At 53.9% G+C, this 53,272-nt stretch carries 66 protein-coding genes, 2 tRNA genes and 1 pseudogene (2 of these 69 cut by a window edge); 34 read left to right on the plus strand and 35 right to left on the minus strand.

Annotated features, from left to right (window positions below; translation table 11 throughout):
* The 7 genes and pseudogenes from SynMITS9220_RS06430 to fmt all read left to right on the plus strand — a co-directional run.
* Positions 1–450, plus strand: partial view of a flavin prenyltransferase UbiX gene (locus SynMITS9220_RS06430; protein WP_115126181.1) — the 3' portion only. 159 nt of this gene lie to the left of the window's left edge; the window shows 450 of its 609 coding nt (coding positions 160–609); its start codon lies beyond the left edge, outside the window; its stop codon occupies positions 448–450.
* Positions 447–950 (plus strand): hypothetical protein, encoded by a 504-nt coding sequence (locus SynMITS9220_RS06435; RefSeq protein ID WP_186987970.1) that lies wholly within the window; start codon positions 447–449, stop codon positions 948–950. The genes SynMITS9220_RS06430 and SynMITS9220_RS06435 overlap by 4 nt, the downstream gene beginning before the upstream one ends.
* Before the next feature lie 483 nt (positions 951–1,433).
* A pseudogene (locus SynMITS9220_RS06440) lies at positions 1,434–1,847 on the plus strand (DUF2996 domain-containing protein); the annotation flags it as partial.
* Positions 1,848–1,919: 72 nt separating this feature from the next.
* Positions 1,920–3,002: a magnesium-protoporphyrin IX monomethyl ester (oxidative) cyclase gene (gene acsF / locus SynMITS9220_RS06445; RefSeq protein WP_115126482.1), complete on the plus strand. Its 1,083-nt coding sequence runs from the start codon at positions 1,920–1,922 to the stop codon at positions 3,000–3,002.
* Positions 3,002–4,450, plus strand: coding sequence for a TldD/PmbA family protein (locus SynMITS9220_RS06450; RefSeq protein WP_186987972.1), 1,449 nt, complete (start codon positions 3,002–3,004; stop codon positions 4,448–4,450). The genes acsF and SynMITS9220_RS06450 overlap by 1 nt, the downstream gene beginning before the upstream one ends.
* Positions 4,451–4,452: 2 nt before the next feature.
* Positions 4,453–5,820 (plus strand): TldD/PmbA family protein, encoded by a 1,368-nt coding sequence (locus SynMITS9220_RS06455; RefSeq protein WP_186987974.1) that lies wholly within the window; start codon positions 4,453–4,455, stop codon positions 5,818–5,820.
* Positions 5,821–5,844: 24 nt separating this feature from the next.
* Positions 5,845–6,852 carry a methionyl-tRNA formyltransferase gene (fmt, locus tag SynMITS9220_RS06460; protein WP_186987976.1) on the plus strand — a complete coding sequence of 336 codons (1,008 nt, stop codon included), beginning with the start codon at positions 5,845–5,847 and terminating at the stop codon, positions 6,850–6,852.
* A gap of 25 nt (positions 6,853–6,877) precedes the next feature.
* On the opposite strand, the gene SynMITS9220_RS06465 is transcribed toward fmt, so the two are convergent.
* Positions 6,878–8,020, minus strand: a complete 1,143-nt coding sequence (locus SynMITS9220_RS06465; RefSeq protein WP_255482941.1) for a DEAD/DEAH box helicase — start codon at positions 8,018–8,020, stop codon at positions 6,878–6,880.
* On the opposite strand from SynMITS9220_RS06465, the gene SynMITS9220_RS13355 reads away from it, so the two are divergent.
* A complete protein-coding gene (locus tag SynMITS9220_RS13355) occupies positions 7,928–8,245 on the plus strand; it encodes a hypothetical protein (protein WP_255483304.1) in 318 nt (105 codons plus the stop codon). The genes SynMITS9220_RS06465 and SynMITS9220_RS13355 overlap by 93 nt on opposite strands.
* Here the strand turns inward: SynMITS9220_RS13355 and SynMITS9220_RS06470 are convergent.
* The 3 genes from SynMITS9220_RS06470 to SynMITS9220_RS06480 are packed head-to-tail and all read right to left on the minus strand — an operon-like array spanning position 8,238 to position 9,527.
* Positions 8,238–8,498 (minus strand): hypothetical protein, encoded by a 261-nt coding sequence (locus tag SynMITS9220_RS06470; protein WP_369818465.1) that lies wholly within the window; start codon positions 8,496–8,498, stop codon positions 8,238–8,240. The two genes, SynMITS9220_RS13355 and SynMITS9220_RS06470, sit on opposite strands and share 8 nt — an antisense overlap.
* Positions 8,468–8,803 (minus strand): DUF6464 family protein, encoded by a 336-nt coding sequence (locus SynMITS9220_RS06475; RefSeq protein ID WP_186991958.1) that lies wholly within the window; start codon positions 8,801–8,803, stop codon positions 8,468–8,470. The genes SynMITS9220_RS06470 and SynMITS9220_RS06475 overlap by 31 nt, the downstream gene beginning before the upstream one ends.
* Positions 8,804–8,807: 4 nt before the next feature.
* Entirely contained in the window at positions 8,808–9,527 is a 720-nt protein-coding gene (locus SynMITS9220_RS06480; RefSeq protein ID WP_186987979.1) for a DUF475 domain-containing protein, read from the minus strand.
* 37 nt (positions 9,528–9,564) lie between these two features.
* Between SynMITS9220_RS06480 and SynMITS9220_RS06485 the strand changes: the two genes are divergently transcribed.
* Positions 9,565–10,365 carry a hypothetical protein gene (locus SynMITS9220_RS06485; protein WP_186987981.1) on the plus strand — a complete coding sequence of 267 codons (801 nt, stop codon included), beginning with the start codon at positions 9,565–9,567 and terminating at the stop codon, positions 10,363–10,365.
* 74 nt (positions 10,366–10,439) lie between these two features.
* Here the strand turns inward: SynMITS9220_RS06485 and SynMITS9220_RS06490 are convergent, their stop codons facing one another.
* Complete coding sequence (locus SynMITS9220_RS06490; RefSeq protein ID WP_115126173.1) at positions 10,440–10,760, minus strand: MgPME-cyclase complex family protein; 321 nt, start codon at positions 10,758–10,760, stop codon at positions 10,440–10,442.
* A complete protein-coding gene (locus tag SynMITS9220_RS06495; protein WP_186987983.1) occupies positions 10,760–11,506 on the minus strand; it encodes a pyridoxine 5'-phosphate synthase in 747 nt (248 codons plus the stop codon). Before SynMITS9220_RS06495 ends, SynMITS9220_RS06490 begins: the two co-directional genes overlap by 1 nt.
* A 134-nt stretch (positions 11,507–11,640) precedes the next feature.
* Here SynMITS9220_RS06495 and SynMITS9220_RS06500 point away from each other — a divergent pair, with 134 nt between their 5' ends.
* The 4 genes from SynMITS9220_RS06500 to grxD are packed head-to-tail and all read left to right on the plus strand — an operon-like array spanning position 11,641 to position 13,540.
* Positions 11,641–12,336, plus strand: a complete 696-nt coding sequence (locus tag SynMITS9220_RS06500) for a 1-acyl-sn-glycerol-3-phosphate acyltransferase (RefSeq protein WP_255482942.1) — start codon at positions 11,641–11,643, stop codon at positions 12,334–12,336.
* A gap of 25 nt (positions 12,337–12,361) precedes the next feature.
* A complete protein-coding gene (locus SynMITS9220_RS06505) occupies positions 12,362–12,895 on the plus strand; it encodes a hypothetical protein (protein WP_186987984.1) in 534 nt (177 codons plus the stop codon).
* A 57-nt stretch (positions 12,896–12,952) separates the two neighbouring features.
* Positions 12,953–13,186 (plus strand): BolA family protein, encoded by a 234-nt coding sequence (locus tag SynMITS9220_RS06510; RefSeq protein WP_067097230.1) that lies wholly within the window; start codon positions 12,953–12,955, stop codon positions 13,184–13,186.
* A 30-nt stretch (positions 13,187–13,216) separates the two neighbouring features.
* A complete protein-coding gene (gene grxD / locus SynMITS9220_RS06515) occupies positions 13,217–13,540 on the plus strand; it encodes a Grx4 family monothiol glutaredoxin (protein WP_186987987.1) in 324 nt (107 codons plus the stop codon).
* On the opposite strand, the gene SynMITS9220_RS06520 is transcribed toward grxD, so the two are convergent.
* Together SynMITS9220_RS06520 and SynMITS9220_RS06525 are read right to left on the minus strand one after the other, a co-directional pair.
* Positions 13,529–14,407, minus strand: coding sequence for an alpha/beta fold hydrolase (locus tag SynMITS9220_RS06520; protein WP_186987989.1), 879 nt, complete (start codon positions 14,405–14,407; stop codon positions 13,529–13,531). The two genes, grxD and SynMITS9220_RS06520, sit on opposite strands and share 12 nt — an antisense overlap.
* 11 nt (positions 14,408–14,418) lie before the next feature.
* Entirely contained in the window at positions 14,419–14,688 is a 270-nt protein-coding gene (locus SynMITS9220_RS06525; RefSeq protein WP_066907364.1) for a DUF6761 family protein, read from the minus strand.
* Between the two features lie 76 nt (positions 14,689–14,764).
* Here SynMITS9220_RS06525 and SynMITS9220_RS06530 point away from each other — a divergent pair, with 76 nt between their 5' ends.
* Positions 14,765–15,529 carry a response regulator transcription factor gene (locus SynMITS9220_RS06530; RefSeq protein WP_370594310.1) on the plus strand — a complete coding sequence of 255 codons (765 nt, stop codon included), beginning with the start codon at positions 14,765–14,767 and terminating at the stop codon, positions 15,527–15,529.
* Here the strand turns inward: SynMITS9220_RS06530 and SynMITS9220_RS06535 are convergent.
* Both SynMITS9220_RS06535 and SynMITS9220_RS06540 read right to left on the minus strand, forming a co-directional pair.
* The gene (locus SynMITS9220_RS06535) at positions 15,504–16,064 is read right to left on the minus strand and encodes a hypothetical protein (RefSeq protein WP_186987991.1); all 561 of its coding nucleotides are present in this window, start codon (positions 16,062–16,064) and stop codon (positions 15,504–15,506) included. The two genes, SynMITS9220_RS06530 and SynMITS9220_RS06535, sit on opposite strands and share 26 nt — an antisense overlap.
* A gap of 3 nt (positions 16,065–16,067) precedes the next feature.
* The gene (locus SynMITS9220_RS06540) at positions 16,068–16,352 is read right to left on the minus strand and encodes a hypothetical protein (RefSeq protein ID WP_115126168.1); all 285 of its coding nucleotides are present in this window, start codon (positions 16,350–16,352) and stop codon (positions 16,068–16,070) included.
* A 391-nt stretch (positions 16,353–16,743) separates the two neighbouring features.
* Between SynMITS9220_RS06540 and SynMITS9220_RS06545 the strand changes: the two genes are divergently transcribed.
* Entirely contained in the window at positions 16,744–18,138 is a 1,395-nt protein-coding gene (locus tag SynMITS9220_RS06545; protein WP_186987993.1) for a glutamate decarboxylase, read from the plus strand.
* Positions 18,138–18,812, plus strand: coding sequence for a MarC family protein (locus SynMITS9220_RS06550; protein WP_186987995.1), 675 nt, complete (start codon positions 18,138–18,140; stop codon positions 18,810–18,812). Before SynMITS9220_RS06545 ends, SynMITS9220_RS06550 begins: the two co-directional genes overlap by 1 nt.
* On the opposite strand, the gene crtH is transcribed toward SynMITS9220_RS06550, so the two are convergent.
* The 5 genes from crtH to SynMITS9220_RS06575 are packed head-to-tail and all read right to left on the minus strand — an operon-like array spanning position 18,801 to position 23,464.
* Positions 18,801–20,351, minus strand: coding sequence for a carotenoid isomerase (gene crtH, locus SynMITS9220_RS06555; RefSeq protein ID WP_255482944.1), 1,551 nt, complete (start codon positions 20,349–20,351; stop codon positions 18,801–18,803). The genes SynMITS9220_RS06550 and crtH overlap by 12 nt on opposite strands.
* Positions 20,352–20,379: 28 nt before the next feature.
* Complete coding sequence (locus tag SynMITS9220_RS06560; protein WP_186987997.1) at positions 20,380–21,333, minus strand: cation transporter; 954 nt, start codon at positions 21,331–21,333, stop codon at positions 20,380–20,382.
* On the minus strand, positions 21,314–22,690 hold the full coding sequence (gene trmFO / locus SynMITS9220_RS06565) for an FADH(2)-oxidizing methylenetetrahydrofolate--tRNA-(uracil(54)-C(5))-methyltransferase TrmFO (RefSeq protein WP_186987999.1): 1,377 nt from the start codon (positions 22,688–22,690) through the stop codon (positions 21,314–21,316). Before trmFO ends, SynMITS9220_RS06560 begins: the two co-directional genes overlap by 20 nt.
* Before the next feature lie 57 nt (positions 22,691–22,747).
* On the minus strand, positions 22,748–22,870 hold the full coding sequence (locus tag SynMITS9220_RS06570; protein WP_067097253.1) for a photosystem II protein Y: 123 nt from the start codon (positions 22,868–22,870) through the stop codon (positions 22,748–22,750).
* A gap of 60 nt (positions 22,871–22,930) precedes the next feature.
* Positions 22,931–23,464 (minus strand): gamma carbonic anhydrase family protein, encoded by a 534-nt coding sequence (locus SynMITS9220_RS06575; protein WP_186988001.1) that lies wholly within the window; start codon positions 23,462–23,464, stop codon positions 22,931–22,933.
* A gap of 197 nt (positions 23,465–23,661) precedes the next feature.
* On the opposite strand from SynMITS9220_RS06575, the gene SynMITS9220_RS06580 reads away from it, so the two are divergent.
* The 5 genes from SynMITS9220_RS06580 (at position 23,662) to SynMITS9220_RS06600 (ending at position 26,389) form a co-directional block, all read left to right on the plus strand.
* Positions 23,662–23,733 (plus strand) — tRNA-Lys (locus tag SynMITS9220_RS06580).
* 55 nt (positions 23,734–23,788) lie between these two features.
* Complete coding sequence (locus SynMITS9220_RS06585; protein ID WP_186988003.1) at positions 23,789–24,181, plus strand: response regulator transcription factor; 393 nt, start codon at positions 23,789–23,791, stop codon at positions 24,179–24,181.
* 194 nt (positions 24,182–24,375) lie between these two features.
* A tRNA-Pro gene (locus SynMITS9220_RS06590) sits at positions 24,376–24,449 on the plus strand.
* A 524-nt stretch (positions 24,450–24,973) separates the two neighbouring features.
* On the plus strand, positions 24,974–25,678 hold the full coding sequence (locus tag SynMITS9220_RS06595; protein WP_186988005.1) for an ROK family protein: 705 nt from the start codon (positions 24,974–24,976) through the stop codon (positions 25,676–25,678).
* Between the two features lie 378 nt (positions 25,679–26,056).
* Positions 26,057–26,389: a hypothetical protein gene (locus SynMITS9220_RS06600; RefSeq protein ID WP_231856467.1), complete on the plus strand. Its 333-nt coding sequence runs from the start codon at positions 26,057–26,059 to the stop codon at positions 26,387–26,389.
* Here the strand turns inward: SynMITS9220_RS06600 and SynMITS9220_RS06605 are convergent.
* Positions 26,373–26,585 carry a hypothetical protein gene (locus tag SynMITS9220_RS06605; RefSeq protein WP_067097271.1) on the minus strand — a complete coding sequence of 71 codons (213 nt, stop codon included), beginning with the start codon at positions 26,583–26,585 and terminating at the stop codon, positions 26,373–26,375. The genes SynMITS9220_RS06600 and SynMITS9220_RS06605 overlap by 17 nt on opposite strands.
* Before the next feature lie 301 nt (positions 26,586–26,886).
* On the opposite strand from SynMITS9220_RS06605, the gene SynMITS9220_RS06610 reads away from it, so the two are divergent.
* On the plus strand, positions 26,887–27,339 hold the full coding sequence (locus tag SynMITS9220_RS06610) for a Fur family transcriptional regulator (RefSeq protein ID WP_067097274.1): 453 nt from the start codon (positions 26,887–26,889) through the stop codon (positions 27,337–27,339).
* 10 nt (positions 27,340–27,349) lie between these two features.
* Here SynMITS9220_RS06610 and SynMITS9220_RS06615 read toward each other — a convergent pair whose 3' ends face one another.
* A complete protein-coding gene (locus tag SynMITS9220_RS06615) occupies positions 27,350–27,844 on the minus strand; it encodes a hypothetical protein (protein ID WP_186988009.1) in 495 nt (164 codons plus the stop codon).
* Positions 27,845–27,899: 55 nt separating this feature from the next.
* Between SynMITS9220_RS06615 and SynMITS9220_RS06620 the strand changes: the two genes are divergently transcribed.
* Positions 27,900–28,160 carry a cell division protein SepF gene (locus tag SynMITS9220_RS06620; protein WP_115126161.1) on the plus strand — a complete coding sequence of 87 codons (261 nt, stop codon included), beginning with the start codon at positions 27,900–27,902 and terminating at the stop codon, positions 28,158–28,160.
* Here SynMITS9220_RS06620 and arsS read toward each other — a convergent pair.
* From arsS to SynMITS9220_RS13365, 4 genes are all read right to left on the minus strand, one after another.
* The gene (gene arsS / locus SynMITS9220_RS06625; protein WP_186988011.1) at positions 28,153–29,106 is read right to left on the minus strand and encodes an arsenosugar biosynthesis radical SAM (seleno)protein ArsS; all 954 of its coding nucleotides are present in this window, start codon (positions 29,104–29,106) and stop codon (positions 28,153–28,155) included. The genes SynMITS9220_RS06620 and arsS overlap by 8 nt on opposite strands.
* Before the next feature lie 118 nt (positions 29,107–29,224).
* Positions 29,225–30,439: a glucosylglycerol 3-phosphatase gene (gene stpA, locus SynMITS9220_RS06630; RefSeq protein WP_115126474.1), complete on the minus strand. Its 1,215-nt coding sequence runs from the start codon at positions 30,437–30,439 to the stop codon at positions 29,225–29,227.
* Positions 30,440–30,518: 79 nt separating this feature from the next.
* Positions 30,519–30,686 carry a hypothetical protein gene (locus tag SynMITS9220_RS13360; RefSeq protein WP_255482950.1) on the minus strand — a complete coding sequence of 56 codons (168 nt, stop codon included), beginning with the start codon at positions 30,684–30,686 and terminating at the stop codon, positions 30,519–30,521.
* Between the two features lie 58 nt (positions 30,687–30,744).
* On the minus strand, positions 30,745–30,999 hold the full coding sequence (locus SynMITS9220_RS13365; RefSeq protein WP_255482952.1) for a glutathione S-transferase N-terminal domain-containing protein: 255 nt from the start codon (positions 30,997–30,999) through the stop codon (positions 30,745–30,747).
* 231 nt (positions 31,000–31,230) lie between these two features.
* Between SynMITS9220_RS13365 and SynMITS9220_RS06640 the strand changes: the two genes are divergently transcribed.
* The gene (locus SynMITS9220_RS06640) at positions 31,231–31,527 is read left to right on the plus strand and encodes a SemiSWEET family sugar transporter (RefSeq protein ID WP_115126160.1); all 297 of its coding nucleotides are present in this window, start codon (positions 31,231–31,233) and stop codon (positions 31,525–31,527) included.
* Here the strand turns inward: SynMITS9220_RS06640 and SynMITS9220_RS06645 are convergent.
* A complete protein-coding gene (locus SynMITS9220_RS06645; RefSeq protein WP_186988014.1) occupies positions 31,524–31,781 on the minus strand; it encodes a hypothetical protein in 258 nt (85 codons plus the stop codon). The two genes, SynMITS9220_RS06640 and SynMITS9220_RS06645, sit on opposite strands and share 4 nt — an antisense overlap.
* Before the next feature lie 417 nt (positions 31,782–32,198).
* Between SynMITS9220_RS06645 and SynMITS9220_RS06650 the strand changes: the two genes are divergently transcribed.
* On the plus strand, positions 32,199–33,740 hold the full coding sequence (locus SynMITS9220_RS06650) for a hypothetical protein (protein WP_186988016.1): 1,542 nt from the start codon (positions 32,199–32,201) through the stop codon (positions 33,738–33,740).
* 24 nt (positions 33,741–33,764) lie between these two features.
* Here the strand turns inward: SynMITS9220_RS06650 and SynMITS9220_RS06655 are convergent, their stop codons facing one another.
* Both SynMITS9220_RS06655 and SynMITS9220_RS06660 read right to left on the minus strand, forming a co-directional pair.
* Complete coding sequence (locus tag SynMITS9220_RS06655; RefSeq protein WP_186988018.1) at positions 33,765–36,425, minus strand: AAA family ATPase; 2,661 nt, start codon at positions 36,423–36,425, stop codon at positions 33,765–33,767.
* Positions 36,416–37,561 (minus strand): DNA repair exonuclease, encoded by a 1,146-nt coding sequence (locus tag SynMITS9220_RS06660; protein ID WP_186988020.1) that lies wholly within the window; start codon positions 37,559–37,561, stop codon positions 36,416–36,418. Before SynMITS9220_RS06660 ends, SynMITS9220_RS06655 begins: the two co-directional genes overlap by 10 nt.
* A gap of 108 nt (positions 37,562–37,669) precedes the next feature.
* On the opposite strand from SynMITS9220_RS06660, the gene SynMITS9220_RS06665 reads away from it, so the two are divergent.
* A complete protein-coding gene (locus SynMITS9220_RS06665) occupies positions 37,670–38,818 on the plus strand; it encodes a phosphotransferase enzyme family protein (RefSeq protein ID WP_255482954.1) in 1,149 nt (382 codons plus the stop codon).
* Positions 38,819–39,222: 404 nt separating this feature from the next.
* Here the strand turns inward: SynMITS9220_RS06665 and SynMITS9220_RS06670 are convergent, their stop codons facing one another.
* Positions 39,223–39,564, minus strand: a complete 342-nt coding sequence (locus tag SynMITS9220_RS06670) for a hypothetical protein (protein ID WP_115126154.1) — start codon at positions 39,562–39,564, stop codon at positions 39,223–39,225.
* Between the two features lie 43 nt (positions 39,565–39,607).
* Positions 39,608–40,201, minus strand: a complete 594-nt coding sequence (locus SynMITS9220_RS06675) for a hypothetical protein (protein ID WP_186988024.1) — start codon at positions 40,199–40,201, stop codon at positions 39,608–39,610.
* Between the two features lie 177 nt (positions 40,202–40,378).
* On the opposite strand from SynMITS9220_RS06675, the gene SynMITS9220_RS06680 reads away from it, so the two are divergent.
* From SynMITS9220_RS06680 to SynMITS9220_RS06710, 7 genes are all read left to right on the plus strand, one after another.
* Positions 40,379–40,954 carry a DOMON-like domain-containing protein gene (locus tag SynMITS9220_RS06680; protein ID WP_186988026.1) on the plus strand — a complete coding sequence of 192 codons (576 nt, stop codon included), beginning with the start codon at positions 40,379–40,381 and terminating at the stop codon, positions 40,952–40,954.
* Positions 40,955–40,995: 41 nt separating this feature from the next.
* Positions 40,996–41,955, plus strand: a complete 960-nt coding sequence (locus SynMITS9220_RS06685) for a lytic transglycosylase domain-containing protein (RefSeq protein ID WP_186991964.1) — start codon at positions 40,996–40,998, stop codon at positions 41,953–41,955.
* A 104-nt stretch (positions 41,956–42,059) separates the two neighbouring features.
* On the plus strand, positions 42,060–42,737 hold the full coding sequence (locus SynMITS9220_RS06690) for a hypothetical protein (RefSeq protein WP_186988028.1): 678 nt from the start codon (positions 42,060–42,062) through the stop codon (positions 42,735–42,737).
* A 52-nt stretch (positions 42,738–42,789) separates the two neighbouring features.
* The gene (locus SynMITS9220_RS06695) at positions 42,790–44,118 is read left to right on the plus strand and encodes an O-acetylhomoserine aminocarboxypropyltransferase/cysteine synthase family protein (protein WP_115126150.1); all 1,329 of its coding nucleotides are present in this window, start codon (positions 42,790–42,792) and stop codon (positions 44,116–44,118) included.
* A 16-nt stretch (positions 44,119–44,134) separates the two neighbouring features.
* Positions 44,135–45,028 (plus strand): homoserine O-succinyltransferase, encoded by an 894-nt coding sequence (locus SynMITS9220_RS06700; protein WP_115126149.1) that lies wholly within the window; start codon positions 44,135–44,137, stop codon positions 45,026–45,028.
* Positions 45,029–45,064: 36 nt separating this feature from the next.
* Positions 45,065–45,307 carry a hypothetical protein gene (locus tag SynMITS9220_RS06705; protein ID WP_186988030.1) on the plus strand — a complete coding sequence of 81 codons (243 nt, stop codon included), beginning with the start codon at positions 45,065–45,067 and terminating at the stop codon, positions 45,305–45,307.
* Positions 45,308–45,654: 347 nt separating this feature from the next.
* Positions 45,655–46,197 (plus strand): hypothetical protein, encoded by a 543-nt coding sequence (locus SynMITS9220_RS06710; protein ID WP_186988032.1) that lies wholly within the window; start codon positions 45,655–45,657, stop codon positions 46,195–46,197.
* Between the two features lie 146 nt (positions 46,198–46,343).
* Here SynMITS9220_RS06710 and SynMITS9220_RS06715 read toward each other — a convergent pair whose 3' ends face one another.
* Positions 46,344–46,862, minus strand: a complete 519-nt coding sequence (locus tag SynMITS9220_RS06715; protein WP_115126146.1) for a tetratricopeptide repeat protein — start codon at positions 46,860–46,862, stop codon at positions 46,344–46,346.
* Between the two features lie 103 nt (positions 46,863–46,965).
* Positions 46,966–47,397: a hypothetical protein gene (locus SynMITS9220_RS06720; RefSeq protein WP_186988034.1), complete on the minus strand. Its 432-nt coding sequence runs from the start codon at positions 47,395–47,397 to the stop codon at positions 46,966–46,968.
* A 386-nt stretch (positions 47,398–47,783) separates the two neighbouring features.
* Here SynMITS9220_RS06720 and SynMITS9220_RS06725 point away from each other — a divergent pair, with 386 nt between their 5' ends.
* The gene (locus SynMITS9220_RS06725; protein ID WP_186988036.1) at positions 47,784–48,020 is read left to right on the plus strand and encodes a hypothetical protein; all 237 of its coding nucleotides are present in this window, start codon (positions 47,784–47,786) and stop codon (positions 48,018–48,020) included.
* A gap of 597 nt (positions 48,021–48,617) precedes the next feature.
* Here the strand turns inward: SynMITS9220_RS06725 and SynMITS9220_RS06730 are convergent.
* The 7 genes from SynMITS9220_RS06730 to SynMITS9220_RS06760 all read right to left on the minus strand — a co-directional run.
* The gene (locus tag SynMITS9220_RS06730) at positions 48,618–49,046 is read right to left on the minus strand and encodes a hypothetical protein (RefSeq protein WP_186988038.1); all 429 of its coding nucleotides are present in this window, start codon (positions 49,044–49,046) and stop codon (positions 48,618–48,620) included.
* A 20-nt stretch (positions 49,047–49,066) separates the two neighbouring features.
* The gene (locus SynMITS9220_RS06735) at positions 49,067–49,426 is read right to left on the minus strand and encodes a hypothetical protein (RefSeq protein ID WP_186988040.1); all 360 of its coding nucleotides are present in this window, start codon (positions 49,424–49,426) and stop codon (positions 49,067–49,069) included.
* A gap of 261 nt (positions 49,427–49,687) precedes the next feature.
* Positions 49,688–50,644: a c-type cytochrome biogenesis protein CcsB gene (gene ccsB, locus SynMITS9220_RS06740; protein WP_115126140.1), complete on the minus strand. Its 957-nt coding sequence runs from the start codon at positions 50,642–50,644 to the stop codon at positions 49,688–49,690.
* 49 nt (positions 50,645–50,693) lie between these two features.
* Positions 50,694–51,857: an LptF/LptG family permease gene (locus SynMITS9220_RS06745; protein WP_186988042.1), complete on the minus strand. Its 1,164-nt coding sequence runs from the start codon at positions 51,855–51,857 to the stop codon at positions 50,694–50,696.
* On the minus strand, positions 51,857–52,585 hold the full coding sequence (gene lptB / locus SynMITS9220_RS06750) for an LPS export ABC transporter ATP-binding protein (RefSeq protein WP_186988062.1): 729 nt from the start codon (positions 52,583–52,585) through the stop codon (positions 51,857–51,859). The genes SynMITS9220_RS06745 and lptB overlap by 1 nt, the downstream gene beginning before the upstream one ends.
* A complete protein-coding gene (locus SynMITS9220_RS06755) occupies positions 52,582–53,022 on the minus strand; it encodes an LptA/OstA family protein (protein ID WP_186988064.1) in 441 nt (146 codons plus the stop codon). The genes lptB and SynMITS9220_RS06755 overlap by 4 nt, the downstream gene beginning before the upstream one ends.
* 69 nt (positions 53,023–53,091) lie before the next feature.
* Positions 53,092–53,272 carry the 3' portion of a DUF309 domain-containing protein gene (locus tag SynMITS9220_RS06760; protein WP_186988066.1) on the minus strand. It continues 179 nt past the right edge of the window, so the window shows 181 of its 360 coding nt (coding positions 180–360); its start codon lies off the right edge, out of view; the stop codon is at positions 53,092–53,094.

A 53,272-nucleotide genomic window follows, 5' to 3' on the forward strand; every position in this document is an offset into this window, starting at 1 on the left:
GATCCCAAGCTTCAGGAAAGTTTCTGGCGGGATCGACTTGGGGTGAACGATGGTCAACTGATCTGTCATCGCTGGAATGATCAATCAGCTGTTATTGCCAGCGGCAGTGTGCGCACCAAAGGCATGGTTGTTGTGCCCTGTTCCATGGGAACCGTGGGTCGTCTCGCGGCAGGACTTGGCGGTGACCTGCTTGAGCGCTGTGCTGACGTCCATCTCAAGGAAGGACGACCTCTCGTGATCGCTCCAAGGGAAATGCCTTGGAACCTGTTACATCTGCGCAATCTCACGACCCTCGCTGAAGCAGGAGCAAGAATTGCTCCTCCGATCCCGGCCTGGTACACCCAGCCTGAAAGCATCGACGACATGCTCGATTTTCTGGTGATGAGGCTCTTTGACTCGTTAGGGGAATCCCTCACCGATCAGAAACGTTGGCAGGGGCCTCAGCCATGACACCACTCCAGCGCCTGTTGCTGATCCCCTGCCTTTCACCCCTGCTTCTCACGTTGCTCGTCGGTGGCCTCAACCTTGGTAAGGCAGGAAGTCTTCGCATCCTCACTTGGGAGCTACCCAAACTTCCTATCGGCGTGTGGATGGCTGTCGCCGCCACATCAGGCGCCGTGCTCGGATCTGGAGGTGTGCTGGCTGCGGGATCATCGACACAGCAGACCCTGCAAAGGGAGGTCCGGCGGCCTTACACATGGCATGAAGAAGCTTCACAGCCAGATACGCAGCGTGCAGCCACAACGGCAGCAACCATGCCTTGGCCGGAGAGAGACGTGCGAGATCCTGCACCCACCGTGTCAGTGCCCTTCAGGGTGATTCGGACCGGTCGCTCATCTAAGGACAGCAAGCCTCGGCCGGAGGTGCGGGAGAAAACTGTTCCAGAGCCTGTTCAAACCTCAACAACAGACCTTGATGACTGGAATCAACCGGTTCCGACAGAGTGGTGAAACTGGTGAGAAGTGTCCTGGGCTGTCTACAGTCCCGCGAGCGATTGATGTCCGGTGAGCGAAACCCCCGACACTCCTGCCAAGCCCGAAACACCTGATCTACCTGCAACGACTGCAGGTGTTGAAGATATGGCGGATGCGGACGTGACTGTCTCCCCAGGCAAGCCAAGCAAGACTGAAGCAGCGGCCAAAGCAGCAACGGCAGAGAAAGTCCAACCAGCAGCAGCAGCAGCCAAGCCAGACAAGACGCAAGCGCCTTCCAAGCCGGATCAAGCAGAGAAGACCGATCCAGCTCAGGAGAAGGTTGCCCCCGTCAAAGCTGACCCATCGGTCAGTGCTGATCCTGCTGCGGCAAAGGCAGACAAGACGAAACCGCCTTCCAAGCCGGAACAAGCAGAAAAGCCTGATCCCACGCAACAGAAGGCTGCTCCTGTCAAGGCTGACTCATCAGCCAGTTCTGCTCCAGCTGCGGCCAAGGCAACGAAGACGGATGCCACGGATAAACCCGCCAAACCAGCGAAACCCGCACCAAAACCCAAACCGGAGGACAAGCCATTTACCAACTTCATCCAGGAGGATCTGCTTCCATCACTGACCAAATCTTTGACCGCGCGCGAACAAGCGCCGATCAGCCTCACGCTTGTTGAGGGAGAACGCCCGGTGGTGGGTGGGCGTTGTTGGATGGTTCAAGGCGAATTGCCTTCAGAACGTCGGTTCTGGCTTTGTTTTGAAGCCGATGCGATCACGTCGGGCAAAACGATCGCTCTTGCTGAATCCGGTTCAGATCCAAGCCTGCTCGAATCGTTCCTGATCGATGAGAAACGCATCAACCTGGCCTTGCTTGAATCTCGACTGCTCCAACGTCTGAATGGTCAGAAGTGGTTCGGAGGCAACTGAACCAATGGGTTACACCCAGCCCCGGCTGTGCCAGGACTGCATTTACGATGCTGAAAACACACGTTGGATCTGATGGTGCCTCCCACCGCTGTGAATGACGCAAAATCCGGGGGTTCCGGCGTCGCCGTCAAAGATCCGGTCAAGGACACGATCCTGACGCCCCGCTTCTATACAACTGATTTTGAAGCCATGGCGGAGATGGATCTCCGCCCCAATGAGGCTGAGCTCGAGGCGATCTGTGAGGAGTTCCGCAAGGATTACAACCGTCACCATTTTGTGCGTAACGAGGAATTCGACGGTGCAGCAGACAAACTTGACCCCGAGACGCGTCGTGTCTTCATCGAGTTCCTTGAACAGAGTTGCACCTCTGAATTTTCAGGTTTTCTTCTCTATAAAGAGCTGAGCCGTCGCATCAAAGCCAAAAATCCGCTGCTTGCAGAATGCTTCGCTCACATGGCCAGAGATGAAGCCAGACATGCTGGCTTCCTCAATAAATCGATGAGTGATTTTGGTCTTCAGCTCGATTTAGGGTTTCTAACTGCAAACAAGAAATACACCTTCTTCAAGCCAAAATTTATTTTTTACGCCACTTACCTCTCTGAAAAAATTGGATACTGGCGCTATATTGCAATTTTCAGGCATCTCGAAAAGAATCCTGAAAGTAAAATTTTTCCAATTTTCAACTTTTTTGAAAACTGGTGTCAAGACGAAAATCGCCATGGAGATTTCTTTGACGCCCTAATGAAGTCGCAGCCCGACACCGTTCGCGGTCTGCGTGCCCGTCTCTGGTGTCGATTCTTCCTGCTTGCAGTTTTCGCCACGATGTATGTCAGGGATGTGGCCCGCAAGGAGTTTTACGAAGCTCTTGGCCTCGATGCTCGCGAGTACGACCGCATGGTGATCGACAAGACCAACGAGACATCCGCTCGGGTCTTCCCGGTTGTTCTTGACGTCAAAAATCCGCGTTTCTACGAACGGTTGGAAAAAATCATCACGAACAACGAGTCACTGGAATCTGTGGATCAGAGTTCATCACCAGCTCCACTCAAATTTGTTCGCAAACTTCCGCACTGGATTGCCAACGGAGCACAGATGGCCTCTCTCTTCTTGATGTCACCTGTTCGTAGTGAAAACTATCAGCCCAGTGTGCGCTGATGCAGACAACTCTTCAAAAGTCTTCGGCTGGGTTCAATGATCTGAACCCAGGTCATCATCCCTGGCGTCAACGCCTCGATGCATTACTGAATGCGGGGGTCAGTGCCGGAGCCGATCTCGTTGAAGTGTTTCTGGAACGCACGGATCATCTCGGGGTCCTTGCCGAACAGGACAAGATCACAAGCGTCGGCCCCTCATTCGGGATGGGAGCAGGTATCCGGGTGTTCCGGTCTGGAAGGGATGGTTTCGTCAGTACCAACGACCTGAGTGATCAAGGGCTGGAAGAAGCTCTCCACCAGGCTCTGGCCATGCTTCAGCTCAACGCCTCCACACTTGCCTCCCCAAGCTCATTTGATGGTCTTGGGCCTCTTCGTGACTACGGCTCCTCCAAAAACACATGGCTGGACAGCACACCGGATCTCGTCACCATCACGCAGCGTCTTCTTGAGGGAACACATTGCCTGCAAAAGCGCGGTCAGCATCTTGACGTCCGTCGGGGCAGCTTCGCTCGCGACTGGCAAGAAGTGCTTGTTGCAGCCAGCGATGGAACATTTGCCCGTGACATCAGGTTGCATCAGTCCAGTGGCCTGAGTGTGCTCGCAGCCGATGGCGAACATCGCTCCAGTATTGCCCGCCGTTACGGAAGCAGCGATCGTCCTGATGATCTTTGCCACTGGAACGTTGATGCTTCGGCTCAAGAAGTCTGTGACAGCGCCGCCAAAATGCTCCGGGCCGATTACGTCGACGGTGGCCAGATGCCGGTGGTGTTGGCCAATCGATTCGGTGGTGTGATCTTCCATGAAGCCTGTGGTCACCTGTTGGAAACCACCCAGGTTGAGCGTGGTTCTACACCATTTGCCGACAGCATTGGTGAAAGCATTGCCCATTCCGCCGTCACTGCAATCGATGAGGGCGTGAGTGGTGGTGCTTTCGGATCCATATCCATGGATGACGAGGGTATGGAGCCTCAAAGAACCGTTTTGATTGAAAACGGAATCCTTCAATGTTTTCTGAGCGACCGAGCCGGTGAAATGCGAACAGGACACGCCCGCACCGGCAGCGGTCGTCGACAGAGTCATGGCTTCGCTGCTGCAAGCCGCATGCGCAACACCTACATCGATGCGGGTCCTCACAGCATCGATGATCTGATTAGCTCGGTTGACCATGGGCTGTATTGCAAATCCATGGGAGCAGGCAGCGTCGGTGCAACCGGACAGTTCAACTTCTCTGTTGAAGAGGGGTACCTGATCAAAAATGGTCAGCTCGGTCAACCGGTCAAAGGCGCCACTTTGATCGGTGATGCCAAGGAAGTCATGCCCCGGATTTCGATGTGTGCTGATGATCTTGAGCTTGCTGCCGGCTACTGCGGGTCCGTCAGCGGCAGCGTGTTTGTGACCGTGGGTCAACCTCACGTGAAAGTGGATTCAATCACCGTGGGAGGTCGTTGATCATGAACAACGCTCCACTCAATGTGAGGTCGCTTCAGGATCAGCTCCAGTCGCTTGCCCGTCGCGAAGGAATTTCAAAATGGGACCTGGGCGCCAGTCGAAGCAGCAGTGCTTCAGTTCAGGTTGACCGTGGTGAGGCCAAACAGCTGAAAGCTGCACAACGCAGTTCGATTACGGTTCGAGTCTGGAACCAACAAGGGTTGGTTGGCATCACCAGCACCTCTGATCTGTCTGATTCAGGTCTGGAAAAAGCGCTGATGGGCGCGCACCAGGCGAGTGAATTCGGTAACCCCGACGACGTGCCTGGTTTTTCCCCTCTCGCCACTGCACCTCAACCGGATCTTCACCGTCCTGTCCAAGAGGCTCAAGGCATTCAGCGTCTCCTCGAGCAACTTCTAGACGCTGAGCAGCAACTGCTGGGTCGTCATCCGGCCATCGGCACACTTCCCTACAACGCCATGAATGAGGGAAGTAGTGAACGGATCTACCTCAACAGTGAAGGTGCACTGCGCCAGGCACAACGCACTCAGGCAAGCATTTTTCTGATGGCACGTGCGGAGGAAAGTGGTCGCAAACCCCGTAGTGGCGGTGCGGTGCGGCTCGCTCTTGGCAGCCGCGATCTGGATCTGTCGGGATGCATCGATGAGGCTGCAGAGCGCACCATCAGCCATCTCAACTATCAGCCCATCGACACTGGTCGCTACCTGGTGTGTTTCACACCGGAGGCCTTTCTTGATCTGATCGGCTCATTCAGCAGCATGCTCAATGCCCGTGCCGTCCTAGACGGTGTCAGTCTCAGCAAACCTGAATCGATCGGCGATCAATTAGCCGTTCCTTTCTTCAATCTCACCGACAACGGTCTGCATCCAGCCCATGTTGGAGCCATGCCTTTTGATGGGGAAGGAACCCCAACCCGAGCCCTGCCCCTGATCCGTGAGGGTCGCCTGGAGAACTTCCTGCATTCCGAAGCCACCGCTCGCCATTTCGGAGTGAATCCAACAGGACATGCTGGGATGGGTGCCAAGGTGTCCGTCGGTCCCGACTGGTTTGAAGTCAGTCGCACGCCCTCCATGAACACAGGAGCCGATCATCTTGATCACGCCACCAGTGTTGACACTTTCGTTTTGATTGAAAGCCTCAGTGCTCTTCATGCCGGTGTGAAAGCCAGCCAAGGAGCGTTCTCACTGCCCTTCGACGGTTGGCTGGTTCAAGGTGGGGAACGCATTTCCGTTGAGGCCGCAACAGTGGCCGGCGACATTCGCGAACTCCTCCGTTCCATTGTTCATCTCGAACCGGAATCCGTGATCACCCATGAAGGGGTTAGTCCTTACGTGTGGGTTGATGGTCTGGCGATCACTGGTGAAGCCTGAACAGTCTTTGCTGATTCATTGGTCTTGAAAGTTCTGTTCTGGGGTACGCCCGTTTATGCAGTGCCCACGCTCGATGCCCTGCTGTCTGCAGGACATCAGATCGTCGGTGTTGTGACGCAGCCCGATCGACGTCGAGGTCGGGGCAAACAATTAATGCCCTCAGCCGTGAAAGCACGGGCTTTGGAACTCGGCTTAAGGGTTTATACCCCAGAAAAAATCCGCCGAGATCATGCCTGTCAACAGCAGCTCGCCGATCTTGGTGCCGACCTTTCTGTTGTGGTTGCGTTCGGCCAAATTCTGCCTCCTGAAGTGTTGAGACAACCACCTTTGGGCTGTTGGAACGGCCATGGCTCACTGCTGCCGAGATGGCGGGGAGCAGGCCCAATTCAATGGTCCATCCTTGAAGGTGATGCTCAGACTGGCGTTGGTGTAATGGCCATGGAAGAGGGACTGGACACCGGTCCTGTGCTGATCCAAAGGGAACTCGAAATCGGTTTATTGGAAAACGCGCATCAACTCGGTGAGCGACTCAGCAAACTCACGGCAGATCTGATGGTTGAGGCCTTGCCACAGATTGAAAACGCAGGAGCAGGAGCGGAAGAGGAGCGACTTCGCAGGTTGGGCGTGCGCCACCAGACTTCTGAGGTCACTTACGCACGCATGCTCGTGAAAAGTGACTACCAGATCGTCTGGTCTGCTTCGGCACTGGCCATCCATCGCAAGGTGATGGGCCTCTTTCCAGGTGCGGTGACCCTCTGGAACGGAAAACGGCTCAAGTTGCTGGTCACTGAACCGTTGATCGAGAGACTGCGTCAGGAGCTGAGCCCTCTTGCGCAAGACCTCCTGGGCCGCTGGCCAACCGGTGGACACCAGGCCGGAATTGTTCTGGAGAGCTGTGAGGCTGGTTTGGTGGTCAGCAGTTCAGGGTGCCCATTACTGATCCGCGAAGCACAGCTGGAAGGAAAAGGTCGGAGCCATGGCCGGGCTCTCGTTCAGCAATTGCAGGCCAAGACAGGCGACATGCTTGGCTGACTGAGCAAACACTCCTTGAAGCCGCTCAACGTCTGCGCTGGCGGGATACGGGTGTTGGACTGCGACGACCGCGTTGATGACCGCGTTGACTGCTGCGCCGTTTGCCACCGCCGAGGTCCAGAGGTGGGGCCGTGAGAATCGTCGGTTCGAAACCTTTCACCTGTTCTTTGCGCAACGCTTCGCCCGTGAGACGCTCAATGGCCTTCAGCAACAGTGATTCCTCAGCGGCAACAAGCGAAATGGCATGACCAGTTTCACCAGCTCGACCGGTGCGACCAATGCGATGGACATAATCCTCTGCCACGTTGGGAAGATCCAGGTTGACCACGTGCGGCAACTGTTGGATATCAATTCCCCTTGCAGCAATGTCGGTGGCCACAAGCACCCGGACACTGCCCTGCTTGAAGCCCTGAAGAGCTCGGGTACGAGCACCCTGACTTTTGTTGCCGTGAATCGCAGCCGCTTCAAGTCCTTCCTTGCTGAGCTTTTCCGCCACGCGATTGGCGCCGTGCTTGGTCCGCGAAAACACGAGCACCTGACGCCAGTTCCCGCTTCTGATCAGATGACTGAGAAGTTCCGGCTTGCGTTTCATGTCACAGGGGTGAACGACCTGCTCCACAGAACGTGCGGTCTGGTTTTCGGGCGTGACCTGAATCTGCAGTGGTTGATGCAGTAACCCGGTGGCCAGCTTTCGGATCGGAGGACTGAATGTGGCAGAAAAAAGCAGGGTCTGCCGTTGCTCGGGCATCAGCCGAATCAATCTGCGGATGTCATGGATGAAGCCCATATCAAGCATTCGATCCGCTTCATCCAGCACCAGGCATTCCAACTGATCAAAACGCACAACACCCTGCTGATGGAGATCAAGCAGTCGACCTGGTGTCGCCACCAGTAGATCCACTCCTCCCTGAAGTCGTTCAATCTGCGGATTGATCTTGACTCCACCGAACACCACATCACTTCGCAAGGGAAGGTGATGCCCATAAGCACGCACATTCTCATGAACCTGAGCAGCCAGTTCACGGGTGGGCGTTAAAACCAACGATCTCACCTGCCCACGACCGGAGCGTCTGCCATGCCGAAGTCGTTCGAGCATGGGCAGCGTGAATCCGGCTGTTTTCCCAGTGCCGGTCTGAGCTGCCGCCATTACATCACGACCACGAATCACCGCTGGAATCGCCTGTTCCTGAATCGGCGACGGGTGGATATACCCCTTGTCCCTCAGAGCTTTGAGAAGGGGTTCACCGAGTCCCAGGTCTTCGAAGCCGACCTGGGCATTGACCGTGACAGAGGTCTCGCTGATCGTGTTGGAGCCGAATCTTTCACCCTAGGAGGCGACCCAAAAACACTGGCTAAAGGCTTGCCTGGGCTTCAACAGAACGAACTCAGTTGATCTTCCAGACAGCATCCTCTGGAATTTCCGGTGCCGTGTGTAGATCGGTTGGCTCCTGCTGGCTCACCCGCCAAGCGGGAACCCTTGTATCTCGATAGCTGCCATGTTGAATCAGGACCCCTTCCTGTTCATCCGTGGTGGCATAAAACCCACCTTCCCAGTGGGACTTCTGGTTCAGACCACCACGAAACCAGACCCAACAGCGCTCACGTTTCATTGATGTCACGCCGACCAGTGACTGCAACGTTCGCATGGACCCTCAGGGATCACAGCGCAGCGCATCAGTGGACTTCGAGCATTGAAACGACAGGCAGGATCACCAATGACCCAGCCATGCTGAAACCAGCGTGCATCGTCCGGTCTCTTCTGAGGTTTCACCATCAGAACGACTGAACTCAACTGATAGCTTCCGGAATGGAGTCGGTAACGGTGACGGCGCTGCATCACAAGGAAACTGTCATCGTCGTGGAGGAACCAACGGCCCGGGGAAGGAGGCTCATCGAGTTCAACACGATCGAGCAGTTGCTCACTGCCGGTCTGTCGGATTTCCACGAGCATGTGCTCAGGACTCCTCTGCTGCAGGGGATTCACGGAGAGAAAATCCCCAGACCATCAAGCCAACGACTGCCGCAAGAGTCACCAGTTCAGATGGATGAAGGGTTGGTAGGGCCATCAGCGCCAGCAGCTTGAGACCCACAAAACCAACCGCAAGGAAACCGGCTGTTTCCAGCCGTGGATAAATCTGCAGCCAGCGAATGAACAGTCCTGAGGTGAAACGCAAAGCGACCACTCCGATCAAGGCCCCCGTCAACACAAGTAGCAACTGATCACTGATGGCAACTGCAGCAGCGACACTGTCGATCGAAAAGGCGAGGTCAGTGATCGCCAGGGTCAGCACCGTTCGACTGAATCGGATTGGCTTGGAAGCTGTTTCAACCGATCCTTCACTGGCTTCTTCGATCGAAGAATTCCAGTGACTGAAGCAGATCCAGAGCAAGTAACCGCCTGCAATCAACTGAATCGGCGGAAAAGCCAGAACATACTGCGCCATCAGGATCAGCCCGACGCGCAACCCGAACGCCATCACAATGCCGAGATTCAACGCCCGTCGTTCAAGTCGTGGATCCCGTTGTTCACGCGCGATTGCCGCCAGCGCAATCGCATTGTCGGCCGAGAGAAGCAACTCAAGAGCGACAAGGACTGGCAACAGCGGCAGCAATTCACCCAGCTGATCAACGCCGTCCAACCAGGCAGTGAGTGACGACAGTGCAGCTGTATCCATTTCTACAGCCTAGAAATGGAAGACATTGATCAGTGGAATGCGAACCCACGCCCAGCTCTGCCATGTGAGTTCCGACCGATGCGTTGTGCTTGTTGAGGCCTACGAGGGCACCACACCGCTGGGGAGTGCTCTCGGTGAAGGACGCAGCGCCACAGAAGCTGAGGATCAGGCTCTTGAGCGACTTCGAGCAAGGCTGGGCAGCTCTGAACCCGCCAAAGCCGAGGAACTATCGACAACGACCTCCCTGACCAGCGTTGAAAGCTCGGTTCAGCCTGGCGGATCAAAGCAGCTGCAGCCGATCAGGCGCGTCGCTCCGCCTGAAATCAAGGAATCGGTGGAAACCAAGCAGGTTATGAAACCCCAGCAGAAGCAACCAACCCCTGTTGCCGCTGCTGACGAAATCGTGGGAAAGGGTCCTGATCCACAACCTCCCAGCGAATCACCGATCGACCCAGAGGACTGGAGTGAGGAGCTCACTGCCATCGACCTCGAACTTCAGAGGATCGGATGGGACCGCGACAGCGAAAAGATCTATCTCGAACGAGCCTTCGGACATGCAAGCCGCCATCGACTTACGCGCTTCAGTGATCTCGTGGCCTATCTGAAACGTCTTCGTGATCTGCCGGCAGGAAGTGATCCACAGCACGCCGAGATTCCTTTACGTCGATCCGATTTAGTGACTCAGGGGGACGAAATTCTCAAACGGCTTCAATGGAATCAGCAACAGGCGAAAGACTTTCTGAATCAACACCTTCAGGCCAGCTCACGTCAGCAGCTCACAGACGAGCAACTATTGAACTTCAACATGTTGCTTGAAGAACAACTACTCAGTTCCTGAACTGAAATGCCTAGGAATAATGATCAATACCAGTAGAGCCATTGCTCAGCGATACGAAAAAGCTGGCAGAGGTTTCATCCAGCGGTTGCGATGGCATCAGGAATTTCAGAACTGGGGGCTTCAAAACGTCCGTCAAGGACAAACTCCAGCCTTAATTTCATGAACGTAATGAAATTGGAATCTGTGGAGACCACAGCCGCAGCTGGCTGAGGGAGCTGTTCACGAATTGTCTTCATCTCAGCTGCGTTGAGAAAAGCAGGTTGGCGAACAAGCCAGAAATCGACCTCCTTGCCATGTTCTTGATAGTGACGTCGTCTTTCCTTGAGCACTTCATCCAATGGCTCCTCCTCGGTGAGGAATCGATCGCTTGCTGCAACGAAGTAGTACGTGGTCATCAACTTTGGCTGGCGAACAAGGGCTCACGGCGTGGATTCTGAACCAAGAAGCGCATCTCGCTAACAGCGGTTTTCAAACCGACTGCAAGCGCCCTGGCCACAATCGTGTGGCCAATGTTGAGCTCCTCCATTCCTTCGATGGCTGCGACTGGTTCCACGTTCTGATAGGTGAGTCCATGGCCGGCGTTGACGCGTAGGCCGAGGGAGCGGGACAACGCAGTGGCTTCCGTCAAACGGGCCAACTCATGGGGTTGTTCTGTCCAAGCAGCCTCCGCGTAGGTGCCGGTGTGCAATTCAACCCAGCGTGCTCCTGCATCGCGACTGGCCCTCAATTGCGATGGGTCCGGATCCACGAAAAGGCTGACGGGAATGGCTTGCTCATGCAGTCGCTGCACGATGATTTTCAGCTGCGCAAGCTGAGCTGCGACGTCTAGCCCTCCCTCGGTGGTGACCTCTTCACGACGTTCAGGAACCAATGTGACCATGTCTGGTCTGACACGCAAAGCGATTTCAACCATTTCGTCGGTGGCAGCCATTTCCAGGTTCAAACGGCTGCGCACGGTTTGCCTGAGCAGATCCACATCACGGTCCTGAATATGACGACGGTCTTCGCGCAGATGCACGGTGATTCCGTCAGCTCCTCCAAGTTCGGCTAACAGAGCCATTGGCACAGGATCAGGCTCCACCGTTCTCCTGGCCTGCCGCACATTGGCAATGTGGTCGATATTCACCCCAAGGCTGGCCACGTTGTGTCGTTGAAATGGAATGAATCCTATTCAGCGCCTGATCCGATTCGGCCGAAGGAGCAACTGCCCAGCAGAGTCCTTGGGGTGCGGTCTTCCCCGGTAATTTCTGCTGAGTGGATTTTTAGTTCGAGGCGGTGTCCAGCAGCCTGACGACGCGTTCATCTGCCCTCGATACGGGGATCGATCCCTTCTGGGCCCCTCTTGCCATGGTTGTGACCCAGGACATGGCACTTCATTACCTGCGTGGGAGAACAGTTCTGGGCGCGGAGAATCTTCCGAAAGACGGTCCGGTTCTTCTGGCTCCAACGCACCGAGCCCGCTGGGATGCCCTGATGATCCCCATGGCTGCAGGACGACGGATCACTGGCCGTGACTGTCGTTTCATGGTCACAAGAACAGAAATGTCCGGATTGCAGGGATGGTTCCTGCACCGTCTGGGTTGTTTTGCGGTCGACCAAGACAAGCCTTCACTGACAACCCTGAGATTTGCTCTTGACCTGTTGGAGAGTGGTCAACAACTGGTGGTTTTTCCTGAGGGACGGATCAAAAGGACTGATGCACCAATTGAGTTGGAGCAAGGCCCGGTCAGGCTTGCGCAACTGGCTCAACGCCGGGGGATCAATGTGCAGGTCGTGCCTGTTGGTCTTGCCTACAACCCTGCTGTTCCAGGCCCACGCAGTCGTTCAGCAATTTGCTTCGAACAACCTTTAGTGGTTGATGGCAAGGGCAAGGAGGAGGCCCTTCGCTTCAATCACTTACTCGCCAATGGGATGCATACGGCTGAACAAGCGGCCCGAGAGGCCATCGGACGACCGCTGAATTGCCTTTAAAGTCCGCGCACTCAAGATTGGTTCCATGGGCACCCGCCTTCTTTGCTCAGCGATTGCCTTGACTGCCGGATTGTGCATGACCCCTGCATTGGCACAGTCGGGAACGGATGCTTCTGGCTCAGCCACCAAAGTGCTTGCTTCCAGTGGCACGGGTTTCAATGTTTCATCCGTCGAGGCCTTGATTCAGCGCGGTGATGCAGCAGTGGCATCCGGCAATCTGGTTCAGGCGAAGAAGGACTACGACAACGCTCGAACCGCTTCCAAGCAGCTTTTGGCGTTCTACCGAGATCTCTCTGGTTCGTTCCGAGGGCTCGATGCCCGTATCCCCAGGGAAATGGATACCAAAGGACGTGCGGCTCTTGCTCTCCTTGCCCAGTCCAACCTGCGTCTTGCCGCGCTCTTCCGCCGTCAGGGCCAGCCGGCAGTTGCTGTGCCGGTGCTGGTTGAAGTCGTGAGACTGATGACTCCTGCCAAACCAGAAGGTCAGAATGCTTACCAGAGCCTTTTGGAACTCGGTTTCGTTGACACCCCCTACCGCGGTGCTTCCGCTGGTGAGTGATCGGATTCACACGCGACATTCATCTGCCAGCATCAATTGAGTTCAAGCTCTGTTCCAATGGTTCAGCCTGACGCGGTCACCTCTGCAATTCGTCGCGCGATCCCAGATGCTCAGGTGAGCGTCGAGGACCTCACCGGTGGTGGTGATCATCTTCAGGTGAGCGTGGTGTCGACCGCCTTCGACGGTCTCAATCGCATCCGTCAACATCAGCTTGTTTATCGAGCCTTGAGGGAGGAGCTGGCTTCAGAGGCCATTCACGCCCTAGCTCTGAACACCTCCACACCCAACTGATTCGCCTCTTTCTCTGATCGCCTGATTTCCATGGACAGCCAGACCCAATCCCGCATCGAGAGCCTGATCCAGTCGAGCCCGATCTTTGTGTTCATGAAGGGCACCAAGCTGATGCCTCAGTGCGGCTTCTCCAACAATGTTGTGCAGATCCTCAATGCACTTGGCGTGAGTTTTGAGACATTTGACGTGCTCTCTGACCCTGAGGTCCGCCAGGGAATCAAGGAATACTCCGATTGGCCCACCATTCCTCAGGTGTATGTCAAAGGCGAATTCATGGGTGGATCCGACATCCTCATCGAGATGTACAACGAAAACACTTTGAAGGAAAAGCTGGAGATCGCTTTAGCCAGCTGACTCATCCAACTGATCTAAGAAATCATTCACCACTGCAATGAACGTCTGATTGCGATCGATATAGGTCTTGTGACCTGCATCCTTCAGCACTTCCAATCGGGCGCGATCACCAAGCCTTGATCTTGCATCCTCCAGGGTCTGTGGTGTGGCCGTGTCGTATTCCCCGCAGATCAGCAGCGTTGGCTTCGAGACATTCTGAAAGCTTGGGAACAAGTCAAGGTCACTGAGTCGTCCCTGATGCTGGAACTCACTCGGTCCCCACATCTGTTGATAAAGCTTGTTGTTGCCCCTCTGACGCTCACAACGCACTGCTTCTTGATCTGATGCTTGATCGGAACGACAGAAGTGTCGGCGTTCGAATTCGCTCTCCAAATCAACCGACTCGCCCAACTCTCTTTGAATGTTGTTGATCAGCTGATTGCAATCGGCAATCCACCGCTGTGTCGACAGCAGAGGAGACGAGAGCAACAGGGCTGCCACTCGATCTGGGTGATTTAGGCAGAACTGCGTCATGACTGCGCCACCCCATGAATGTCCAAAGACATGGGCACGGGCGATGCCCAACTGATCGAGAATGCAACGGGGTTCCGTCGCAAAGCGCTTCAGTGTCATCTGCTCCGGCAGCAGATCGGCAGGTGATGCAAACGAGCCAAGCTGGTCGTAGAAGATCGTTGATCGTTGATCAGCCAGGGGATGCAGAGCGTCATAGAGACCAACGCTGGAACCACCTGGACCTCCGTGCGTGATCAATAAAGGAATCCGATCAGCAGCGTCCACAGCGTGAGGTTGGTAACAACGCAGCTCAATGCAGCCTCCGTCGACCGAGACCGTTCTTACAGCCTCAAGTGAATGACGATTGATGCCCATGCCCCGGAGATTCAATACTGATTCGGATGCCTGTAGAGAGCGCTCACATCCCCGTCAGGACCGATGAAACTGGAAGGATCCAGGATCCAGCGTTCAATCAGTGTCTCAAGCTTGGACAGTTCCCTTGGATCGAGATCACCGGTTCTGCGCAGAGCATGCAGATAGCCATCGGCATAGAGACGCAACTCAGACGGGCCGTGATAACGCGTTGTCAGTTCCTGGCAGGCATCACAGAGCGCCTGGAAGTGGCGAATGGCCTCCGGGTGCTGAAGAGATGTCATCTTTGGTGAGGACGGCAGCCTCTGTTACCAGCGTGCCTAGGAAAGGCATTAGCGTAAGACGGCTTTCGGATGCCTTGTGACCTCCTCCTCCCGCGATCTCCTCGCCCATGGAACCGGTCAGGCTCCTGTGCAGCAACTCACTGTTCCCGCGATTCCGTCTCGAGAACCCGCTCGGATTCTCGTTGTAGAACCTCATCCAACACTGCGGACCGTCCTTGTTCAGCGTCTGCGCCAGGACGGCCATCTCACTGCTGCAGTGTCGTCGTCGCAGGAAGCCATTGAGCTCTGTCAGGAGCAGTCTCCTGATCTGTTGGTCAGTGCTGAGCTGCTGGAACAAAGTTCTGCACTGAGACTTGGCCAGCAATTGCGCTGTCCAGTGATTGTGTTGACAGCCCGCAGCGGCGCTGAACCCGTAGTGGGATTGCTTGATGACGGCGCGGATGACGTGCTGCGCAAACCCTTTGGCCTTGAAGAAATGGCCGCTCGCTGTCGCACTCTGCTTAAGCGGGGTCGCAGCGGCCTGCAGGAACGCGTTGCCGTTGGTCCCCTTGAGGTCCATCTACTGCTGCGTCAGGTGACCCTGAGAGAGCAACCGGTTGAACTCAGTCCGCGCGAATTCGCCCTGCTGTGCGCATTACTGATGCCACCTGGAATGGTGCGCAGCCGTCAAGAGCTTCTGAGAATGGCCTGGCCTCCGTTCAGTGGTGGGCCACGCTCAGTGGATACCCAGGTCTTGACGCTCCGCCGCAAGCTTGAACAGGCAGGTCTAGGCGAAGGTGGCGGCATCACCACCGTTCGTCAGCAGGGATATCGCTTCAGCCTGGATAACCTGCCGGAATAACAATCCATCCCCATTTCACGGCAACAGCCACCACCGTTTCGATGGTCAGCATGCCAACCGCCAGGCCAAACAGCAGTTGGTAGGTCCAGGGTGGAGTTAGCCGTTGGATAGCACCTGTCTTGAGACCGGTTCTCCCCTCAACGATTGAAAGGAACCGATCGTACTGCTCAAGACGTTGTGGAAGCAACCGTTTCTCCTGGTTGAAGGTGGTGAAGTAATAGACCCTTCCTCCCTGGCTTGTACCAACAGGAACCAGTCGCTGGATCTCTCCCCATTGCAGCTGCCAACCACGACGAATCAACCAGCGGCACCAAGGGGGATGACCCACGCTGATTCCTTGGTCATCCACATTGACCTGCTCGCTGAGCATGGCAAGCACCAGGGCCAATCCAATCGGGGCAGCCAGCCAGAGCGTCAGCTTTAAACCTGGAGGTGCCATCAACGGCAAGGGCAGCACCAGTGCCAGGTAGACACAGATGAGAGTTCCCCTGATCAGTGGCGAAAGTCGAAACCTCTCCTGAAGCGCGACTGGCATCGCTCAACGATCCTCCGGTGAACCCGGTAAAGGCTCGATCACATCGTTGGGGCGGTAATCGCCGTTGAAGACTTCCTCCTCTCGGCCCTTCCAGAATTCACCCAGACGCATTAGGTCGGCATGGGCCTCCTGAATCGATTTCAGATAGGTCTCAGGAGTCATCTGGTCGCGCGCCTCTTTCAATTTTGAGAGCCGCAGCATCTGAAGCATCCAGGGCTTCCCCAGTTCACCGCGTTGTTCGAGGTAACGCGCGAGCTCTGCAGAACTGGGTTGAGGAGCCGGTGACATGGGAATGAAATCATCGATTTGACCCTAAGCAGTCGACCTGCTCTCACGTGGACATCCTCAGGCTGAAGCCTCCAGGGGTTACGACAAGAATCAGCACTGCTTTGATGTGGGCATTAGCAGCTGTTTAAGCAAGAACGATTAAAGCCAATGCGATAAAACGCTAGAGGTAACTGTTCAGACATTGAGGAAGCAAAAAGAGAGTGGAAATGCATCCCCGCGAATCTCACAAAGATGCCGTTTTAAAGCGGAGTTGACTCCGGCATTTCCACACGGTGGACATGTGTCATCTCTGCAGCTAGTCAGCGATCTTGTCACCCCTGGGCTAGGGATCATTCCTTTATTTCGTAGGGTTGGCTAGCACTGAGAGGGCAGCCCTTGACGTGCATTCCACATGGAGACTTCTCGCTCTGGCCTAGACCTCGACACCACCCTTGGCCACCGCCTCCATCAGCGCAATCAGCGAGAAACTGTATTGCCTAGACACCAATTAGCGGAGCATGGCTTGCACGCTGATCTGGCATATCAGCTCATCCACGACCATTTGATGCTGGATGGCAATGCCATGCTCAATTTGGCCACATTTGTCGGGACCTGGATGGAGCCTGAAGCGCTGCATCTGATGCGCGAATGTGCCGAGAAAAACATGATCGATAAAGACGAATATCCCCAGACCGCCGAACTTGAAAACCGCTGCCTAAAAATGCTGGCGCGTCTTTGGAATGCACCGGATCCTGAAGCTGCCGTTGGCACATCCACCACGGGCTCCAGCGAAGCTTGCATGCTTGGAGGCATGGTGTTGCGCTGGCATTGGCGTCAACGCCGAACCGCCCAAGGCCTGGATGATCGACGACCAAATCTGGTCATGGGTACCAACACCCAGATCTGTTGGGACAAGTTCTGCGCCTACTTCGATGTTGAAGCACGCATGGTGCCGATTTCGCGTGAACACCTGCAAATGACAGCCGCAGGAGCTGCAGCGGCATGCGATGAAAACACGATTGGCGTTGTTGGTGTGTTGGGAAGCACCTTTGACGGAAGCTATGAGCCGATTGAGGCCATCCAGAAGGAGCTCGATCAGCTGCAAGAACGCACTGGCCTTGACATTCCCATCCACGTCGATGGTGCCTCTGGGGCCTTTGTGGCGCCCTTCAATTCACCTGACTTGCTCTGGGATTTCCGCCTGCCCCGTGTGAAGTCAATCAACACCAGCGGCCATAAATATGGAGGTGTTCTGCCTGGAGTGGGATGGGTGCTGTGGCGCGACCAGGCCGACCTCCCCGAGGAGCTTCGCTTCAACGTCAATTACCTGGGTGGCCAGATGCCAACCATTGGCATGAACTTTTCACGTCCAGGAGCCCAGGTGGTGGCGCAGTATTTCAACTTCATCCATTTGGGTCATGAGGGCTACTCCCAGCGCATGGCCTGTCTTGAGGAAACGGCTTCTTATGTCGCTGACTCAATTGCAGCGATGCCACCGCTCAAGTTATTAAGCCACCCACGAGGGCAGTTGCCAGTGTTTGCAGTCACCCTCGACGATTCGTTGGACACCTGGACGGTGTTCCAGCTTTCTGAGCGCTTACGAGCTCGTGGCTGGCAGGTTCCCGCATACACCATGCCGGCGGCCTGTGAGGATTTAGCAGTGCTGCGCTTGGTCATCCGGGCTGGTTTCACACGTGACATGGCGGATCTGTTGCTGAAAGATCTGCAAAACGCCGTGGATTGGTTCCAACAGCTGAGCACCCCGATGCCTGATCCCAACCCCGAACACAGGCCTTTTCACCACTGATGAACATCAGCTCGTTTCAGCACTATCTGATTGGTTTGCTGGCCATCGGCAACAACATTTCGGCGCTGGGAGCCTTTCTGCTTCACACCCAGGGCATGCCTCGCGCCAAGGTGAAACGCCTCATTCTGATGAGCAGTTTGGCCTGCTTCATCACCCTGGTGTTGTTCATGCTGGTGGGTACGTGGATCCTCGATTTTTTTGGGATCTCAGTCAGTGCCTTTCAGATAGCCGGTGGGCTTCTGCTGGGAGGAGTTGGCCTGGAGATGATGAATTCGCGTACGCCAGTGCCCACTGACACTGCAGCACAAAGTCTTACTCCGCCTCGGCCAGATCCCAGCGATGCACAGTTTTATTCCGCGGCGGTGGTGCCGATCGGTATTCCGCTCACCATTGGTGCTGGAACGCTGTCGGCGGTGGTGCTGTTTGCCGAAACGGCCTACCGCAGTGGCACCGCGCTCAACCTGCTGGGCGCGATTGTGATCCTGGTGCTGGTGAACACCGCCATCTTCCGCTTCAGCAGCCGGATCATGGCTTGGCTCGGCGAGGTGGGGCTGACGATCTTCATCAAGCTGATGGGCCTGTTCACCCTGGCCATTGGCGTGGAGTTTCTCACCAAGGGTCTTGGGGCGATCTACCTCAACCTTCGCAATGCTGCGATGTCTTCACTGGGGTAGGGCCCAAGGGTTGAGACCGAGATCAGCTCCGATGCGATGACTGCAGGCGTAGCCACTGAATGCCACGGCATTCAGACCCTGGCCAGGAAAACAGGAGTCGCCCACGCAATACAGACCGTTCAATCCTGTTCGGTTGAACGGCATGGGCAGCAGACCAGGCAGTCGACCTGCCGGGATCGGCCCATAGGAACCACCCATCCGGCCAAGGAATCGGCGATGGGTTCGGGGGGTACCCACCTCTTGCAGTTCGATGGCCTGCGACAAACCCGGAAGGATGAACTCCAGTCGCTCAATCAGCCGAGAGGCGTCGTGCTGCTTTTTAGCTCTGTAGTCCTTGGGCTTGAGATCGTCCCAGTGCTGGATATCACTCATGGTGAAGGTATGCACGATGTGTCTCCCCTCAGGGGCCAGGGATGGATCCAGCAACGTTGGAATCGACACAAAGATCACTCCCTGCTCGGCTTCAAGCTCATTCCAGTCCTCCAAGAGCAGGTGATGACAGTGGAAGCCCTCAGGGACAACATCAGCCTTCACCCCGAGGTGAACCGACAGAAACGAACTTGATGGTTGATAGCGACGACGCCAAGTGGATTCGGCGGAAGGGGTGTGGTCTTTCGTAACCAGAGTGCTGTCGGGTGAACCTTCACCAGCGAAGGTGTCCCAGCGGGTGGCATTACTCACAATGCGCTTGCCCCTCAGCTCTTCGCCATCGGAAAGCTCCACACCAACGGCACGACCTTGCTCGATGAGCACCTTTTCAACACGAGCTCTGTAGCGGATCGTTCCGCCGTGGGCTTCAAGCCCTGCCACCAGCTTCTCGGCGATTGTCCCGACACCACCCTTCGGGTAATTGATGCCACCGGCATGGCGGTCGGAGAAAACCATACCTGCATTGATCATCGGTGTCCGATCAGCTGGCATCACCGACCAGCAGAAACATTCCATATCGATCAGACGCAGCAAGTCCTGATCCTGGATGTGTTTGCGCGCCACATCGCCCACATTGAAGGGAAGCCAGCGTGCGAGTCCCAGACAGGCGAGTGGGGCTCTAAAGAAAACTTTTGCCAGGTAGGCCGGATCTTCAAGAGAGAGAAGCGGCATGGCATCGAGACAGCGAAAGACCTGCCAGCAGGTGTCGTAAAAGGCCCTGATCCCCCCTGCCTCATGGGGAAATCTGGCGCTCATACGAGCGATGAAGCCCTCGTAATCTCGATCCACTGCCATGGTCAGACCATCGGGCAGGTGATACTCAAGCTGCACCGGGTCAGGCACCGTTTCACAGCGCTGCCCCACATCGGCAAGGGCTCTTGTGAGCAGATTGGTGTGCCCATGCTCGCCAAAGCCAAAGATCATCGAGGCACCCACGTCAAAGGTGTAACCCTTGCGTTGAAAGCTGCCACCAGAACCACCAGGAATCCGATACTGCTCAAGCACAATGGTTTTGGCGCCTTTGGCAGCCAGCTGAGATGCGGTCACCAGCCCTCCAATGCCGGAACCGATCACAATCACATCCCAGTCTGGGTTTGAGCTCACGGCCACACCTGAGAAATTGCTGCAGATTTAAACCCTAGGGAACACCGGCCGCAGCGAAGGGTGGCGTTGCTGTCAGGATCACCTCCGTTCGCACAGGACAGGCCAGCAAGGACTGGCATCGCTCCTGAATGCGATCACGGATCAGATCAATGGCGCCGCCATCCATCGGTTGACTTGGATTCAAATAAACAACCACAAAAGCCGTGCGACCGACCTGATAAACCGTGAGATCAAGAAGCCAGCAGGACAGTCCTGCCAGCAGATCTTCCAGGGCCAACCGGGTACTGCGGATGAGATCAGTCTCAGCCGAAGCACCTGCTGCTTGCCCTAAAGCGATGAGGAACCCTTGCAACGGTTCACGCAACACCAGAAGACTGACCACCAAGACCAGTAAGGAGTCGGTGACTGGAATCAAGCCAGACAGCATGGTGCCGTTGAGCAACGGTGACCCGAGCAAAGCCAAGCCGGTCAGACCACTGATCAAACCATCCAGTCGCGCAGCCTTGGCTTCGGTGAGCAGGATCTGCGAGTGCCGCCCTGTACGGCACCAGTCGTGATGATGGCGCCAGGCCAGGCCCCAGCATGTGGCCACCATGGCAATGGAATACCAAGCGACGGGTCCGAGCCGAACAGAGCTGACTTCAACCCCATAGGCGTAATCAATCACGGTGCTGAGAGCTGAGATCGCCGCAAAGGAGAGCACCCCCATCAGCAGCAGAGAACGGAAGAGCACATACAACGCTTCCTGCCCGTCGTAGCCAAAGGGATAGGCACGATCTGGCGGTCGAACCACGTTGCGACTGATCCTTGCGGCCACAAGACCCGAACCGACCATGACCGCTGAATACAGGCCATCCAAAAGCAGGGCGTAGGAGCCTGAAATCACGTGAACAGCGACCCCAGCTATCGCCATCAGTGCGCTGGCGTAGACGCCGATCTTGAGGGAACGGCGCTCAATCAGCCGATCTTCAGGCCGGACAGGCGACATCAACAGACTCCTGCTTCTTTGTTGCTAACAGCAAATCGTTCAGGGCTCTGTCCCTGTAAGCGCCATAGCGGCGGCGCTTGTCTTTGATTTTTTCAGGCAGAACGGGCAACAAGCCAAAGTTGGGGGGCATCGGCTGAAATTTGCCCGATGGTGCCTCACTGATGAAGTGCGTCAGCGCGCCAATCATGCAGGTGGGAGGCAAATCGAACGTGGGGCGACCTAGAGCCAGACGGGCGGCATTGGTCCCCGCCAGCCAGCCTCCAGCCACTGCAGCGGCATACCCCTCTGTACCAGTGATCTGGCCCGCAGCGAGCAGGCGTTGACGCCCTCGAAATTGAAGCGTGGGCTGAAGCAGCTCAGGGGCCTCGAGAAAGGTATTGCGATGCATCACGCCAAAACGCACGAATTCAGCCTGTTCAAGCCCGGGAATCATGCGAAGAACCCTTTTCTGTTCTCCCCACCTGAGATTTGTCTGAAAGCCCACCAGGTTCCAGAGTCGACCGTCTCTGTCCTCCTGACGCAGCTGGGCCACGGCGTAAGCGCGTTTGGCACGTCGCACATCGCGATCGTTGACATCTCCCCAACGTGGATCCCAGAGGCCAATCGGCTTAAGAGGTCCGTAGCGCATGGTGTCTTCACCACGTCGTGCAAGTTCCTCGATCGGCAAGCAACCTTCAAAAAATGTGGCGCTGTCTTTCTCAAAGTCCTTGAGTTCCGCTTGCTCAGCCTCGAGAAGCGCTGCGCGAAAGTCGAGATACTGAGGCTGATCCATCGGGCAATTGATGTAATCCGCGTCTCCCTTGTCGTAACGGCTGGCTCGAAAAGCCCTCTCCATATCAATGCTGTCACCGTCGACGATCGGACTGGCAGCGTCAAAGAAATGACAGTCATCACGGCCCGTGAACTCACGAAGATCATTCGCCAGTGATTCGCTGGTCAGCGGTCCTGTCGCCAGAACAGTGATCTGGTCAGAATCGGGGAGGGACATCTGTTCACGACGTTCGAACGTGACCAGAGGATGTTGCTCAAGAATTTTCGTTAAGGCAGCGCTGTAGCGACCACGATCGACAGCCAGTGCACCGCCTGCGGGTACCGCATGGGCATCAGCGGTTCGAATCACCAGTGAGCCGAGTCTGCGCAGTTCTTCCTGAAGAAGGCCTGCTGCTCGATCACTGCTCAGGGCCCCGAAACTGTTGCTGCAGACAAGCTCTGCACATTCACTGCTGTGATGTGCAGGAGATCGTTTCAGAGGTCGCATTTCGACCAAATGAACCGCCACCCCTGCTTGTGCAATCTGCCAAGCAGCTTCTGTACCGGCCAAGCCAGCACCAATGACGATGACGGATCTGACTCCCAAGAGATCTCAATGAACCGATCTCAACCTATCGATCGGTTCAGAACCGACTGGAAAGACTCAAGCTTCTCCGCGCTTGAGCATCATCTGCAGTTGACCGATCGCAGCACGGCTGATGTTGTAACCAGCCCAACCCAGGGCGATCAGGATCGGAGCTGCCACGACGACGACACGAAGGTCCATGGTTTTTAGGGATGGTCGGGTGATCCTAATGAATGTGAGTCGAGCGAAGGCTTAAAAAGGTCAGTCCGTTTGGTTTTGCAGCATTTCAGCCCAACGTGCAGCCAGTTGCGCGTAGTGGAGCGCATGGTGCCTCTGCTCGAGCACTGCCGCATCGCTCTGCTCACGTTTCACCTGAGCCGGAACCCCTGCCACCAGGCTGCGTGGGGGAACATCTCGGGTCACAACCGCTCCTGCGGCAACGAGAGCACCTGCGCCAACGGTGACGCCATTGAGAACAATGGCTCCGATTCCAATCAGACAACCGTCTTCAAGGGTGGCCCCATGCACCACGGCCCGGTGGCCGATGGTGACATCAGATCCGATCAACACGGGTGATCCCGGATCACCATGCAGAACGGCACCGTCCTGCACGTTGCTGTGCGGTCCAATCACGACGGACGACATGTCGCCTCTTGCCACGGCAGTTGGCCAAAGACTCGCACCTGCTGCAATCTCAACATCACCCATCACCACGGCACTTTCAGCAACCCAAGCCTGAGGATCAATCCTTGGCGAACCGATCTTCAACGGCTCTGGAGTGGACGAACCAGCCATCAGTTCACAGTCCTGAACTCGAAGCGCTGATTTAAGCGGGTGAGATCAGCAACTGACCAGATCTGGCACTGATGGTCATGCCAATTGAGGCACAAATGGATTCCGGGGAGCTCATGGACGATGGTTCGTCAGGGTGATATTTTTCTTGGGTGCTTGAAGGCACAGCCTGTTCCGGATCGCTTGCTCCGGCTCAAGGGGGGTCGCTAGCTCAGCGGTAGAGCACTCGGCTTTTAACCGATTGGTCCTGAGTTCGAATCTCAGGCGACCCATTTCACCGACAGCCTCTTTCCCGGTCATGATTGGTGTCATTGGCCAGGGTTGAACATGGATGGCAAACCACAGGTTGCTTTCCTCGATGACGATCCACGTCTTCGCAGTCTGATTGCCGAAGAGTTATTCGATGAAGGCGTTCAGCCTCTCGCATGCAGCACCGGCCAGGAACTGTTCGATTGTTTAGATGTTGAGAAGGTTGACCTGATTCTTCTTGATCTCATGATGCCGGTCATGGACGGACTGACCTGCCTTCGACATCTCAATCAGCGCGCAGAAAAAATTCCGGTCCTTCTTGTTACTTCGTTCAATGACGAGGCCAAACGACAAGAAGCTATCGATAATGGAGCGACTGATTACATCATCAAGTCAGATCTGTTTGAGCGACTTCCTGAACTGCTCGATCGATACCTCATCAAGCCACGGAACAGCAATGACATGGCTTGAATCAAGCGATATTCGATCCATTCGTTGAAGCTAGCAATCGTCAACAACCCATTTGGGCTCTGTTCGAACTATCCGATTGAGCAATCTGAAGGATGTGGTTAGCAAACAATCAGTGTGGTTTCAGCGAAGACATCAATCGGCAATGCTGAAGCGGATGGGGGTCGTGACCTCCAACGACTACTATGCGGGGGTAACGGGGCGTGGCGCAGCTTGGTAGCGCGGGTGCTTTGGGAGCACTAGGTCGCAGGTTCGAATCCTGTCGCCCCGATTGATGAGCGAAATTCAAACGAGAGCGCAAAGCAGAGTTTTGTTTGCTCCAGAGACGACCTTGGAAAATTCTTGAAAACGATCGCCGTGATCTGTGAAATATCTCTGGCTCTAGTGGCAGGATCTTTCTACGCGCGAGCCATCCAAGATCACATTGACGCGCAAGAAAAACCAAGTGGAGCGATCAACAGCGGTCTGATGGCCTCCAAAGAGACTGCGAGACGTCAGCTTTCTAGATACCTCATTCACAAGCAATACAAGCGCTACATAAAACCATCAATCAGCTGACAGCAATCTTGTCAAGCCAACCAAAGACCGTCTAGTTTTATTTTTAGAGCATAGAACTCTTTCTGATCGACAAGAAAGGACCCATCAAGATCGACAAACCTTGACAATCAGCCTCAGCCGTGGACCTAGGCCAAAGGCTCGGGCTATCGATAGTTTCAAACGCAATTTCGACAAAACCTGAAATGATTGAAAAGCTGAGTTTTCAGACATAGACTATCGTTCATATTAAGCGCAAGAATGAAATCATCAGCCAACACTCTCTGTATCGATATTGGCGGCACAGGTGTCAAGCTCATTGTTCTTGACCCCACAGGAAGTGAGTTGTGTGATCGACAACGGCAAGAAACTCCTCACCCTGCAACCCCGGAATCAATTCTTGGGGTCATTCAAGAGTTGACCAGCAAAGTGCCCGAATTTGATCGTGTTGCCGTTGGCTTCCCTGGCGTCGTCAGCAATGGAATGATTGAAACGGCTGCCAACTTAGACACCCATTGGTTAGGCATTAACCTTGCCGCTCAACTGGAACAGCGCCTAAAAAAACCGACTCGAGTTGCCAATGACGCAGATGTACAGGGATATGGATGTGTTTCCGGAGAGGGTGTTGAAATGGTGCTGACCCTTGGCACAGGAATGGGATCAGCCTTGTTTCTTGATGGACGCCTGGTACCCAACCTGGAACTTGCCCATCATTTGTTTAAAAAGAAAAAGACGTATGAAGACTATATCGGCAGACCGGCACTTGAAGAGATTGGCAAAGAGAAGTGGATTCAGCGTGTTAAAAAAGTCATATCAACAACAAAGCACATCTGGAACTGGGACTTTTTGCACTTGGGTGGTGGCAACAGCAAGCTTCTGAAAGAAGCGGAGTTATCAAACGACGTGATGTTGCATTCCAACAAAGCTGGTGTGTTAGGTGGTTATTTTTTATGGGAAGGCAACTGATTGATTCTTCGCGAATCATCGATGTGTGATGAACTGACTGGTCACCAATCATTTGCTCAGGCGATCGTTCTGTCGGCCTGATTGTTGTCCCGAACCGAGCCGGTGAATCACGAGGAGCTGCTGTGGGTTCTGGTTGCGCTGGTAACTGTTGAAACCACAGCGATCCTTTACACAGCGCAAGCTTCCCTGTACACGAAGGTCACTGGTGGAAATTCTCACAGCCCTTGCGGTTCTGCCGTTTTTCGCCGCTCTGGTCGTTGGAGCCAGGGAGGCCGAACAGGATCAACGCTGAAGCGTGGCATTCGAAGCAGATCCATGGCTATGCCTGAGTAAACGGGCTCGGTTATGCGCTGGCTGCTGGTTTTTTCCGGACTCATCATGTCCGGGATCTGGGTTGATCTCAAAGCAGAGCAACGTCCACCTGAATTGCAGGCAGGGCAATCGATTTTGGTTGTCGACCAAACCCTGACTTCCACAGGCTGGAATCCTGCTCCTGAAGGACAAGTACAGACCTTTGAGCAGAAGCTGGCGGGCAATCAACTGTCGTCACTGGCGTCCTGCTCAGGAACAGGTGCTGGATACTGCCGTTACGACTACCAACGGAGCAACAAGCGGCTCGTGGTGGTCACGGTGCCAGCGCCTCAACCCAATCAAGCTGGACGCGTGGCCCGTTGGTGGATGGAGTCTGTGACGCTCAACCCAGCACATTGATCAATCTCAGGGTTCCCCACAGGTCAAAAACGCAGAAAATCAACCCAATCACAATCAGGTCCCAAGCACGGTGACGCAACGCCCAGGGAGCAAGAAAGACTTCGGCAACGCCGTGAAGTGCTGTTCCCAGTGCGATGTGTTCAAGCACCAGCAGTCCATGAGCCAACAAGAAAAGGCCGCTCGCGACGAAGCGCATTAGCACCGACCAGGAGACCGACACTCTTTTCATCGAACGGCAAGTCAGCCTATCGGGTTTGCCGGCTTGAACCTCGACGGGCTGTTGAGGCTTGTTAAGGCCAATGTCAGATCAATCGGCATGAGGTTCCGCAAAGATCAGCCCTAAAACGCATCCATTGGCAGTTGACGTCACAGCTCGACTGGCGATTCGTATCAGAAGTCACGCTTGCGACCAGCCAAAGGTGAAAACAACTCGTCAACGAGCACTGGTGTTGACTCTCAATAGTGCGTACTATTGAGAAACACTGCATTCCGTTTGCATGTCGCCTGCAACCTCTTCTGCTGAAGCGACCGGAACTCTGAAGAAGGGGCTACACCAGGAAGGGCGTCGGATGACGCCGCAGAGGCGATTGGTGCTGGACCTGTTTGAACAGATCGGCAGTGGTAGTCATCTCAGTGCAGAAGAGGTCCACCGTCAGCTTGTGGACAATCAGTCGAAGGTCTCGCTGGCAACCATCTACCGCACCCTGCGGTTGTTGGTGGAGATGGATTTTCTTCAGGAGCTGGAACTTCGAGATGGAGGAAGTCGTTTTGAGCTGGCGGATGAAGAACACATTCACCACCATCACCTTGTCTGCGTGCGCTGCGGCCGTACGGAAGAATTTGAAAATGAGCCTGTCCTTCAGGCAGGGCGTGATGCTTGCAAGCAATTCGATTTTGAACTGATCGATTCCAGCCTGAATGTGCGTGGCATCTGCCCTGCATGCCGTTGATCAGGGCTTCCTAGTGATGGCCCGTTGAATGCTCGGAACAAGGCATCCAGTGACTGCCCATCTGGTGGACTCCCTCACAGCCAATCAGCTTGGCCTGTGCTTCAGCTTCAGCCTTGGTTGGGAAAGCCAGCAAGCGTGGATCGTCCTCTGACTCAGCGAGAGAATTGCTGTTGTGGTTGGGGCTGCTGTGATTGTGGCCGTTGTGATCATGGCTGCCGCGCCCACCCATCTGGACCAAACCCATGCTCATCGGTCCAATCGTCCAGACCCCCATGGTGTTGGCACCGATTGCCAGCAGTCCCATTCCCACAATGGAGAGGTTGATCACGCCCATAGCGACCACACCGATGGAGACCACCCCCATCGGAACGATGCCGATACAAATCACGCCCATCGGCACGATTCCGATCGAAACAGTGCCGAGTGGGGCAATTCCAACAGCCAGGCGTTTGGGCTTACTGCCGCAATGAGCTGGCGCCGAATCAGGTGAGGAAGATTTAGTCATCTCTGCATGGTGACGGTTGCTGCGACTTTCCTCCAGCCTCGCCAGGCTGAGAGTAATGAATCAATTCACTCCAGAGCAATTACGGGAACTGCTTGTGATCCGTCCGCAAGACGTGACGGAGGGGATGGCAGCTGTTCTGGCTGTTCGCAGTCAAAGAACAGTGGTGCTTGATCTCACGTCCATGGAGATCGCCCAGGCACAACGCACCGCTGATTTCGTGTCCGGTGGCGTGAGGGCCGTCGACGGTGAGGAACATCGGCTCGGGGAGCATGTGTTCCTGTTCACGCCAGCTGGCGTTCAGGTCACTCTTAACTAAGAGAACCACCACAGCTGGATCCATTGCCAGCCGTACACCCAAAACAATGGTCTGCGACGGCAATCGGTTGATCCATCAGTCCATCCGCAGCGCTGAGTAGATCAGCGAGCACTCGAGGGCCAGCGTTGGATGCAAGATTCAATTGCTGATTGAAATCGCAGTCGTAGAGCGCTCCGGTCCAGCTCACGCTGATCAGGCTTCGGCACATGACCGCAGCAATATTTTCCGGTCGATGGGCCTCACGCAAGATCTGCTGGTACGGCTCGAGCTGACCCTGATGCTGCAAATCTCGCGCGAATCGCTGAATCGGCATGTTGGTGATCGTGAGTAGGTGAGAGAACGTAATCCCGTGGCTAGACGACAAGGCCTGCCTGTATTGGGCCTCAAGGGATTCCTGAGCCGGAGGAAGGGAAGGGCCTGAAGGGTTGAACACCAGATCCAGTTGCAAGGGTGATCCGGGTTGGGCGTATCCCAACCGATTCAACTGCTTCAAACCTGCAATGCTGCGCTCATAGACCCCCTGGCCTCTCTGTAGATCGACCCTCTCCTGTTCGTAACAGGGCAGAGATGCAACCACCCTCACACCCATCACAGCCAGGAATTCAGCAAGATCCTCATGTCCGGGTTCGCTGAGGATCGTGAGATTGCAGCGATCGATCACTTCGACGCCAAGAGCCCTGGCCGCCGTAACAAGCTCACGAAACTGAGGATGCAGTTCCGGTGCACCACCGGTGAGATCAAGACAACGAAGACCCAGGCGAGCGAGCACCTCAGGAATCAGATCAATGAGCTCCCCAGCCATCATTTCCTTCCTCCAGGGGCCGGCATTCACATGACAGTGACTGCAGCTCTGATTGCATCGATAGCCGAGGTTGACCTGCAGAGTGGTCAATCTGCCTCGGCGAACGGGGGGGAACCTCAGTGTTTCGGGAAAGGTTGATGTCAACGTCGGGGTGCGATCTGAAGCCGTGACCTGTTGGAATTCTGGCGAATCACCCGCAAAGTGAGGCAGGCGACTGTTCAACGATCAGGGCATACACCGAGATCAATCTGGCAAGGATGTTTCAGGGTGTGCGTTCGGTCCGAGTTTCCGACAAAGCGGTGAACCAGTTCACATAGGCCTTGGGACCGCCAGGAATGCAGACATCGAAATGCAGAGGATCCTCAGGGTCACTGATCCCAGCGAGAGAGCCATCGGTCAACGACGGTCGGTCAACCTCTCCGCCACTGCTGTCGACAAGCACCACCCGGTTTGGACGTCCAAAGCTGCATCCGAGTTCCTGAAGGAGAGTGAGAAAGCCTCGATCACTGCCTCCTCTCAACCAGCCTTCTCCAGAAGGATTGATCGTTGAAGTAACAGTGTCACCAACGCCGACGAGGTGAGGCATCTGTTCACGAGGTATCCGTTGCTTGCAGAGAGCCAGCAGTGCTTCATGGTCATTGGGTGCTGTTCTGACGTTGAACGCTTCACCGAGAGGTGCCTTGCCTGTGCGTGCTGCGATGTGGCGATTGATCAACACCAGCAATCCCGCTTCCTTGATGGCTCCTCGCAACATGAACTGGATATCGGTACTGCCAACATCTCCCTTAACGGCAGGCTTGAGCCGTTCACAGCCAAGGGGATCACGCCCGAGATTCGGCGCAACATGCAGGAAGAAGGAGTCGTGAAGCCCTTCGGAAACGGCCATCGCCATCAGTTGCTGCATGAGCGACTCCAGCATTGACTGCAATTGGCGCTGATGCTCAACATCGTCAGGGATTCGACTGAACAGGTGGTTGAGATTGATGGTTGGTGAGAGCTGAGTATCTAGAACCGCCAGATCAACCTCAACGGATAGCTCCTGATCGCTCAATTCCGGCATCAAGGCAGGGAGCATGGAACACATCAGTGCCTTCATCCGCCCGGGAACCGATGCCAGGAAGCTGATTTCAGCCTCACTGACTCCTGGATGCGTGACGTTGCCGAATTCATCCTGCAGCTGCACACCACCGGCAGCGAGCCCGGGGAGATAGAGACCTTGACTTCGGGCCTTTTCACTGTCACCGAGTGCTTTCTCAACAAGGCGATTGACGCCGCGATGACCTTCGTGTTCGCCATTGGTCAGAACCACAAAACTGCCACGTAATCGAGCAGCGGCATACACATAATCCGCAGAAAGGCTCCGGGTGAGTGGATCCTTCACCAGAGGTATGCAGACCCCGTCAAGGTCCTGCACGATCAAAAGGTCTGGACTGGCAACGAGTTCCTGATGCAGTGAAGCGAGATCCATCCCAACCATGCTGTCGCGAGCTTGGTTCTCACCCTCCCATGCAGCGATTGAATCGCCAATCATCGAATAGCGGAACGATGATCAGACTTCAGGCAAAACCCATGACCAACCTGAAGGCAGGCTGGAGATGGGTGCGATCAATCACAGCCTGAATCTCCGGATAGAGGCTGAGATCAAGCTCTGGGAAAAACAATGGCAGGTCACTGAGATGGACCTCAACAGCGAACTCAGCAGCACCCCAGCAATCGCCAACCAAAGGACGCTCAGGATTTAGTTAATGATTGAACACCTCCATGAGTCGTGCAAATTCACGTTCACGACTGGAGGAAACGAATCATGCACATGAGGCCGCAGCTATGAGTCTCGGCAAGATGCAAACGGATTGAACCACTTTCGAACAACTTGAGTGGAGATCCATCCTCAAGCAGGACATCACTGTCGATCAAAGCAGGAAGCTTTCCAAATGGGTTGATGCCAAGGAAATCAGCATGGCGGTCGTGAATTGACTGCAGGTCCAGTTCAACCAGTTCATGGTTGATCGCTTTGATTTCCATGAACCAGCGGGGCATGCGTGCTCATGTTCTTGGACCGCCGAAAAGCTTTAAAGCCAGCGGATCACATCACTTGTGGATGATGCTGGCAACGGGCTAGCCCAGATTCAAGCTGCCTGAAAGATCGCCATTAGTTCTGAGGATGTCTTGACAAAAACTGATCCTGTGATTCCGTGCTCTTAGGCTTCATACAATTGAACAATTCAGCTATACTAAAAGCTTCAACATTGACCGACGAACATTTTTCGTATGACATTAGATTTGAGTTCGTCTGAAATATTCGGCTTCGCAGCAGCAACACTTTCAACAATCGCATTTCTGCCACAAGTGATCAAAACATGGAAAACGCGATCTGCCAAAGACGTTTCTTATGCTTTGCTGCTCACGTTCAGCACAGGCTGTTTTTGCTGGGTGGTTTATGGGGTCCAGACAGACGCCAAACCGGTAATGATCGCAAATGCATTCACATTGACACTTAACCTGGCAATCTTGGCAATGAAGTTCAGCTTCGAAAACGGAAGCAAAACAGTGTCACAAGAGGATTAATAGTGACTTTTTAAAACTTGAAGAATATCCTTGAGCTCATCAATCTGGATAGAACTACGATTTTGATCATCAAGCAAAATCATTTCAAATCCATCCCAGTTTTTAATCAAATCAACTTCGACAAAATTTTCATTTAATGTCATCCTGATATTGACTCCCCAATCCGCCGAATCCACCAAAAGACCTTCCAACGATCCAATCCGCCCGCTTCCGAGCAGAGCACGAATTTCGTTCTCCATTTCCTGGCTATTCATCGCTCAGAATCTAAACAAAGGCATTAGGTCTTGAAATAAGGATAAGCCATCAACATCATGATCTCTCGAACAAAAGCAACATTCTCTGGAGCTCTCTGACGCACAGCATTCGATTATCAACGCAAAGTCAGTCTTCAATGATGCACATCTCAACCAATCGATTCTTCCATCTGTCGTCAGACAAACCATTCACAAACTTGGGGAATGAGATTGTCGGCTGGTGTTTTCAGCCATCGTGCCTGCAGCATGAGCGAAGCTCCCCCTGACCTGAGAGCAGATAATGGATCAATGCTGAGGTTGAACCGGCTGATCCAACGGTTTGCTCCGAACTCATGACCCTTCCAAAGAAAGCGGTGTAACTCGGCTGCCATCCCAAGCTTTCCATTCTTTGTTCACCTCATCCTCCCCTTCATTGCAATGAGTCTCAGTACTGCAGCACTGTTGAACTCAAACGGATTCTTTCCTCCAAGCCTCGACAGGGATCAGCTGCGACAGCGGGTCTGGGAGTTGGAAACCGGAAAGGTCGGGTTTTACAGCGTAGGGCTCTATCCCGCTTCCCTTGCCTACAACTGTGCCATGCAGCAGAAGGACGAAGAGAATCTGCTGCTGGCACCCCGACCCGATCGCGAGCTTCTCGGTGCGTTCACGCAGTCGGCCCTCGACGGCATGGACCCGAAGCATGTGGCGGTCATGGAACGCATGGGCAGCCATCGAGTTGGGGGTGTACGTCAGCCCAACACCCTGGCTGACTTGCTCAAACGCTGTGAGCTGGTTGTGCTCAGTGCCAACAGCAATCATGTTGAAGAAGACCTGATCGAAGCGATTCAACTGCGGGATCAATTGGGTCGGCAACACGTGGTTCTGGCCTGCCTGGCCGGATCATTCAGTCATGACAACCTGATCAACGAGTCGTATGTGTTGTGTGAAAAAGTCCCAAGCCTGGGCTTTTTCTCAGGCTTTCACCGTCATGGCGCCCTGCGCAATCCGCTCGACAGCTTCACGGCCAATTTCTGCCATCCCAACGCACTGACAGCGCTCCTGGGAGCGCGAATGCTGGATCGACTGTCGCCGAACATTCAGGTTTCAGCAGGGGTTCACAACATTGAGGGGCAGTACATCAAGGCAGCGAAAAACATGTCGTCGGTGTTCGCCGGGTTTGGTTATGCCTATCACCAGGACAACCCTGGAGTGCTTCCAACTCTGCTGACGCTTCTGCTTGACCAGTGTCTGGACCAAGCGGCAACGGTTTCCATGGCTCGGCGCAATCGCCAGAGGCTTTACAACCGTCAGCCTTTTGCACTGACGGAGCTCGGTTATGGCGTTCAAAGGATCGAAGCGGCTTTAGTGCGCGGGGGAGATATGGAGAAGGTGCGCGATCACACCTTTGCGCAACTCACCGCCATGGTGGCTGACGTACGCGGCAGCATGATGTTGCCGGTTTCCGGCACACCGACCCGAAATTTCCATGCAGGTCAGGTGTTGGCAGAGCACATGCTCGACGAAAAGCGCTGTCCGCACTCGATGGAAGAGCTCGAGAACTGGTGCGAACAGGCAGGCCTGCGTAAAGGAGGCCTGGAAGGTCTCAAGTCGTTGCGCTACTGGCCACAGATCGTGCGCAAATACGCCATTCCCGTGCACGACGCATCGATGGTGAATCTGCTCTACATGGCTATTTATGGCAATTCCACCACCAAAGATGTGGCGTTTTCGGTGATGACCGAAAGCCGTGAGCTCTCCAATTACTGCCAGGAGTCGGTGCGACCCACCCACAGCCGGCGGTACGCAGAGGCACTCCAGAATCTTGACCAGCCTGAAGCGATGGATTTGTTGGTGAATGCTGTGATTGCTGATAACGCCCGCCGCTTGATTCGGGATGACAACGGCATCGAGGAACAGGACACAGCCGATGAACCACCGGCCTATCTAAAAGCCATGAACGTGATCGAAAACGCACTCTGAATTCGATCATCCAAATCCAACCAATCAGTGATCGTCGAGGTCGATCACCGCATCAGCAATCTCTCGGTAGGGATCCGGGTCACAACTGAAAAGCACCACCTGAAGACCCAGATCAACGGCCTGCCGGAGCATGCTCCCAACCGCTTCAAGTCGCGAGGGATCGCTGTTGGTAAAGGCGTCATCAAACAACAAAGGGAGACAGCCGTCATGACCATCTCGCAGAGCCTCGGCGATTGCTAAGCGAACAGCTGCGTTGAGCTGTTCCTTGAGTCCTCCGCTGAGTTGTGAAAACTCGAGGCTCTGACCTGAGCGCTGAAGTCGCAGATCCTTCAGGCCGTCGCTGGCATCAAAACGCAGCTCAGAGCTGTCGCCGGGATGCTGCAGAAACGGAGCAATGAAACGATTAATGCTGGTTCTCAATGGTGACGAGTAACGACGTGAAAGGTCCGCACGCGCGTCCTGGAACCGATTGAGAAGCAGAACCCGTGACTCAACCAGCTGGGTTTCCTGTTCTTCTGCCTGTTGAGCGAGCTCAAGACGATTGGACGTTTCCTCAAGTTCGGCATGGAGTTCACGGCTTCCGAGACGTTCACAGCGCTCGAGCAATGAACCCCGTTCACGATTGAGATCGGTGCGTTGACGATTGAGCTTCAGCTCACGATCATCCAGCTCAGCAAGTGATGTCTCCACCTCGGTGCCAGAGGCCAAACCACAGTCGTCGCTCAGCTCGAGCAGTTGGTCCTGCAACAGCGCACACTGATGCGTGACCTTCTTGAGTTCAAAATCGATAGTTTGCGATGAGCCATGCCGCGATTCGATCTCGTGTTGTTGCTGAAGCTGCTGGGCATGCTGAGCCTCATGGCGCTCCAGTCGAATTTGGAGATCCTGAAGCGTCTTGGCAAAACCCTTCTGTTCACGTTCCACGCGCTCACAGTCCTCACGCAGTGATCGGACCTGTTGCTGAACCGATTGATAACTCTGGCGGCAGTCGTCCAAAGCCTTCGCAAGGTCGTCTTCAACAACAATCTCCGGATCAACTGGATGTTGTCGCAGCTCAGCGAGCTGCTGATCGAGTTGTTCGAGGTCTTGATCACCCTTCAGGTTGCTCTGCTGCTCCATGAGCTGGCGAAGACGTGCATCGAGAACAACAAGCTGCTGTTGAAGCTCCGTGCGCGTCTGCAACAGAGCCTCAGCAGCCTCGAGGCTGTTGACACCCCAGAGCTTGAGCTTCTGCTCCAACAGAGACCGACACTGTGTCCTCTCGGCCATCAGTGCTGAAAGGCCGGTCCCTTCTCCAGGACTGACCAACAGGGTGACGTCTTCACCCACTTCAAGCCGAAAAGCACCAGTCCTTTCAGCAACGTCGCCAATCCCGAGCTGTTCGCCATCGAGGCGCACAGTCATGTTCGAGGATTGCAATTCGACTCGCGATGCCATGCTTTGAAGACGGATCTCCAACTCACGGAGCTGTGTTTGCTGAGCTTGAAGAGCCGCCAAATCGTTGGCATCGCGACTTGGCAGTGCCGTCAGCTGTTGCTTGAGCTGGGATTGCTGCTGTTCGAATTTGGCGCGTTGTTCCTTGTGCCGACGCATGTCCAGGATCCTTTGTTCAATCCGTTCCTGGTCCTGACGACGTCGTAGTGCATGGCCACGCTCTTCAAGCGTCTGACGCTTCAGGTCGAGTTGTTCACACGCACGTCGTTGATCAACGAGTGTGCTGGAAGTGGTCTCGGCGGACTGGTTCATGACCTTGAGCTCCTGTCGCAACGCCTTCATCGCCGTTTCAGCAGCCTGGATTTCCTTGATCAGACGACTCAGAGCATTGAGTTGTTGTTGCCATTGGCTCTGCTGAAGACGAAGAGGAGCCAGCCGTTGTTGCAGATCCTTGAGAGCGAGAAGCTGTCGACGTCGCTTCTGCACTTCCGGTGCACGGCACTCCAGCTGATCAAGAGCCTGCTCATTGGCGTCAAGCTCGATGCAGGCTGCTTCATAACTGAGCAGTCGCTCCTGTGCTTCGGCTTGTTGCTCTGAAGCTTGTTGAACGTCCCGCCGGCGTTTCCAGAGTTCACTGTTTTGTTTCACGCCCCGACTGGTGAGGCTGGAGGCCACAAGTTGCTCAAGCTGGTTGTAGACCTGCTGATCCATCGGCGACTGCAGAGATTGCTCAGCCTGGCCTTCCAGAGCAGTGATCAATCCCTTGAGGTCATAGTGCTCGCCGCTGAGATCCAGCAGATTGCGACCGGCCAGTCCTTGCATCACCCAGAGGTGAGCCCAACGGGTGGGTAAAACACGGTTCACCTGACGGCTACCGATGATCTCCTCGACTCCCAAAAGAACAGCCAGCTGATCCTCGGCATCGCCACCGAGCAAAGCCTTCTGACCTGCTCGACTCAAGCGGCTGGTTCCGCCGGCACCGCTAAAACATTTCAACAACGACCAACGATGCCCAGCAGCATCGAAGTCGATCTCGACCTGGGGATGACCTGCATGTGTGGCCGAGCGCAGATCACGAATTGCCGCTCCCGTGGCAGAAGCACGCAGAAACAATGCGCGGTGCATCGCCTCCACAAGCGAGCTTTTACCGGATTCATTGGCACCTCCAATTAAGGTCAGCCCAGGAGCAAAGGACACCTCAAGAGCTCGATGCCGGCGAATGCTTTCCAGTCGGCAACGAATCAGGCGCATGGATCCATGGAGCAGAGACGGTGCAACTCGATCAAGGCTTGTTCAACCAGAGGATCAGCACTGCTTTGAAGCTCGTCCTGAAGACCTGCCGCAATGGAGCTGACCAGGGGACTATCCATCCGAAGCAGCAGCTCATCCCTCTCCTGCGCGGTTGGTTGACGGTGCAGCTTGCCTCGCAGGCGGAGGTGAAGAAGCTGTTCCCCGAGCAGCGCCAGGCGTTCCTCCAATTGGAGATGCCCCTGCAGACCAAGTTGTCCGTTGAGTTCAAGCCGCATCAGATCGCGACCCACACGACTGCCTACGGATTCGACCAGTGTTTGCTCAAGCCGGGCCAGATCGGCATCGCCGTTGAGGGTCATGGTGATCCGGTGCCAGCGCAGACGGCCCGTGGGTTTCACCATGACCGTTGGCGGCTGGGTCCTCTCCACATCAATCACGAGAACCTGTGATCTCAAGTCATCGGGCCCGGTGGGGAAACGATCGGGTTCCGGTGTGCCGCTATACCAGGTTCTGCGATCAACCTCCATCAGCGCATGCCAGTCGCCAAGGGCGATGTAATCGATTTGATCACGGGGCAGAGACTCGAGGCAAAGCTGATTGACCTGGCCTTCACCACCGAAACCCTGCACCGAGCCATGGGCCAGAACAACGCGCGGTTTCACCGGATCGAGTTGCGTCCAGTTGAGCTGATCGAGCCAGAGAGAAGGACTCTGGCTCATCCGCTGTCGTTGCAGGGGGCATGGCAGAAGAGTGACACCCGCAACATCAACCGGTTCCGGCTTGAGCAGCAATTGAAGGTTGCCAGCACGCTGCTGCATCTGCCGGCGGAGATCCTCACGCCTCCAAATCCCTCCGGCACCACCGTGATCGTGGTTTCCAGGGATCGCGACCACAGGTGATGGGATCGATCCCACCGCTTCCAGCACCTCCATGACCATGGCAGCAGCCACCGTGCTCGAGTCGAACAGGTCACCGGCAACCAGCACAACGTCCACCTCTTCCTGGCTTGCCACTGCAGCAATCCTCAGAACGGCATCAACGCGCTCCTGCTGCAAACGAGCCTGTTTCTGAAAATTTTCAATCCAGCGATAGGGCTTGCCGATCTGCCAGTCAGCGGTGTGAAGAATTCGTGGCACCGGTGCCGTTCAGACAACGATCACCATGCTGCCGCGTTCCCGCCTGATTTTCCGCACACTGATTGCTGGCAAAGGGCAACAAAGACGGCATGTTTCGTGATGAGACCCATGCGATTCGCCGTGTCCTCCCCGCTCTCCAGCTCCAATTCGATCCTGGAGACCATTGCAGGTCTGTTCCATCCACCGGAACAGATCGATGGAATCAGCCAGCTCGGGTCTGGAAATGTCAACGACACATTTCTGGTGACACTCAATCGCAGCGCATCACGATCAGCCTTCGTGATGCAGCGCCTGAACACTGAGGTGTTCGAACAACCTGAATTGGTGATGCGCAATCTGCTGAAACTGGGCAGCCACGTTGAGCAGCGTCTTGCACAACAACCGCCAGAACTGTTGGGTCGTCGCTGGGAGGTTCCCAAAGTTCTGCCGACCCTGGATGCCGATGGGCACTGGGTGGAACATCAGGGTGAGTTCTGGAGGTCTATCACCCACATCGGTGCCGCCACCACAACGGATGTCATCCAAGACGACCTTCATGCCCGTGAGCTGGGCTACGGGTTGGGGATGTTTCACCACCTGATCAGTGATCTGGCCACAGACGAACTGGCAGACACGCTTGAGAATTTCCACATTGCGCCGGCTTACCTGGCTGAATTCGACCTGGTGTTCTCCAGATCAAATGATCAGATCAGCTATCGCACCACTCAGGCCGTCTCCTTCATCGAGGAGCGAAGACAAGGGATCGATGTTCTTGAGCAGGCCTGCGCACGAGGTGAACTGAAACGACGACCGATCCACGGAGATCCCAAGATCAATAACGTGATGATCGATAACGCCTCCGGACAGGCCGTCGGTCTGATCGACCTTGACACGGTGAAACCTGGACTGGTTCATTACGACATCGGCGACTGTCTGCGTTCCTGCTGCAACAGATTGGGCGAGGAGACTCTCGATGCAGGAAAGGTCAGCTTTGATCTCAACCTTTGCCGCGCGATCCTTGAGGGATATCTGTCGATCGGTCGATCATTCCTCACGCCAGAGGATTTCCGCTACCTACCTGATTGCATTCGCCTGATTCCACTTGAGCTTGGAATCCGATTTCTCACAGATCATCTGTCGGGAGACCGCTACTTCCGAACATCAAGGCCTCAGCACAATCTCGACCGTGCTGAAGTTCAGTTTGCGCTCACACGATCGATCGAGAATCAATGGAAAGATCTCAACAACCTGATCGAAGAATTATCGCAAGAACGCTAAGCCTTAGGCACTCACTAGGAGTGTACCAAAGAGAATAAAACAAACATCTTGACCAACGGATATAACGACAAGGAAAAACCAAAGCTCTTGTAGCTGCTCCTTTGCGACATCCCCCGACAAACAAGATCTTTCTGCCAAAAAGTATAAGCTTGCTACCAATCACCTGCGAATCAGGTCAAGGGAATGGGCTACTGAGGATGCCATCAAGAATCAACAGGATGGAAACAGTCAACCCCACTCCCATGTGGCGCAAAACGTCTGCCTACTGATCCGCCAAAGTCAGCGCTATAAGTTTCAGCCATATTGACAACCAAAAATCACTCAGATCTTGGCTGATTAACAATGCATTGGATCAGCCTGCAAAAATCAAGCCCCTCTCAAAAAGTGAAGTAGGATCACGCTTCTTACTTTAAAATAGTTATATTGTATTCCTTGGAGATCAAGATAGAGATCGTCGCGATTGCTTGCTGAACAATAAGATCAGCATATTGATTGGTCTCTTCATTGAAATCAGGAATCAGCACATCACAGTTCTGAAGGTCTGGGGATACATTCAGCCTCAGCCGCGCACGATCCTCCTCTGAACAATGATCAAGCACAGTCTCTAGAGCTGCTGAAATCAACCACTCCCTGGCTTGCCGATAACCAGGGGAGCGATCATTCTTTCCGGTTTCCTTTGACATCTTCTGCTGCTTGCTTGGTGTCAAACCAGGATGACTCAGCTCAGCGTGAACCGGTGTCGCCATAGCTGTTCCATCTCAGTCCTTGATTGAGTGTTGAGTCTGTCGATCAATCTTGTTGGTTTGGCTCTTGTTCAGCGTTTGGCTCTTGTTCAGAGTCTTCATCCTGAGGGTTGGCCAGTTCCAATTGATGGCGCGTGAGTTCCACGGAACAGGATTCGATCAGATCTGCTGCAAGGTCTTGCTCTTCGCCTTCAAGCCGAAGGTCCTGAGAAATCGGCGCTTCTGGACAGCTGATGGCAGCAACCTGCTGCAGCGCGTTGGTGATGGCAGACAGGTCGTTTTGCCAGGTGACGGCCAACCCCTCGATTTCAGCAAGCACTTCAGGACTGGCAGCTTTGATCCCAGAGGCAGCATTCACGCGAGCAGCAATTCGGCGCTCATCCCAGACCGAGGCACCCACTAAATGGGCTGCATGAAGCGTGGCCAGGGAGCTGATGGCTTCGGCCTTGAGGGTTTTAACCGAGCGGCTGATGACACGTTGATCCAACGAGAGTGGTTCCACGGAAGGCAGATCAGCAGCATCCGCCGAAGCTGGAATCATGAGAGGGTCAGCATCCTCCAAGGGTTCCAACAGCTGTGGCAAGTCTTCGAATTCGTCGGGACTCACAGGTGGGGCGATGCGGCAGGCAACGCGAATCAACAGATCAGCGAAGTGTTCTCTCAGGCTCATGTTTTGTCAGCTGCCCCTGGTTCCATTCTGACTCTGCTCCTAGTCTGCGAATCTCAACAGGCCGGACTTCACCACTCAACAGTGACGACAAGGCACGCAATAAGGGATCGGGCTCAAACCGGCACAGCTTGGACGAGGATCTAAGGGATGGGACGACACCCTGTGATGGTGAGGCAGGTCTGCCCACTGATTCCCTTCGACCATGCTCAATGTCCGGCGGTTTTCGCTACCGCGGAGTTTGTCTGGACCGAAGACGCTGCTCTTGAACTGAGCTTCAGCCTTGGCCCGAAGCTGGCCGAAAGCAGCGTCGATGGCCTCTTGTTCAACAGCACTAAGGAAGAGAACACGTCACAGAGGCAAGACAACCTCTGGAAGCACACCTGTTTCGAAGCCTTTCTTGCTCGTCCGGGTGACGAAGGGTACTGGGAGGTGAATATTGCGCCGAACGGAGACTGGAACCTTTATCAATTCAGCAGTTACCGAACGGGTGGCATGGCAGAGCCACTGGCGGAACTCCCTGAAGTGCACTTCAGCATGGAACGTGTTGGTTGCCGCTGCACCATTCAGATTCCACTCCAGCCCTGGTGGCCTCACGCAGAGATTCCTGAAATTGCCCTGAGCATGGTTCTGGAAGACAAAAGTAAATGCCTAAGTTATTGGGCTTTATCCCATCCAGCAGACAAGCCAGACTTCCATGACCGGAGGGGTTTTCTGCGTTGGTGAACAGTCATCTGCCTGACACCAGGGTCTGGGTGCGTTGTCTGATGAGCATTGCTGTTCTGCTCAGTCCGATCACCGTGGCCTGCAAGACAGTTGAAACCATCGAGACGGCTATTGATGCAACGCCAAGCAGCGCAACAATCCCGAACCTGCCAAAGCAGGCAGACCGGCCCGTTGCTCCGAATGGTCGGAATTATCCCTTGGTGCCGAAAGAACCAAGGGATATCGCCGCGCTGATTACCGATATCGAGGCTGCCTTAATCACCCCGGAGCTGGCTCAACAAGACCTCGCCGCTCTGGCACACCAGCAACAGGTGATTTACAGAGTTCTCTCCAAGCGCCCGCAGCTGAGTGAGAACGTCCGCTCCCAAATTGAACCGCGCTGGCGCTGGGTCTTTGACCAGCACATCGCTGCCCGCAGAGAATTCCTAGCAATGCACCGTGGACCTGCATCGTCCACATTGCCGGCCTGGAGAATCCAGTCACCTGCGTCTGCTGATCAATTACTTAAGGCCTACCGCAGTGCCTCTGCGGCCACAGGGATCGACTGGACTGTTCTGGCTGCAGTGAATCTGGTGGAAACCGGAATGGGAAGGATCGATGGCGTTTCCGTTGCCAATGCCCAGGGTCCGATGCAGTTTTTACCAACCACCTGGGCAGAACCAGGCATCGGCAATGGTGGCAATATCCGTGACCCGTGGGATGCCATTCATGCTGCAGCTCGCTATCTCGTGAGGCGCGGGGGGTTGAAGGACATCCGCAACGGCCTTTGGGGTTACAACAACAGCGACCACTACGGCCGAGCCGTGCTCCATTACGCAGCACTGCTCAAGGAAGAGCCACTGACCTATCGCAGTCTTCACCAATGGCAGATCCATTACGCCTCCTCAGGCGGTGACCTTTGGCTGCATGAGGGTTATGAGCAACGACAACCGATTGGGGTGAACGACTATCTGCGACAAAACCGCCACAGTGCTCCGCTGAAGGAAGAGCTCCAGCCCTGAAACAAGACGCAGACATGGGTTGAAGAAGCTGCAGCAGTGGCCATCCCCCCTGGCCTTTCATCGTCTGGCATCTACGCTTCGGAGATCAGGACTCAACAAGCTGCGTGGCAAAAGAACTCACCCATCGCGCCGACGAACTGGCCGGTCTCGGCTGGTCTGCTGACGATGTCAGTCGCTACGCCGAACTCTGGGAGTATCGGCAGCGCTGGGGGGCTATGAACCTGGAACGGGAAGATCGTCTTTTTCTGCGCAAAGCCGAAGCAGCTCTGCCCGTGCTGGCAACCGGCAAAGCCACTGTCAAAAAGAACACGCAAGACAAGTCGTACTACCGCTGGCTGCGTTTCCACCTGGATGCCATGAGTGCGGCACAGTCCCAGATGCAGCTCACTGAAGGATCACAGGGAGCGTGGCCGATTCTTCTGGAGGAAGAGTTGCGTCTCTTAGACCATTACCAGCCTGTCCTTGGTCTTCCGGACACGATCAAAGCCAAGAGCTTTGATGCCTTCCGGGAGCAGATGGCTGAACAGGCTTCTGCGCTGGACGGCAAGGAAATGCAATTACGCAGCCATGACTTTCAGGCCGCGCTGGCGGAACTGAAAGAAAAGGAGAACAGCAAATGGCGTCATTTACGCGAACTCACTGGGGAACAGCCCTATCCGGTGTTGCTGGGCGGAACGGTCGACAGCTTTCGCAGTGAAGTGCGCAGCAAGTTGACTCCGCTGCTGCGTCAGACCCTTCCCTCACTGGCGGAAACCGACAAACCTGATCCAGATGCCGGCTGAGGTCGCTCGATCGCTGCACCGCTAGAAATGGATTGACTTCTTTGCGATCGCCGTGACGGATCAGCACTTTGAGACCCTGCAACTGCACGCGGGACAGGTCCCTGATCCCACAACCAATTCAAGAGCTGTACCGATTTATCAGACCAGTTCCTACGTCTTCAATGACGCAGAACACGGCGCCAATCTGTTTGGACTGAAGGAATTCGGGAATATCTATACCCGACTGATGAATCCGACGACGGATGTCTTCGAAAAGCGGGTGGCTGCTCTTGAAGGAGGTGTCGCAGCGCTTGCCACGGCATCGGGGCAGTCAGCCCAGTTCTTGGCCATCACCAACTGCATGCAGGCTGGAGATAATTTCGTTTCCACATCATTCCTCTATGGCGGGACCTACAACCAGTTCAAGGTTCAATTCCCCCGCCTCGGCATCAACGTCAAGTTCGCCGAGGGAGACGATGTTGCCAGCTTTGCCGCGCAGATCGACGACAACACCAAGGCGATCTATGTGGAAGCGATGGGCAACCCCCGCTTCAACATCCCTGATTTTGAAGGGCTATCAGCTCTCGCCAAAGAGCGAGGCATTCCCCTGATTGTGGACAACACCCTCGGGGCCTGCGGTGCTTTGCTTCGCCCAATCGAGCATGGTGCTGATGTGGTGGTGGAAAGCGCCACCAAATGGATTGGTGGCCATGGCACCAGTCTCGGCGGGGTGATTGTGGATGCCGGCACCTTCAATTGGGGCAATGGCAAATTCCCGCTGATGAGCCAGCCCAGCGCTGCGTATCACGGTCTTGTGCACTGGGATGCTTTTGGCTTCGGCAGTGACATCTGCAAGATGCTGGGGCTTCCAGACAATCGAAACATTGCTTTTGCCCTGAGAGCCCGAGTCGAAGGACTACGCGACTGGGGCCCGGCCGTGAGTCCTTTCAACAGCTTTTTACTGCTGCAAGGCCTGGAAACGCTGAGCCTGCGTGTCGAACGCCATGCGCAAAACGCCATGGAACTGGCGCAATGGCTGCAACAGCATCCGAAGGTCACAAGCGTTAGTTACCCAGGCCTGAATGGCGATCCATACCATTCAGCAGCCAAGAAATATCTGACAGGCCGAGGGATGGGCTGCATGTTGATGTTCTCGCTCAACGGCGGTTATGACGATGCAGTGCGATTCATCAACAGCCTGAAACTCGCAAGCCATCTGGCCAACGTGGGGGATGCCAAGACATTGGTGATCCATCCAGCATCCACCACACACCAGCAGCTAAGCGAAAGTGAGCAAGCTTCCGCCGGCGTGACGCCAACAATGGTGAGGGTGTCGGTGGGTCTTGAACATATTGACGACATCAAGGCTGACTTCGATCAGGCCCTGACATCGGGCGCCTGATCGGAGATGTTGTGACATGGCTCTGATCCTCCCGGCTAACTATCACAAGATCACCGCCGTTGAACGCAATCGCATTTCCTGGATCAAACCAGAGCAGGCAGAACGTCAGGACATCCGGCCCTTGAGGATCGGAATTCTGAACATCATGCCCTTGGGGAAACAGTACGAATTCAACCTGCTGCATCCACTGGGACTTTCAGTGCTGCAGATCGAACCAATCTGGATTCGTTTGCAGACCCATGCGTACAAGAGCTGGGACCAATCTCACCTTGACGGCCTCTACAAAAGCTGGGACGAGGCCAATGCCAAGGGACCTCTTGATGGATTAATCATCACCGGCGCACCTGTTGAACATCTCGATTTTGAAGAGGTGACCTATTGGAGAGAATTCGTAAAACTGGTTGATGAAGCACGCATCAGCTGCGCCAGCACTCTTGGTTTGTGTTGGGCCGGATTTGCATTGGCGTATCTGGCTGGGGTACGCAAAGTGCCACTTCAGCAGAAACTCTTTGGGGTGTTTCCGATGCGCAGCCTTGTGCCAGGCCATTCTCTGATGGGAACTCAAAACGATCAATTTCTCTGTCCGCAAAGTCGCTACGCGACGCTTCCAGATACCGCGATGGAGGCAGCCCAACGACAGGGGCGTCTGCGACTACTGGCACATGGAGAGTCGGTCGGCTACACGATCTTCGAAACACCAGATCAACGACAACTGATGCATCTTGGGCATCCCGAATACAACGTCGACAGAATTCTGGCGGAAATGGAACGAGACAAAGCCCGGGGCGATGTACCGCCACCACAGAACTTTGATTCCGACCATCCTCAGACTCTTTGGAGATCACACCGAAATCTTCTCTTTCAGCAATGGCTGTGGTTCTGTTATCAACGCGTGAGTTTTCAAGCCTAATCGAAACGGAAAATATCGACTCCATAGAAAACATCCATGCATCCTCTTGAAACCTTTAGCCAATGGCGCCGACGCTGGTTTGGCTGGCTGCCGATCCATCAACGATGGGAGCGATCAGCCGAGGACGTTGCACCAGAACGACATGATGATTGGTTACTGGATCTCATCAATCAACAAGAAGCATCAGCACTGTTTCCACATCTCAGCAAAGAGCGAGCAATTCTTCAATACCAAAAAATACGGCTCCAGATGCGTGAACAAGAACAGCGCGGTTACTAAAAAACTTTAAGCCAATACAGCCGCGTGATCAGAATCAATTGCTGAACCTCCTAATAAGATTTAGAGGCCAGATCAGACCAAGCGAAATGAAAGCGAATGAATTCTCGCAATCAATTCTTTGCAATCCTTGAGCAATTCAACAACCAAAGAACATCACAGAATCAAAAACAGCTCGGGTGTCACAATGTCAACCTGAATGATGACTTTGATACATCATTGACTTCAAGATCAAACACAAGGAAAAATTTGCACAGGCATCAGGCACCGTCTGGATCAGGATCAAGCTTGTTGATCTCCCACAACGGTCCAGCTCACATCAACTGGATTGAATTCGCCATAATTGTGTCATGAAAAATCTTCTAGTGAAACTGCTCGGCCCCTTGCTGGCGATCGCAGGCGTGCTCGGGCTTACTGGTTCATCGATTCTCTGGAACTTTCAGGGTCGCACTCTGGGACTCCCTGCCACGGTTATATCCTTGTTAGTGCTTGCTGTCGGAATTGTTCTGCTACGTCCCCTGCAACCAGCAGCATCAGCAGAGATCAGTGAAATTGTCGAAGATCAAAGATCCGAAGTCACCACAATTGCCTCTTCGGACGAAAGTTCGGAAGTTCAGAGCGGACAAAACAGCGCAACAACTGAGTTTGAGCAAAATTCAACTGATTCAAATTCAGTTGATGCGTCCAAAGAGAAAAAGCTGTCGTTAACGACAGCCGAAGCGATCGCAGCTCAACTTGCAGTAGCAGAAGCGGATCAGCCTGAGCGCGTTCTGGTTAACTTTGCTCCGAATGCCTTACGTCCGGGAAATTCAATTCGGCCTAATAAGAGGGCTCCAGGAAAAAATTTGTCGGGTTTCCGGGATATGGCTTCTGATTTGTTCAAAACCAATTAACTCACTCTGAAGGATAATAAAGAAATCGTTTTTCATCGATTGCCATACGCATCGTAAAATTTTTAATCATTACTGAATCAGTATTGAACAAACACTTCTAGCCAATTAAGTTTACGACAAGCATACTTAGGCCAATATCTTATTTTCTAGGGTCTGCAGTACTTTCTGATAAAAACAATAGATTGAGAATCACCAAGCTGGTCAGCTTGGGCCCAATCCAAACATGCTCGTTCAAGATCGTTTGACATTTCCATCGCCATTCCATGATTGAAGTGAGCTGCGCCATCGTTAGGATTCATTTGAATCGCAACATCGAAATCAAGAATGGCACCAGATAGATCACCAGATCGCGCCCTCGCAATACCTCGACTGCCATACGTTTCGCTACTTGTTGAGTCAAGCTCTATTGACCTGCTGTAATCAATAATTGAACCCTCAAAATCACCATATCTAGCTTTAGTAACACCACGATATTGGTATGCAGCTGCATTCTCTGGATCCAGCTCAATGGCCCTATTGAATTCAATCAAGGCTCCATGATAATCGCCGGATTGTAATTTTTCAGCACCATCCTTGAGATAAGAATCAAAATTGGAAGCCAGACCTGGAGGGACAAACGTTAAAAGACAAACCATCAACGAAGCTATAATGATCCGTAAAGGCATTGTCTGAAATGACTTACTAAAACCAGTTTAGTCAACAGGCTGAGCTCAGCATCTTGACATGAAATCTCAGGGTATTGATCTCAAGAATCAGAGTCATTAGCCATCAAGCTTGCGTGATCGGCTCCTGATCAATCAAAACCAACTTCCAATTATTCGGATCATACTCACCATCACCAAACATAATATTCGAAGCTTCATCCAAGCATGATGCTTCGACTTCCACCGTTTTTTCAATTTTCTGGTTCCAGAAAGAATAGATATGACCTTCCTCGTAATAAGCAAACGGCTTTGATGGCATCTGTGAATCAGGGAGCCAATCATCAAGAGCAATAATGTTATTAGTAATTTTTTCAATCATTTTCAACGTATCAATATCACCGTCTTCGAAATAGCCTTGCCAATTCATCTCAGCCCATTTTCCATTGTCCTCCATATACAAAACATAAGCCTCATCTTGAACCGTCTCACGCATCAAGCAAAAATTTTCACCAGAAAACTCATATTCAGCGGATTGTAGCTTGTTACTGTCAGGCATCATGAGAAATCATCTTGATCTTGTACGAATCAAAAACACGAACTAACTTTAATTTTATAGGAATTCAAAATCTAGCATCTCAGATGATCCATTGAGTTTCGAGCACTTAGTGTGACGATAGTATCCCTAACACTGTCATGCACGCCAGACAGAGCTGATTTGTGGAGGTGGGTTGGAGGGGAGTGCGTGACATGAACAAGTAGCTAACAAACGGTTTTCGATTCGACAGATCTCGAAAGGACTGGATCCCGATATGAAACCAAGCTGAATCTTCATACAAGCAATTCAGCAGGCATTCATGGAAAAAAGAAACGACATAAGACATGTAAACTTGTAGAATCAAAATATCATTTTTGGGGTTCCAAGACCTCAATTTCCAGGCAACCATGGCAAATTCAAGATTGAAAGGAGCCTGTTATGTTGTGCACCTAAATGACGGCAATCTCTTAATTGAAGTCGATTGCTTTGAAACCTATGCAGAAGCATTGCAACAGTTCAACCAAACGATTGAACTAGGGTCATTTGGCCGTTGGAAAGAAGTGTATTTAGAGGGAAAAGATAGAGCAGGTCAATTCGTTGATATTTATCAAGTTCATGACTTTGGCAAGAACAGGTCAGACTGAACTGAACTCTCTCAAATTCGAATGCGCCTACATGCAAGGTTCTCCAAACACATACCAAGCTATACAGTCAATTTTGTAGACCGATTTGAACATGATCAACAGTCATCAGTTCAATAGCCCGTTAGAGCCAATCATGCAGTGTCATTGGTCTATTTTTGGTACGTATGGGGGAAGACAGCTTCAGCTGCAGAACTGATACTGAGAGCAACTCGCAGTGGAGCAGTGCTCATCGACTGGCATTGGTACAAAGATCTATCGGATGAGCAGAGGGGTCTCTACGATGAGCTGATTCAGATCGAGACAGAAATTTATTTGAGTCCAAGAGACTGCAAGCAACTCGTGAAGGGGCTTACACGGATAGGAGTCAAGACACCAACACAACTCAGAGAATGGTTTACCGCCTTGGCTGAAGCAGAAGATGATTAGCGGAGAAAGGCGCAGCTTCTCATACATTCAAAGAGATAAACAGCATTTCAATTAATCATTGGTTCTATTGAGAGAAATTTATTTAACAACCAATGATGTCGTTAGCAAAGGCATGAGATCTATACGGGCATCGAACAGAAAAGAGCAAGATGATTCGCTGTTGATCCTCCATCACAATGACGAAGAATCAACTTCTTGACAGGTGCCTATTACATTAATTTCCATAGTGATATTCCTTTGTTGAATCCTCTGCGCATAGGTGTACTCACTTACAGGATCAAGACTGATTCGGATTGTTTCTTCACTTGTACTGAAACCTTGTCCAGACCTGCCTGTACTAGAGAGTACACCGTCAATCATCTCAGCATTCAACCATTGACCGCCCTTGAACATCACCATTCTTCTCTGAGGATCAATGATGAATGTCTCGCTTTGCTTGCCTTTGTTTTGCTGAATGATTTCAGAAGTATTTGTATTGGCAACTTTTGAGGTGAGATCGCCTTTGCAATGGAGATAAATCAGCTCTTCAGCAATCACAGAAGTGCCAGAGGTCAGCAGAACAGAAAACAGAGTGAGAAGAATCATTTCTGTCAGAAACATAGATTATTTCAGACTATTTGCTACTTGACGCCAAATGAATACTGAGGACATCTTTGCTCAATCCCAGGGTAAAATCTACTGTTGATTTGTTGCTCGCTCATTGAGGCAAGTTGGTCAATCTTTTCTGGGTATTGACCAATAACCAATCCTATAGCCATTCCTTCATTCATGCCTCGATCATATGAGTTCATAACGCTTACATTTTCTCCTTTCATGATTGAGCAATAAGCATCAACCATTTGATTGATCATAAATTCAGAACTCATTACAGGCGCTCCAATGACACATGCTGCTGTGACACCTGAGAGAGAAAGTAAGGAGTTGCGCTTCATGAGTGATTGACTTTTACCATTAATAGCACTACCTAAAGAACCTGCCATCGTTTGCCATGAGCATAAGGCTTCAAGACTCCAATCCCCGAGCTGCTAAAAAATAGCCATAGAGATTTTTATCTCCTTCATACTCTGTTGGCCTGAGAATGCTTCATTGGCAGACAAGAGGCCGAAAAATCTGATCGCAACTTGAACCGGACGGAAAGCGTGAACCGATCAAACCCTTACTGTGTTTCAGGTGGCTTCTAAGGGGATATCAATCAACTGATCAACACAACATGAGATCAGCTGAACCTTTGTGATTGGTGCTTACTCGAAAAACCAGCCATAGCTGTGCAATCCGATGCCAAGAAGATTGACCCCGATGTAACACACAACAATCACAACCAAACCGAAAGCGGCGACAAGTGCCGGACGCCGACCTTGCCAGCCTCTGCTCAGACGTGTGTGGAGATAGGCGGCATAGACCAGCCAGCAAATCAACGCCCAAGTTTCTTTGGGATCCCAACTCCACCAACTTCCCCAAGCCTCATTCGCCCAAACGGCCCCACTAATGATGCCGACGGTGAGCAATAGAAAACCCACGGTGATCGTGCGATAGCTCAAGCTGTCGAGCTGCTCGGTGCGACTGAAATGAATGGATGAAAGCTGAACTTCCGGCGGGTTCTGGACGGCAACAGCGCCTTGCATCGACAACAGCTTCGGTCGTCGATAAGAACCGGTTCCGATGGAGCTGCTGCGAAGTTCCAACTCTTCACCGCGGTCCGTCAGCAGCACGGCAACCGACAACAATGACCCCACCATCAGAGCCGCGTAGCTGACCATGATCACGCTGACATGCATCACCAACCAGCTACTGCGCAGGGCCGGCACGAGTGGTGATGCTTGCTGCAGCTGGTCGGGTAAAGCAAAGCTGGCAAAGGCAATGCAGCCAAGGCCCATCGGGGTTGCGGCAGCTGCCACCAGTGGCGATGTCCAGTTGCGTTCAACCAGAAGTTGGGTGAGTGTGCAGGCCCAGGCCAGAAAACAGAGCGATTCGTAGAGGTTACTGATCGGGAAGTGTCCCGATTGCCACCAGCGCAGCACAAGCTGAGAGGTGAGCAAGAGGTTGGAAAGGGCGATCAGCGAGCGCACACCGCTGGAGCTCCGACCATTGGACAATGCCCAGAAACTCCACGGCAGAGCGACCAAGAGAAAGGCAAAGGCCATCAGACCCAGAAGCAGAACAGGTTCCGAAACGATCGCTTCCAGACCGGAAAACCCCATCAACCACCTCAAGCAGAGGACGTACTGACATTGATTCTGACGGTCTGGCTCATCGACTGGCCTGCCTGAGTAAGAATCCGCCACCAGCAAGTGAGATCAACACAGGACTCCAGGCAGCAAGCAGGGGTGGAAGTGTGCCTTTAACACCGAGGGAACTGAAACTGAAACTCAGCACGTAGTAGACCAAGATCAAAACGACGCTGATGCCGAAACCCTGGCTTCGACTGGTTCGGCTGTTGGGTTTAGCACCAAGACTCGCACCAATCAAACCGAAGACAAGACATGCCATCGGCAGAGTGAATTTCTCCTGAATCCTGACCTGAAGTCGACGGGCCTCTTTAATATCACCTGCATTCAGAAGAAGTTGTTCGGCCTGCAGCGCTTCAGCCACCGTCATGTTGTTGGCATCCTTGGGAAGCTTGGCAATACGAATTGGAGCAGCACTAAGCGGATAGAGGTACCTGACAAAATCTGCCGAAGTGGTGCTGCCAGAGGGGGTGAGAGTCAGGATCTGCCCGTTTAGAAACTCCCATTTGCCTTCTCTCTCGTTCCAGTTAGCGCTTTCGGCTACCAACATTTGTGTGAACCCCAACCGGGAAAAATCGAGCACTGTTACGCCTGTCATGGTGCCGTCACGAAATTTGCTGGCATAGAACAGCTGAACCAACCCCTTCCCGGTGGAACCGTCAGGTTGCTGGATAGATCCGAACCGTGAATAAACAATGTTGTCGCCTTTCTCAGTGGCGATCGACTTCCCGAGTGCTCTGCGCAAAGTGATCTCAGCAGAACGATTGCTTCGGGGCACCACTACGTCATTGAAAACAAATGTCAGACTCGACATAACAAGAGACAAAGCAAGCGCTGGCAGGATCATTCGGGTGGCCGTGACCCCCACGCTGCGTAAAGCAGTGAGTTCGCTGTTTGCAGATAAACGGCTATAGGCAAGAAGGGTGGCCATCAGGGTGGCCATCGGGAAGGAAATCACCAGAAAACTGGGCAGACGCTGCAACAGCACCTGGACAGCAATCAGAACGGGAAGACCAGATTCAACGATCTTTCTCACAAGTTCAAACATCACCCCAACCGACAGCGACACAACCGTGAAGGCGGCAACTGCAAACAACAGTGGGCTGATCAGCTCGACGATGAGCCAACGATCGAGAAGCGGAATGCGCCGAAGAAGAGTACGGACCCTCTGATTAATTGATTGCATCACAGCTGGAATCCCTCGCCGAGGTAGTGACGGCGAACCAATGGGTCAGATGCAACCTGGTCGGAAAGCCCTGAGGCAAGAACGCTGCCATCCGTGAGGATGTAAGCCCGATCTGTGATCGCCAGAGTTTCCCTCACGTTGTGATCGGTGATCAGAATCCCCATCCCGCGTTGACGCAACGCCTGAATCAGTTGCTGCAGGTCAGCCACAGCCAGTGGATCCACCCCAGCGAAAGGCTCATCAAGGAGCAGATAACGCGGTCCTTCAAGCCCGACCGCCAGAGCACGGGCCACTTCGCAACGGCGACGTTCGCCGCCAGAAAGCTGGAAACCCATGCGATTTAGAAAGGGTTGCAGATGAAAATCATCAATCAGCTGATGTAGGCGCTCGCGGGCCTGTGGCTTAGCAAGACCGGTCTGGGCAAGAACGAGCTCCAGATTCTCCCGGACAGTTAATTGCCTAAAAACACTGGGTTCTTGAGGCAGGTAACCGATCCCGAGCCGTGCCCTCTGAGGCATGGAAAGACTGGCAACAGGATGTCCATCCATCAAAATCTCGCCTTGATCGGGCTTGAGCAGACCGATAACGAGATTGAAGCTTGTGGTTTTGCCGGCACCGTTTGGCCCAAGAAGACCGATCACTTCACCCGGTTCCAGTGTCAGCGTGAGGTCTTTCACCAGAGGTCGACCTCCCAGGGCAAGAGAAACCCGATTGAGACTGAGGCTCATGGCGTCAGCGGGGTCTGCGCTGGCTGATCCGGGCGCAGGATCATGGTTGAGCGCACCTGTCCGCCAGTAGACGGCAGCGCAACAGCCCGCTCATCCTCAAGGTTGTAAGTCACACGTTCAGCCCTGAGTGTGCTGCCATCTTCCTGCACCACGTCGACATCCCCACTCAACACCAAGCGTCCCTCGCGACTGAAGTACTGAGCCTGACGTGAGGTCGCCACCGTTCCGCGGGAGGGGTAAACGATGCGGACATTCCCGATAGCAGTGACCACTCCAGTGACGTTGTCGGCTGTCTGGCTGTCGGATTCGATGGTGATCAAACCGTCGTCCGATGGGGGACGCTCAAGAGGTGCAACGAACTCCTGGGCAAGAGAAGGTCCGAGCAAGGAAAGGAGCAGACCAGCGCACCAGATCACGGAAGAGCGGAGCAAAGTCATCGATCGCTGAAACGCTGGAAACACGATCGGTCCAGGGGCTGAGTAATGAATTATCCATCGTCCCACGAATCACTCCGCCGCAACGAGTCGGGGTGGCGGTAGGACCTCCGGGTTTGCTCCGGATTGAAGGGCGCTCAGGCGGTCAGCGACAGCCGTATGCAACGCGTCGAGGTCAAGTCCCAACGCTCTAGGCAATGAGGGCCTGAGACGCCCGATGCCTTCACCGAGAAGAATGGTTGCACCGCGGGTG

The organism is Synechococcus sp. MIT S9220 (assembly GCF_014304815.1).
In the GTDB taxonomy this organism is placed as follows: Bacteria; Cyanobacteriota; Cyanobacteriia; order PCC-6307; family Cyanobiaceae; genus Synechococcus_C.

What these genes read in the sequence shown, in the direction of transcription:
- SynMITS9220_RS06435 (WP_186987970.1), top strand. Translation starts at nt 447, where the DNA reads ATGACACCACTCCAGCGCCTGTTGCTGATCCCCTGCCTTTCACCCCTG.
- acsF (WP_115126482.1), top strand. Translation starts at nt 1,920, where the DNA reads ATGGTGCCTCCCACCGCTGTGAATGACGCAAAATCCGGGGGTTCCGGC.
- SynMITS9220_RS06450 (WP_186987972.1), top strand. Translation starts at nt 3,002, where the DNA reads ATGCAGACAACTCTTCAAAAGTCTTCGGCTGGGTTCAATGATCTGAAC.
- SynMITS9220_RS06455 (WP_186987974.1), top strand. Translation starts at nt 4,453, where the DNA reads ATGAACAACGCTCCACTCAATGTGAGGTCGCTTCAGGATCAGCTCCAG.
- SynMITS9220_RS13355 (WP_255483304.1), top strand. Translation starts at nt 7,928, where the DNA reads ATGCCGAAGTCGTTCGAGCATGGGCAGCGTGAATCCGGCTGTTTTCCC.
- SynMITS9220_RS06470 (WP_369818465.1), bottom strand. Translation starts at nt 8,498, where the DNA reads ATGCGAACGTTGCAGTCACTGGTCGGCGTGACATCAATGAAACGTGAG.
- SynMITS9220_RS06475 (WP_186991958.1), bottom strand. Translation starts at nt 8,803, where the DNA reads ATGCTCGTGGAAATCCGACAGACCGGCAGTGAGCAACTGCTCGATCGT.
- SynMITS9220_RS06480 (WP_186987979.1), bottom strand. Translation starts at nt 9,527, where the DNA reads ATGGATACAGCTGCACTGTCGTCACTCACTGCCTGGTTGGACGGCGTT.
- SynMITS9220_RS06485 (WP_186987981.1), top strand. Translation starts at nt 9,565, where the DNA reads ATGCGAACCCACGCCCAGCTCTGCCATGTGAGTTCCGACCGATGCGTT.
- SynMITS9220_RS06490 (WP_115126173.1), bottom strand. Translation starts at nt 10,760, where the DNA reads ATGACCACGTACTACTTCGTTGCAGCAAGCGATCGATTCCTCACCGAG.
- SynMITS9220_RS06505 (WP_186987984.1), top strand. Translation starts at nt 12,362, where the DNA reads ATGGGCACCCGCCTTCTTTGCTCAGCGATTGCCTTGACTGCCGGATTG.
- SynMITS9220_RS06510 (WP_067097230.1), top strand. Translation starts at nt 12,953, where the DNA reads ATGGTTCAGCCTGACGCGGTCACCTCTGCAATTCGTCGCGCGATCCCA.
- grxD (WP_186987987.1), top strand. Translation starts at nt 13,217, where the DNA reads ATGGACAGCCAGACCCAATCCCGCATCGAGAGCCTGATCCAGTCGAGC.
- SynMITS9220_RS06520 (WP_186987989.1), bottom strand. Translation starts at nt 14,407, where the DNA reads ATGGGCATCAATCGTCATTCACTTGAGGCTGTAAGAACGGTCTCGGTC.
- SynMITS9220_RS06525 (WP_066907364.1), bottom strand. Translation starts at nt 14,688, where the DNA reads ATGACATCTCTTCAGCACCCGGAGGCCATTCGCCACTTCCAGGCGCTC.
- SynMITS9220_RS06535 (WP_186987991.1), bottom strand. Translation starts at nt 16,064, where the DNA reads ATGCCAGTCGCGCTTCAGGAGAGGTTTCGACTTTCGCCACTGATCAGG.
- SynMITS9220_RS06540 (WP_115126168.1), bottom strand. Translation starts at nt 16,352, where the DNA reads ATGTCACCGGCTCCTCAACCCAGTTCTGCAGAGCTCGCGCGTTACCTC.
- SynMITS9220_RS06545 (WP_186987993.1), top strand. Translation starts at nt 16,744, where the DNA reads ATGGAGACTTCTCGCTCTGGCCTAGACCTCGACACCACCCTTGGCCAC.
- SynMITS9220_RS06550 (WP_186987995.1), top strand. Translation starts at nt 18,138, where the DNA reads ATGAACATCAGCTCGTTTCAGCACTATCTGATTGGTTTGCTGGCCATC.
- SynMITS9220_RS06560 (WP_186987997.1), bottom strand. Translation starts at nt 21,333, where the DNA reads ATGTCGCCTGTCCGGCCTGAAGATCGGCTGATTGAGCGCCGTTCCCTC.
- SynMITS9220_RS06570 (WP_067097253.1), bottom strand. Translation starts at nt 22,870, where the DNA reads ATGGACCTTCGTGTCGTCGTCGTGGCAGCTCCGATCCTGATCGCCCTG.
- SynMITS9220_RS06575 (WP_186988001.1), bottom strand. Translation starts at nt 23,464, where the DNA reads ATGGCTGGTTCGTCCACTCCAGAGCCGTTGAAGATCGGTTCGCCAAGG.
- SynMITS9220_RS06585 (WP_186988003.1), top strand. Translation starts at nt 23,789, where the DNA reads ATGGATGGCAAACCACAGGTTGCTTTCCTCGATGACGATCCACGTCTT.
- SynMITS9220_RS06595 (WP_186988005.1), top strand. Translation starts at nt 24,974, where the DNA reads ATGAAATCATCAGCCAACACTCTCTGTATCGATATTGGCGGCACAGGT.
- SynMITS9220_RS06600 (WP_231856467.1), top strand. Translation starts at nt 26,057, where the DNA reads ATGTCCGGGATCTGGGTTGATCTCAAAGCAGAGCAACGTCCACCTGAA.
- SynMITS9220_RS06605 (WP_067097271.1), bottom strand. Translation starts at nt 26,585, where the DNA reads ATGCGCTTCGTCGCGAGCGGCCTTTTCTTGTTGGCTCATGGACTGCTG.
- SynMITS9220_RS06610 (WP_067097274.1), top strand. Translation starts at nt 26,887, where the DNA reads ATGTCGCCTGCAACCTCTTCTGCTGAAGCGACCGGAACTCTGAAGAAG.
- SynMITS9220_RS06615 (WP_186988009.1), bottom strand. Translation starts at nt 27,844, where the DNA reads ATGACTAAATCTTCCTCACCTGATTCGGCGCCAGCTCATTGCGGCAGT.
- SynMITS9220_RS06620 (WP_115126161.1), top strand. Translation starts at nt 27,900, where the DNA reads ATGAATCAATTCACTCCAGAGCAATTACGGGAACTGCTTGTGATCCGT.
- stpA (WP_115126474.1), bottom strand. Translation starts at nt 30,439, where the DNA reads ATGGTTGGGATGGATCTCGCTTCACTGCATCAGGAACTCGTTGCCAGT.
- SynMITS9220_RS13365 (WP_255482952.1), bottom strand. Translation starts at nt 30,999, where the DNA reads ATGCCCCGCTGGTTCATGGAAATCAAAGCGATCAACCATGAACTGGTT.
- SynMITS9220_RS06640 (WP_115126160.1), top strand. Translation starts at nt 31,231, where the DNA reads ATGACATTAGATTTGAGTTCGTCTGAAATATTCGGCTTCGCAGCAGCA.
- SynMITS9220_RS06645 (WP_186988014.1), bottom strand. Translation starts at nt 31,781, where the DNA reads ATGAATAGCCAGGAAATGGAGAACGAAATTCGTGCTCTGCTCGGAAGC.
- SynMITS9220_RS06650 (WP_186988016.1), top strand. Translation starts at nt 32,199, where the DNA reads ATGAGTCTCAGTACTGCAGCACTGTTGAACTCAAACGGATTCTTTCCT.
- SynMITS9220_RS06655 (WP_186988018.1), bottom strand. Translation starts at nt 36,425, where the DNA reads ATGCGCCTGATTCGTTGCCGACTGGAAAGCATTCGCCGGCATCGAGCT.
- SynMITS9220_RS06665 (WP_255482954.1), top strand. Translation starts at nt 37,670, where the DNA reads ATGCGATTCGCCGTGTCCTCCCCGCTCTCCAGCTCCAATTCGATCCTG.
- SynMITS9220_RS06670 (WP_115126154.1), bottom strand. Translation starts at nt 39,564, where the DNA reads ATGGCGACACCGGTTCACGCTGAGCTGAGTCATCCTGGTTTGACACCA.
- SynMITS9220_RS06680 (WP_186988026.1), top strand. Translation starts at nt 40,379, where the DNA reads ATGGGACGACACCCTGTGATGGTGAGGCAGGTCTGCCCACTGATTCCC.
- SynMITS9220_RS06685 (WP_186991964.1), top strand. Translation starts at nt 40,996, where the DNA reads ATGAGCATTGCTGTTCTGCTCAGTCCGATCACCGTGGCCTGCAAGACA.
- SynMITS9220_RS06700 (WP_115126149.1), top strand. Translation starts at nt 44,135, where the DNA reads ATGGCTCTGATCCTCCCGGCTAACTATCACAAGATCACCGCCGTTGAA.
- SynMITS9220_RS06705 (WP_186988030.1), top strand. Translation starts at nt 45,065, where the DNA reads ATGCATCCTCTTGAAACCTTTAGCCAATGGCGCCGACGCTGGTTTGGC.
- SynMITS9220_RS06710 (WP_186988032.1), top strand. Translation starts at nt 45,655, where the DNA reads ATGAAAAATCTTCTAGTGAAACTGCTCGGCCCCTTGCTGGCGATCGCA.
- SynMITS9220_RS06715 (WP_115126146.1), bottom strand. Translation starts at nt 46,862, where the DNA reads ATGCCTTTACGGATCATTATAGCTTCGTTGATGGTTTGTCTTTTAACG.
- SynMITS9220_RS06720 (WP_186988034.1), bottom strand. Translation starts at nt 47,397, where the DNA reads ATGCCTGACAGTAACAAGCTACAATCCGCTGAATATGAGTTTTCTGGT.
- SynMITS9220_RS06725 (WP_186988036.1), top strand. Translation starts at nt 47,784, where the DNA reads ATGGCAAATTCAAGATTGAAAGGAGCCTGTTATGTTGTGCACCTAAAT.
- SynMITS9220_RS06730 (WP_186988038.1), bottom strand. Translation starts at nt 49,046, where the DNA reads ATGTTTCTGACAGAAATGATTCTTCTCACTCTGTTTTCTGTTCTGCTG.
- SynMITS9220_RS06735 (WP_186988040.1), bottom strand. Translation starts at nt 49,426, where the DNA reads ATGGCAGGTTCTTTAGGTAGTGCTATTAATGGTAAAAGTCAATCACTC.
- ccsB (WP_115126140.1), bottom strand. Translation starts at nt 50,644, where the DNA reads ATGGGGTTTTCCGGTCTGGAAGCGATCGTTTCGGAACCTGTTCTGCTT.
- SynMITS9220_RS06745 (WP_186988042.1), bottom strand. Translation starts at nt 51,857, where the DNA reads ATGCAATCAATTAATCAGAGGGTCCGTACTCTTCTTCGGCGCATTCCG.
- lptB (WP_186988062.1), bottom strand. Translation starts at nt 52,585, where the DNA reads ATGAGCCTCAGTCTCAATCGGGTTTCTCTTGCCCTGGGAGGTCGACCT.
- SynMITS9220_RS06755 (WP_186988064.1), bottom strand. Translation starts at nt 53,022, where the DNA reads ATGACTTTGCTCCGCTCTTCCGTGATCTGGTGCGCTGGTCTGCTCCTT.